Source organism: Streptomyces sp. 2A115 (genome assembly GCF_052245575.1).
GTDB lineage: Bacteria > Actinomycetota > Actinomycetes > Streptomycetales > Streptomycetaceae > Streptomyces.
In genome coordinates this window covers 113,166-170,129 of the sequence record NZ_JBQQCG010000007.1, presented here as the reverse complement: position 1 = coordinate 170,129, position 56,964 = coordinate 113,166, and the positions used below count along the sequence as shown (strand labels likewise).

The following is a 56,964-nucleotide window of genomic DNA, read 5'->3' as shown; positions in this document are numbered from 1 at the left end:
TCCGCCGAGGCCGCGGCCGTGCTGCGCTTCGGCTCGGGGGCGGGCATCACCTGGGGTTCGGACCCTGAGCGGGAGTGGCAGGAGACCGAACTGAAAGCCGCGCGACTGCTCGCTGTAGCGTCGGGGGTGTATCCAGGGGCGTACGACTCAAGTGGAGGGAACCCCACGTGAAGATCTGGCTCGACGGCGGGCTGCAGGACATCGAGTCGGCCCGTGTCTCCGTCTTCGACCACGGGCTGACTGTGGGCGACGGCATCTTCGAGACCGTGAAGGCGCTCGACGGCCGTACGTTCGCGCTCACCCGCCACCTCGACCGGCTGGCGCGCTCGGCACACGGTCTGGGGCTGCCCGAGCCCGACCTCGACGAGGTGCGCCGGGCCTGCGCCGCCGTCCTGGAGGCCGACCCGATGCCGCTCGGCCGTCTGCGGATCACATACACCGGTGGTCACGGCCCGCTCGGCTCCGATCGTGGTGAGCACGGGCCGACCCTGTTCGTCGCCCTTGGGGAGACCGCCCGGCGCCCCGACTCCACCGCCGTGATCACGGTGCCGTGGACGCGCAACGAGCGCGGCGCGCTCACCGGGCTCAAGACGACCTCGTACGCCGAGAACGTCGTCGCTCTCGCCCGCGCGCGTGAACAGGGCGCGTCCGAGGCGCTGTTCGCGAACACGGTCGGGCAGCTCTGCGAGGGCACGGGCTCCAACGTCTTCGTCGTCCTCGACGGTGAGATCCACACCCCACCGGTCGCCTCCGGGTGTCTCGCCGGGATCACGCGTGCCCTCACCGTCGAGTGGACGGGCGCCAAGGAGACCGACCTTCCGGTGGACGTCCTGGAGCGGGCCGAGGAGGTCTTCCTGACCTCGACCCTGCGTGACGTGCAGGCCGTGCACCGGGTCGACGGGCGCGAACTGCCGGGCGCCCCCGGCCCGGTGACCGCCAAGGCCATGCGGATCTTCGACGAGCGGGCCGGGGACGACCTCGATCCGTGACCCGTCCCGGTAGGGGCCACGGCACCGGTCAACTGGATGACGTAGGGCCGTGGGCTGGGTACAACACCTCTGATGACCACCACTCTGCGGCCGACCGAGCCGCTTCAGCACGCCGCCGACGGGACGCGTTCGCGCCGCTACCAAGTGTGTGTGAACAGCCGTCCCGTGGGTGCGATACATCTCGCGACCAGCCGCGTCTTCGATCGCTCGGTCGCCCAGATCCTCGATCTGCGGATCGAGGAACCGGACCGCAGGCGCGGGCGGGGCACCGTGGCAGCGCTAGCCGCCGAGGAGGTGGCGCGCGGCTGGGGCTGCAAGCGGATCGAGGCGGCGGTGCCGGCCGACGCGGCGGCCGCCCTCCGGCTGGCAACGGCGCTCGGCTATGTGCGGCGCAACCGCAACATGGAGAAGCGGCTCGGCGACACTCCGCCCGAACTGCCGGCCGGCAGCCGGGGACGGCCCATGACAGAGGACGAGTTCGGGCCCTGGATGGAGCGAGGCAAGGAGTCCTACGCGCAGGACTGGATCGCCCGCGGCGTGCCCGAGGCCGAGGCCCGCGCCAAGTCCGAGAGAGATCACGCCACTTCACTGCCGGACGGGATCGGCAGCGAGGGCATGGAGTTCAGCGTCCTGGAACACGAGGGGACGCCGGTCGGCAGGCTGTGGCTGGGTTCGCACGACGGCTGGGCGTTCGTCTTCGACGTCGAGGCCGACGAGCGGTACCGGGGCCAGGGGCACGGACGTTCGCTGATGCTCCTGGCGGAGGCGCAGGCGATCGCCGCGGGCCGGACAGGCATCCGCCTCAACGTCTTCGCCGGGAACACCCCGGCCGAGCGGCTCTACGAGTCACTCGGCTACGAGACGGTCACGTATCACCTCTATAAGAACCTGCTGTAGACGCCTCTACCTGCAAGAAACCCGTCAAGAGACCCATCAGGAAACCCGTCAAGAAACCGTCGTCGGGGGCAGGCGCCTGGAGAGGCTTGGGCGAGCCTTCTGCGAGCAGTCAGTCCGGGATCGAGTCTGAGATCAGGCTTGAGAGCAGGTCTGAGATCAGGCCTTCCCCTCGGCCACGAGTCGGTCCGCGATCTCCTCGATGCGCTCGCGCAGCCCCTCCTGGCTCTTGCCGCCGTCGAGGCGCTCGCCCCCGATGACGTACGTCGGAGTGCCGGTCACGCCGATGGCCTTGCCCTCGGCCTGGTCGGCGTCGACGATCAGGATGTGCCGGCCGTCGACGAGGGCCGTGTCGAACTCCTCGGCGTCCAAGCCGAGTTCGTGGGCCACCTCGACCAGGAAGGGTTCTCCCTTACGGTCCAGCTCCTGTACGCGCCCCAGCACCGCCTCGACATACGGCCAGGCCTGCCCTTGTTCCGCGGCCTCCTCGGCGGCTTGAGCGGCCGCGAAAGCATGCTTGTGCTTCTCCAGCGGGAAGTGCCGCAGTCGCAGCTCCAGCCGGTCGCCGTAGCGCTCCCGAAGCGCGCGCAGGTCGTCGAGGGCGCTACGGCAGTCCGGGCACTGCAACTCGCACCAGACGTCCAGGACGGGGACGGCGGGCTGCGAGGAGGAGGAGTCGCTCATGAACCCCAGTCTCCCAGCAGCGGCACTCGCGGCCCAACCGGGACCTCGTGGACCTCGTGACCCGCCGACCCCGAGCGAGCCCTGAGAGTGGCCGGAGGGAGGCCCAGGACCGGTCCCTGAGGAGGAGCCGACCCGGAGATGTCCCTGAGGTCTGCCCCGACCATGGCATATCGGGCACCGGGCGGTGCAGGATGGAAGGGACGAAGCGACCCTGCCCGACCGAGCCCTGCCTGGAGGACCGGATGATTGCCGAGACCGTCTGTTCCGCCGTCTCCGCGGCCGGCCTGGGCATCGCCGTGGTCACCGCGTACCGCAAGCGTTTCCTCGCGGCGGCCCGCCTCGTCGCCTACTCGCTGGTTCCCCTCGGTCTGGTGATGACCGGGGCCGTCGAATGGGTGGCCGAGACGGCCTTCAGCCCGACGGCCTGGGCGGGCTTCGGTGTGCTCGGCGTCGCCTGGCTGCTGTTCATGACCACGCGCGCCGTCGAGCGGCGCACCGGAGGGACACGCAAGGAGCGCAGGGCGGCCAAGGCCGCCGCGCGGCGCGAGGCGGTGGCCCCCGCGGCCTCAGCGCCCTCGCTCGGCCAGGCGGAGACCCGCCCGGCCACCCGCTCCGCGACCAAGCCCAAGTCCCGTGCCGCCGAGTCCGGGGACGATTTCAGCGACATCGAGGCCATCCTCAAGAAGCACGGCATATGAAGCCGCCCGGCCGGCCCGTGAGACTACGAGTCTGGGCGCCGGTGGGCCGGTGAAGATGCGTGGCATATGACGTTCTGAAACGACACAGTGAGCCGGGCGGTGCCGCGACGGGCTCACGTCGAGCCGGTCTATCCCAGATCCTGGACGGCCGTGTCACGGAATTCGGCGAACTACCCCATATTTCGGGCGTGTTGATCGCGTCTGGAGTGTCGGCTGCGTCATCATCGCCCGCGAGATGCTGGACACAACACAGAGCGACACCGCTGTTCCTCCCGAGGAGCGGCGGGGTTGTCTCTTCGCGCTTTCCCAGCCACCGCTGATGATCTTCCTTGCGGTGATCGGCTGTCTGCTGCTCATGGCTTCGCTGCACGATCTGCTGCTGCTCTGAGCCGTACGCGGAGTCCCTGGCGTCACCCGCCGAGGACTCCGTCAGCCCGCCGCCTCCTTGCGTCGCGCCCGGTAGGCGGCCACGTGCAGACGGTTTCCGCAGGTGCGGCTGTCGCAGTAGCGGCGGGAGCGGTTGCGGGAGAGGTCGACGAAGGCGCGTCGGCAGTCCGGTGCCTCGCAGCGGCGTAGCCGCTCCTGTTCCCTGGCCACCACGAAGAACGCCAGGGCCATGCCGCAGTCGGCCGCGAGATGGTCGGCGATGGAGGCGCCGGGTGCGAAGTAGTGCACGTGCCAGTCGTAGCCGTCGTGATCCGTGAGGCGGGGGGTGGTGCCCGCGCCGGCGACCAGCTCGTTGATGAGCACGGCGGCAGCCCGGGGGTCGGAGGTCGCGAAGATCCTTGAGAAGCGCCCGCGGATCTTGCGCACCGCCGAGAGATCGAGCTCGGACAGGGTTCCGACATCACTGATCTCGTGCTTTCGCACGAAATCCTCCAGGGCCGCGAGATTCGCGAGCCCGTCCTTCGTGTCGTCATCCGGTGCGGTGTTCACCAGATCGACCACGGCGTCGAGGGCGCACCGGGTGTCGTGGGTGATCAGCACGTTTCGCTCCCTGGCCTGGGGGTCGGGCGAGCGCCCGCCGATGCTGGCCGATGCTAGCGGCTCCGCGACACGGGAGACTGGCGCCGTCCGCACTGACGTGCCGGGACACGGGCCTGCGGCGCCGTGCCGGGACACGGATCCGCGGGCCTCGCACGGACACGAGCCGCTTACGAGCGGCCGCACCGGTTTACAGTCGCCCGCTGGCCCTGCTGGCCCTGCTGGCCCTGCTGGCCCCGCTGGCCCTGCTGGCCCCGCTGGGGGCGCATATACCGGCGCCGCCCCGTGGGAGTCCGCGGTGACGGCGTCGGTACGTGCCCTATGCGGTTGTCTGAGCCCGAGCCGTCTCCCCGAGTGGACGGCGCCGGGCGGCTTGGTGCGGGACCTCGTCCTAGCTTTCGGCCAGGATGTGCGAGAGCTCCGTGTCGAGATCGAAGTGCCGGTGTTCCGTGCCAGGTGGCACGGCGGCGTCGGTTCGCTTCAGGAACGATTCCAGGGCCCGCGCCGGGGCTTCGAGCAGTGCCTCGCCCTCCGGAGAGCTCAGGGCGATGCACACGACGCCCTGACCATGGCTGCGGGACGGCCAGACTCGGACGTCGCCGGTACCGGTGGGCCGGTGCAGGCCCTCGGCAAGGAGGTCGCGGGCGAACACCCATTCGACGGTCTCTTCGGCTCCGGTGTGGAAGGTGGCGTGCACGGCATAGGGATCGGCCGTGTCATACCGCAGTCCTGCGGGAACAGGCAGTGAGGACTCGCTCGACACAACGAGGCGCAGGTGCAGCTCGCAGCTGACCGTGGTGTTCATAAGCGCCAGGGCCTTTCGCTCAGTGTGCGCTCGGGGATTCGCACGTCGGCGAAATCGACATGCCACCTACGGTGCCGTTGTAAACCCCTCTGAGTGTTTTGCGTGTCTTTAGGTAGCTCATCCGGCCGAGTGCTCGTTCGCGGAGTACGGCCATTCCGGTGACCGGTTTCGGTCGGGTAGGGTTTGGCCGTATGAATACGGGGAGTGACGAAACGGGGGAGGCCGCCGTGGCGGCCGACGCGGCGAAGAGCGAGTCGGTGCTCGGATCCCGTGCGCCGGAATTCATCAAGGCGCGACGCATGCTCCACCTGAGCTGGCAGGTGGGCGTTTTCATTGTGGGGCTGGCGGTCGTCGGCGCGGGCGTGATCATGCTGCCGTTGCCCGGACCGGGCTGGTTGGTGATCTTCGGTGGCATGGCGATCTGGGCGACAGAGTTCGTCTGGGCGCAGCTGGTGCTCCGCTGGACGAAGCGCAAGGTCACCGAGGCGACGCAGCGGGCGCTCGACCCCAAGGTGCGGCGCCGCAACATCATCCTGACGACCATCGGTGTCGTGATCATCGCCGTCCTGGTCGGGATCTACGTCTGGAAGTTCGGCTTCGAGATGCCGTGGAAGATCAAGGAGTGACAGTCCTCCGCATGCTCCCGGGGCTGTCGGAAGAACCCCCTGACATGGGGTAATGTTTTCCGTGCGCCCGGGCGATTAGCTCAGCGGGAGAGCGCTTCGTTCACACCGAAGAGGTCACTGGTTCGATCCCAGTATCGCCCACCTATACGATCGGCGACCCTATACCTGCGGAGAGCGCGGGTTGGGTCGCCTTCGTCGTTTTCGGCACAGGTTCGCGTGCGGGGCAGCGGCCACGGCACCCGAGCCTCCTGCAACGGGACGACTGGGGCGCGTCGGGCGTCGGGTCGCCCAGTCCGGTAGGTCCGGGTCACTCCCATGCTTCTGACCAGGTGCTATGCCCAGGCCCAGCGTCGCCCGATGATGATCGTGAGCCCTTCGGCTTGGGGTGTCCGGGAAAGCCCTTCGGCTTTGGGTGTCCGCGAACGTTTCGAGCGGCCGACGGCTCTCCATGAATGTCTGGCCTTGGCTCTGCACGTCGGCCTTGGCTCTGTACGTCGGTCCTGGCTCCGCACGTCGGCCCTGGCCAGACCCGGCCCCGCCGGTCCCTGGCCATGCCCAGCCCAGCCCAGCCCAGCCCTCGGCTCTGGTCTTGATCCCGGCTGCGGCTCTGGTCCTGGCCGCGGCCAGGACCAGACTCTTGCCCTTGTTTTGACCCCGACCCGGACCTGGCCCCTGTCCCGGCCCGACTTGGGCTGCGCCCCAGCTCAGCCCAGTCCGGCCCGGATCAGCGCTGCGTGCCCCGCCCTGGCTGCCCCACCCCGGCATGGCTCCACGTCGTGCGCCGCCCGGCCCGCACACTGCCGTGCTCTCCCCTCTCCCTGGGCCTCGCGTCGCACCCTGCCCTCGCCGCCCCGGCGCACCCAGCGGTACCACCGCCGTGACGCCTCAGCGCACCCGTAAATGCGCAGGCGCATCAACAACATCTCGCCCATTTCGCGACGCCCCACGAGTCCCAGCTCGCCCCGCCCGGGCCGGCCCCTTAAGCCGCCCCACCCTACGCAGCCGAGTGGCCCTCAAGCGCCGACACCCTTCCAACCTCGGGACCCCTCGCCCAGCCGCCCTCGCGACAGCCAAGCCCCGAGCCTCGACCCTCGACCCTCGACCAACGCTCCCTTTCGCCCCGAGAGGCCCCGCTCACTCCACCGCATCGGCCAAATCCGCTCCCCGGGGTCCGACCTCCCTCGCCTCATCAACTCCCCACTCTCACCGCAAACTCCTGGCCAACCCTTCCCAAGTTCCCCAGCTCACCCCCCGTTCGACCCGTCGACCGACCCCATCCCACCTGCACAGTCTTCCAACACCTCCGCAGAACCAGCCCTGTTCACGCCCTCGCGCGAGCGACCGCGTTCACATCAATTCCTGTCCGAATCATTGACGTGCCCGGAGGGCCTCCGTACCTTGTGCCAGCAAGCGCTTACTTGAAACGATTCATGGCGGCGGTCAGTGATGTTGCGGGGAGGGCCCGACTGTGGGTAACAACGGGAGTGTCGAGAGGCGGACGATCCTCAAGGCGGGTGGAGCCTCGTTAGCCGCGCTGGGGCTGGCCGCGGTGACGGGCTGCGGCGGCGACAGTGGCTCCGGGGACGGAACGGTGACGATCCGTTACGCCTGGTGGGGTGCTGAAGACCGCGCCAAGCGGATCAACGAGACCATCAAGCTCTTCGAAAAGAAGTACCCGAAGATCAAGGTGAAAACGGACTTCCAGCCGTACCTCGACTTCTGGAAGAAGTTCAACACCCAGGCTTCGGGTGGTAATCCGCCGGATGTCTTCCAAAATGCCGTTGGATTCCTGCGCAAATACGACGCGAAGAATGTGCTGCTCGATCTCAGCGAGCAGGTCAAGGCGGGCAACCTCTCCCTGGACGGGTTCCGGGCCGGCCTGGAGAAGTTCGGCGAGATCGACGGCAAGCTCCTCGGTGTGCCGGTCGGCTCCAACTCGATGGCCCTGGTTGTCGACAAGCCCGTCTACACCAAGGCGGGTGTGACGCCGAAGCAGGGCTGGACCTGGGACGACTTCGACGCGGCGATGAAGAAGATCCGCGACAAGGCGGGGCGCTCCGGTGACAGTGGCATGTACGGCGTCATGTACCTCTATGACCTGTACCTGCGCCAGAACGGCAAGGCGTTCTTCACCGAGGAGGGCCTCGGTTTCACGGAAGACGACCTCAAGGCCTGGTGGACCAAGGCGGAGAAGGGTGTCGAGTCGGGCGTCTACACCGACCCGAAGAAGGTCGCCCAGATCAAGCCCAAGTCCGCCGTCGCCGCAGAGCTCGCGGGCGGCGAGTTCACCTGGGACAACTTCACCGTCCGCTACACCGCCGAGGGCAAGAGCGAGTACGGCCTCGCCCCCATCCCGACGACGGACGGCAAGAAGACCGGCCAGTACCTGGGCTCCCTCATGCTCAGCGGCTCCAAGCGCACCCAGCACCCCAAGGAAGTCGCCCAGTTCATCAACTTCATGGTGCACGATCCCGAGGTCGCCAAGATCATGGGCTACGACCGCGGTGTGCCCGCGACGCAGGCGCAGTTCGATGCGTACAAGCCGACCGACCCGGTCAACAAGGAGATAGCCGCCTACGAGGAGTCCCTCGTCGCGGCGGACGTCCTCGAGCCCATCACCCCGCACCCCAACGGCGCCGACATCTGCGAGGCGGCTTTCCTGCGCATCGCTGAGGAACTCGCCCTGGGCAAGCGGTCGGTGGACGACGCTGTCAAGCAGTTCTTCACCGAGTCGAAGACGGCTCTCGTCGGCTGATGGGAACCACCGTGACACACGCCCCTGCGATGGAGGGCCTGTCCCAGGACTCCGAGCCGCGGCACGGTCCGGTGGATTCCCCGCGCCCCGCCGCTTTCAAGCGGCGGCGGCGCCGGGAGAACCTGGCCGGCTATCTCTTCATGTCCCCCTGGATCGCCGGATTCCTGCTGTTGACAGCGGGCCCGATGATCGCCTCGCTCTACTTCGCGTTCACCGACTACAACCTGTTCGACAGCCCCAAGTGGATCGGCTTGGAGAACTTCTCCACGATGTTCTCCGACCCGCGCTGGCGCCACTCGGTGCAGGTGACGATGTGGTACGTCGTGGTCGGTACGCCGCTCAAACTGCTCGCGGCACTCGGCGTGGCGCTGCTCCTCGCCCAGCAGCGGCGCGGACAGGCCTTCTACCGGGCCGCGTTCTACGCGCCGTCGCTGATCGGGGCGAGTGTCTCGATCGCCATCGTCTGGAAGGCGATCTTCTCTGACGACGCGATCGTCGACCGCACGCAGAAGATCTTCGGGGTGAACGTCGGCGGCTGGACCGGCGACCCGGACATGATCATCTACAGCCTGGTGGCGCTCACGGTCTGGCAGTTCGGTGCCCCCATGGTCATCTTCCTGGCCGGCCTCAAGCAGGTCCCCCGCGAGCTGTACGAGGCGGCCGAGGTCGACGGAGCGGGAAAGCTGCGGCGGTTCTGGAACATCACGCTGCCGATGATTTCGCCGGTCCTCTTCTTCAACGTCCTTCTGGAGACGATCCACTCCTTCCAGATCTTCAGCTCGGCGTACATCGTCGGTGGCGGTGCCGGAGGCAACGCCTGTGGACCTGCGGACGGCTCGATGGTCTATACCTGCTACCTCTACGTCCAGGGCTTCGAGAACAGCCGGATGGGTCTGGCCTCCGCCATGGCCTGGATGCTGCTGGTCGCGGTCGCCCTGGTGACTGCGGTGCTGTTCTGGTCCCAGAAGCGCTGGGTGCACTACGAGGAGGGCGCCTGATGAGCGCGCAGGTCACAGACATCCCGCCGGCTCAGGCTCAGTCGACGAAGGCGGGCAATTTCCGGCGCAGGTTGCCCGGCTCGCTCGCCTGGCACATCGGGTCCCTCGCGATCCTCGGGGTCATCCTGTACCCGGTGATCTGGCTCATCGGCGGTTCCTTCAAGAAGAGCGGAGACATCGTCGGCAGCCTGGACCTCTTTCCCGGCTCCCCGATCGCTTCCAATTACACGGGCCTCACCGAGGGCATCGCGGACATCTCGATCTCCACGTTCTTCCTCAACTCGCTCTTCCTCGCGGTCGGTTCGGTGGTAGGGATCCTGGCGTCCTGTTCGCTGACGGCGTACGCCTTCGCGAAGATCAAGTTCGCGGGTCGCAATCTGCTGTTCACGCTGATGATCGGCACGCTCCTGCTGCCCTACCACGTGCTGCTCATCCCGCAGTACGTGCTGTTCCGCAACATGAACCTGATCAACACGTACACCCCGCTCCTGCTGGGCAAGTACCTCGCCATCGAAGCGTTCTTCGTCTTCCTGATGATGCAGTTCATGCGCAACCTGCCCAAGGAGCTCGACGAGGCGGCCCGTCTCGACGGCTGCGGACACCTGCGCATCTACTGGTCGATCGTGCTCCCGTTGTGCCGCCCGGCGCTGATCACCAGCGCGATCTTCACCTTCATCAACTCCTGGAACGACTTCATGGGCCCGTTGATCTACCTCAACGAGCCCGACAAGTACACGGTCTCGCTCGGCCTGAAGATGTTCGTCGACCAAGAAGGGCTGGCGAACTACGGCGGCATGATCGCCATGTCGCTCGTCGCCCTCCTGCCGGTCCTCGCCTTCTTCCTGGCCTTCCAGCGTTACTTGATCGACGGCATGGCCACATCGGGCCTGAAGGGCTGAGGTGCGCAAGGTGAGCCAGGCATCTGTCAAGACACGCGGCACGCAGCGGGGATCCGTCTTCACCGAACGGTTCGGGCTCTTCGCCGAGTGCCTGCTCACCGGAGTGTGGATCGCGATCGCCTCGCTGCCCGTGGTGACGTATCCGGCCGCGTTCGCCGCCGGGTCGCGGCATCTGCGGCGGCGTACGTCCCATCTGGAGGGCGGCTGGCGGGAGTTCGTCGCCGACTTCCGCGCGGCTCTGCGGGGTGGGTGGATCGCGGGCGTCGCCGGCTGGGCCGCGGCTCTCGCGGTGTGGGTGGACGTCCAGGCCGTACGCGCCGGGATTCCCGGCGGTCCGTTCGTCGGGGCCGTCGGTCTGTTCGCTTTGATCGGGCTGGCCGTCGCCGGGCTGCGCGCTGCGGCCGTCTGGGAGCCCGGGGCGTCCTGGCGGGAGCTGCTCGCGGCCGCCGGGCGTCGTACCGTCCTCGACCCCGCCGGGTCGTTCCTGCTCGTCGGCGGGCTGGCTGTGGTGGCCTGCTCCGCCTGGTTCGTCGCGCCGCTGGCGGTGCCCGTCCTGGGGGCCGTCGCGGCGGCGGCCCTCGCCGTGGAGGAGCGCGGCCGGCGCCGCTGACCACCCACCCCACGGCCCGTACAAGGTCGGCGCCCCGGCGTCGCACCTCTCTCTGTCATGCCCCTGACTTCCCCGCACGGAAAGGAAAGGTTGCATCTCATGGCTCCCATCCCCCGTAGGTCCCTTCTCAAGGCGGCCGCAGTCGCCGGAGCCGCCGCCCAGTTCAGCTGGGCCTTGGGTTCGAAGGACGCGCAGGCCGCGCCGAGAGCCGAGGCCGCCGACGCGGAGCCGGTGACCCTGGACTGGCTGGAGGAGGGCGGCCTTGGCGCCGCCCCCGGCTCGACCGTGGGCGTGCCCTGGCCGAAGGGCGCGTACGAGAAGGACCAGGCGTTCGCGCTGAAGGACGCCGACGGCAAGGAGGTGCCCGTCCAGTCCTGGCCGATCGGCTACTGGCCGGACGGCTCGCTGAAGTGGACCGCGCACGCGGTTGGCCCGGGCGCGGGCGCCGGGAAGCTCACGCTCGCCGCTGGTTCGCCCGCCGCCCCCGAGAAGAAGGTCACGGTCGACAAGAGCGGCGGCACCATCACCGTCTCGACCGGTGTCATTACCGCGAAGATCGGCAAGAGCGGCTCCACGCTCGTCAAGTCCGTGACCCGCGGTTCGACCGAGATCGCCAAGAACGGCCGGCTCGTGCTGCTGCGCCAGCCGGAGATCGAGGACGGCGACCAGGGCACGGAGAAGTACGAGCGGTTCGAGAGCGCCATCTCCAAGGTCGAGGTCGAGCAGGAGGGGCCGGTCCGCGGAGTGGTCCGCGTCGACGGCAAGCACCGCCGCGGGGACCGCAGTTGGCTGCCCTTCTCGATCCGGCTCTACTTCTACGCGGGTGCCGACTCGTTCCGCATGGTGCACACCATCACCTTCGACGGGACGCAGGAGCCCGGCAAGGCCAGCGGTGACTTCATCCGCGGGCTCGGGGTCCGGTTCACCGTGCCGATGCGCGACGCCTCGTACGACCGGCACATCCGGATCGGCGGCGACGGCACCGGGCTGCTCCGGGAGGCCGTCAAGGGCATCACCGGGCTGCGGCGAGACCCGGGCGCGGCCGTGCAGGCGGCGCAGTTCGCGGGCAACAAGCTGCCCGATCCGTCCACATGGGACCAGCGGGTCACCACCCGGCTCCAGTACATCCCCGAGTGGGGCGACTACACGCTCTCCCAGCTCTCCGCCGACGGCTTCGGCGTCCGCAAGCGCACCAAGAAGGGCCACGGCTGGATCCCGGCGGGCGGTGGCCGGCGGGCGAGCGGCTTCGGTTACGTCGGCGGGGCGAGCGGCGGACTCTCCTTCGGGCTGAGGGACTTCTGGGAGAAGTTCCCCGCCCAGCTCGACATACGGGACGCGCACACCGACGAGGCCGAGGTCACGATCTGGCTCTGGTCGCCCGAGGCGCAGCCCATGGACCTGCGCTTCTACCACGACGGTATGGGCCAGGACACCTTCCCCGAACAGCTCGAAGGCCTCAACATCACCTACGAGGACTACGAGCCCGAGTTCGGCACCCCGTACGGCATCGCCCGCACCTCCGAACTCCTCTTCTGGGCCAACGAGTCCACGCCCGCCCCGGAGAAGCTCGCCGAACAGGTCGAGGCCGTCCGGACCCTTCCGCAGCTCGCCGCCCCGCCCAAGCACCTCGTCAAGGCCAAGGTCTTCGGCGGGCTCTTCTCCGAGCCCGACCGCTCCACCACCGCCAAGGCGAAGATCGAGGACCACCTCGACTTCCTCTTCACCTATTACAAGGACCAGGTGGAGATGCGCCGTTGGTACGGCTTCTGGGACTACGGCGACATCATGCACTCGTACGACCCGGTCAGGCACCAGTGGCGGTACGACGTCGGCGGCTATGCCTGGGACAACTCCGAACTGTCGCCCGACCTCTGGCTCTGGTTCGCGTATCTGCGCTCCGGCCGTGCGGACATCTTCCGCTTCGCCGAGGCCATGACCCGGCACACCGGCGAGGTCGACGTCTACCACCTCGGCAAGTGGGCGGGGCTCGGCACCCGGCACGGCGTCCAGCACTACGCCGACAGCGCCAAGCAGCAGCGCATCGCCAACACCACCTATCGGCGCTACTACTACTTCCTCACCGCGGACGAACGCGTCGGCGACCTCATGCACGCCAACGTCGACTCCGACGAGACGTTCCTGGTCCTCGACCCGATCCGCAAGATCCGCACCGAGCCGTACACACCCGACCGCAACGCGCTGTCGGTCGGCTTCGGCACGGACTGGAGCGGGCTCGTTTCCGCGTGGCTGACCGAGTGGGAGCGCAAGGGCCCCAAGTGGGAGAAGGCCAAGGCACGCGTGCTGTCGACCATGGAGACAATCGCCGCCCAGCCCAACGGCTTTGTGCAGGGCACCGGGTTGTACGACCTCGACACGGGCAAGTTCGCCGTCGCCGAGAAGCCTGCGGTCTCCGTCTCCCACCTGTCGGCGGTCTTCGGTCTCAACGAGCTGTGCGCCGAGCTCATCGACCTCGTCGACATGCCCAAGTTCAATGAGGCGTACTTCGACTACTGCCGCTACTTCAACGCCACCAAGGCCGAACAGGCGGCCCGGTACGGCACCAACTTCGGCTCGCTGCTGCTCTTCCAGGGCCACTCGAGGCTCGACGCGTACGCGGCCGTGCAGACCGGTGACGAGAAGCTCGCCAAGCGGGCCTGGGACAAGTTCTACAACAGCGACGGCTACAAGGAGTCGGCGCCGTGGACCACGGAGAAGGTGAGCGGTCCGGTCACTCTGGTGCCGGGCAGCGAAGCCAACTGGGTGTACACCAACGACACGGCGCTGTACGGCCTCGCGGCCATTGAGAACCTGGCGCTCCTGGGCGACAAGATGCCCTAGCGACGGTCGCGGTCCGCTGCCACGTGCCCGGTACGGCACATGGCAGCGGACCCCGGACGACGGGTTGCCCGCGCTCGGTCAGAAGCGCATCGCGTACGAGATGCGTCGGCGCAGGGACTTGGTGCGCTGCGCCTCGTGGAACCGGTCGTCGTTCTCCAGGACCTCGATGGCCCGACGGACCCGGATGTGGGCCAGATCGATGGCCTCGTCGAGCGGCATCACCAGGGGCAGGTCGAAGATCTCGACGATCCGCTCCACGCGCTCGCGGACACTGCCGCCGACGACGTGGTACGGAATCCGCAGCTCCTCCAGCGTTTCGATGAGGAGGTCGTCCGACAGCTTCCGGAACTTCTCCGAGACCGGCCGGTGGCCGTCGGCCTTCAGCTCGAACTCGACTGGGAGATGCACGTAGGCGTCGTAGATCCGCTTGGCACGCGCCTTGGTGACCGCTCCGTAAGCGTTCATGTAGTCGCGGTAGAACCGCTTCACCGGGAGTCCGGCGACGTTCTTCACCGTCTTGAGCAGGAAGTTCGCCCCCGGGTTGATGCCGACGCGCATCCGTGCCTCGCCGTAGATCCACTCGTGGATCACCGAGCCGTCGGAGATGAACGGCCCCGAGCCCGCTTCGTGGTGGATGCGCTCCTCGAGCCGCCGCAGTCCGAGCATCATCAGCTCCGACGCGCTGAGTTCCTGTACCTGCTTGCCCGGGACGAGGTCCATCAGGATCTCGCGGGAGGTCATCGCGTGCGTGCGAGGAATGCCCGTGGCTATGGACAGCGCCTCGGTCGTGGTGCTCTTGCCGCTGGAGTACGTGCCGGAGATGGCGAGGTGCAGACCGCGTTCCCCGGCGGGGGAGGCGGACGGCGGGCCGGCCGGATGTGTCGTGGTGTTGCCCATGGTGTGGTCTCGTCTCGTCGTGGGAGTTCCGGTCGTTGTGGGAGTTCCGGTCGGCTTGGGAGTCATCCGCCCAGGCCCAGGCCGCCGCTGACCGGCAGGACCGCGCCGGTCACGAAGCGGCCCGAGTCCCCGGTCAGATAGCGGACCGCCGCGGCGACGTCCGCCACCTCGCCGGCGCGTCCCAGCGGGGTGATGTTCAGCAGGTGCTCACGCCGGCGGTCGGTGATCCCACGGCTCATGTCCGTGTCGATCAGGCCGGGCGCGACGACGTTGACCGTGATGTTGCGGGGGCCGAGCTCCCAGGCGAGGGAGCGGGCCATGCCGAGCATCCCGGCTTTCGCGGCGCCGTAGTTGACCTGTCCCGGCGCCCCGTACGCGTAGGTCATCGAGGACATCAGGACGATCCGGCCCCAGCGGGCGCGCACCATGCCGCGCACGGCGCGCCGCACGGTGCGGAAGGCCCCGTGCAGGTTGACGTCGACCACGTCCGTGAAGTCCCGCTCGTCCATGCGCAGGAACAGCGTGTCGCGGGTGATGCCCGCGTTGACGACGAGTACCTCGACCGGACCGTGCTCCGACTCCACCTTCTCGAAGGCGGTGTCGACGCTGTCCGTGTCCGTCATCTCCGCGCGTACCCCGAACAGTCCGTGGGGTGGGTCGGCGCCGCGGTGTGTGACGGCGACGCGGTCACCGTCGGCGGCCATGGCGCGCGCCACTGCGAGCCCGATGCCGCGGTTGCCGCCGGTGACCAGGACCGAGCGTCCCATCAGTGGCTCCTTCGGTCGGTGGCGGTGCCGGGGGCGCCCCCGGGACGGGCGGAACGGCGTTGCGGGGCCCGACGGCCGGCGAGCGCCAGATTCGAGGCCGCGGTGGCGGCGATCACCGAGCCGATCTCCCGCTGGCTGGGCACCAGTGCGAAGCCGCCGGGCAGTCCGGCGGACGGTTCGTCGGCCATGTCCCTGCCCACGTCCTCCCGCATGTCCCCGCGACCGTCCTGGTGTTTGTCCTCGTGCCGCTTCTCCTGCCGCTTCTCGTGACGGGACCGCGTCATCGGCCCACCCCGCCCATTTCGCTGCCCGCCGGGCACGCCTGTGTGCGGTCGGCGAAGAGGTGCTCGACGACGGCGGTGATGCGGCCGGCGGTCAGAGCGGTCGGCAGAATCCGCCGGGCGAACCGTGGATTCGGCGGCACCTCGTCGTGCCTCTCCTCGATCAGCAGCGGTGGCAGCAGCGCCAGGGGCGTCCGGGACAGTGCCGCGTCGCTGTCCGTGAGGAAGCGGGCGGCGCGGTCCCGGTGCGTGGCCGGCAGCCAGTCGAGAAACGGCAGCCGCAACTCGACGACCTCTTCGTCCACGAGGGTTCCGGGGCAGTCGCCCGTCAGGTCCTCGACCACTCGGCAGGGTGCCGCCTGCCACTCCTCCCGCAGCATCGGCACGCGGCTGCGGGCCTCGTCGAGCAGGACGAGCAGCGGGCGCTCGCTTTCCAGGTGCTCGCGCACCATGGCCAGTTGCCGCTCGTCCGGCCATATTCCCGTGGGTGTCCATTGACCCGCTCCAGGCTCCCGTTCGGGCTCTTTCCAGAGCACTCGGGCAGGTCCTTCGAGTACGACGAGAACTTCTCCGAAGCGTAACGTCGGTGAAAAACGCATGAATATTTCCCTCGTTGTTCTGTTGCGATTGCCGCAGCGGCAATGATTCTCGGGCATGCGGAACTCTCCGGGCCGCGTTTCATTCCATGGACGGCGCGATGCGTGAACGATGTTGAATTGACCGTTCGCTATTCATCATTCACTGCAATGACGCGCCGATGGCGAGCGTTGACGCGCTCATGAAGCTGAACCGACGGAAGAACGCGGACGGTGCGGAATGCCAGAGGGATCCGCTCGACCGGTGAACCGGTGAACCGGTGTACCGGCGCGGCTAGGCTGCGGCGGGCAGCCGGTGCGCGAGCGAGCACCGGCCGCTGATCCCCGAGAAGTCGTCGACGGCCAGCTCAGCGGTGCGCCACGTCTCTCCGCCCATGCCGAGGAGCCGGCTGCCGGCGGTGTGCACGGTGGGCGCGAAGCTGCGGCCGAGCGGACGCACGGGCGTCTCCGTGCCGATGACGAAGCGCCGCATCCAGAGTGTGTCGCTGCTGCTCCGGGACAGCCCGTCCTGCGCGTAGAGCAGGACCTGGGCGAACTGGGCCACCCCCACCAGTGCGTCGACCAGCGATACCGAGGGGCCGTAGGCCGCCTCCGCGCCGTGCGACTCCGCGGGCGTCTCCGTGGCGACCACGCGCTGCTGCCCGCGGATGCGCTGCCGGTCGAGGTCGACATGGACCTGTTCCGCCTGCTGATGGCGCTTCTTGTAGCCCTCGCCGTAGTGCCGGGCCCACGCCGGCCCGAGGGCCTCGGTGGCGTCGGTGTACGTGGCGGCGCCCGCGGTCCTGTCCGTACCGCGCTCGTGCGCGAGGTTGCAGCACACCCGCAGCGCGCCGATACGGCAGTCGAAGGTGCTGGTCAGCGAGGACGCCTCCCAACGGGAGGCGACCGCGAGCAGCCGCCCCTCTACCGGGAAGTCCGCGAGATCTTCGTGCGGACTGCTCCCGGCGCGCACGTCCGCGTGCCGCAGCCAGGTGCGGCGCTGTTCCGCGGCCGTCAGCCCGAAGGCCCGGTTGACGTGCACCTCGGCCAGGGTCGCGGCCAGTACCAGCGCGTCGATGCTGCTGAGATGCGGCCGCAGTTCGTCGGAGCCCGACTTGCGGGACCAGTCCTGCGGATACGTCAGAGTGCCCCGCGCGGTGACCTGCGCGCCCGGCTCGGCCGAGCCATCAGTGGTGATCTTCCTCAGGTCCTGGACGACCCGCTTGTACCCGCTTCCGAAAAAGCGTGTGCTTTCCGGACCGAGGCAGCTGTCCAGAGATCCGTAGAATAAATCCTTGCTGATCATTTCCCCGTTGATCCTTCCCCCGTGCCGCGGACCCTCGTCCGCGTGCCGGAGCCACCCTTGTTCGAGCCACTCCGGATGTAAAAAAAACTAGCATGGCGAAGTCGCCGCATGCGAGGAGCCAAAGATATTTGTGACGCCTTCCACAGCACTTCCGGAAAGTGTAATCCTAAACGGAACTATTAATTTCAGGCCGTGTGGGATGTGTGGGATGTGTGGGCTGGATACGCACGTACGCGGATTCCGAAATTCCCTTGAAATGGAATTTCGGAATCCGCGTACGTGGCGGTGAAAGGGGTCAGTCGCAGGCGACCACGCGCGGCCAGCGGTCGGCGAGCAGATCGCCGAGCAGCGTCCGTAGCCGCTCACGGTCGGCCTCGGGTACAGAGGAGAGGAATTCGCGTTCCACCTCGTCGACGGCGTGCCCGGCGCGCTCCAGGGCCTCGCGGCCGCCGTCCGTGAGGTGCAGGATGTAGCGCCTGCGGTCGGACGGGTTGCGGCGACGTTCCACGTGGCCCGCGCCCTCCATCTCGTCGATCAGAGCGACCATGGTCGTCGGGTCCAGGTTGAGCAGTCGGCTCAGATCCTGTTGGGACAGGCTGAGGCCGCTCTCCAGGGCCGCGAGGACGTAGAAGTAGCGCAGGCGCATGCCCTGCGCGGCGAGCGCCTTCTCGGCGTCCTCCATCAGGAGCGAGCCGGCCTTGTGCAGCAGATAACCGGTCCTGCTGACGAGCGGGAAGTCGAGCCCCGCGGGCTCCGCCGGGGTGGGCATCGCCTGTGTCATCCGGGCCACTCCCCTTGTCGATGAGCTGAGGTGACGGGGCCCCGGTACGCCGCGTTCCTTGACGGTGCCAAGCGTCCCCGGTGCCGATCGTCGGCTTGTTCGAGAGTACCGGCCCAGGCATCCGGCCTCCACTGCCGGATGCCTCCGGACTGGACGTCTTCGAGGCCGGACCGCCCTGCGCCGCCCGGGGGTTGCCCGGGCGGCGCCCTGCCTCAGAGTGACGCGGTCGTCGGCACCGGACTGTCGCCCGCGGGGTGCGCGGCGGGTCCGGTGCTCTTGGTGACCGAATGGTGCCCCTCGTGGCCGTGCTCCTCCGTGCGGGCGCTCTCGTGGAGGTCCCGGGTGCGGATGAAGGCGAATCCGATCACCGCGCCGACCGCGGCGACGACGGCACAGATGAACATGACGTCGGTCAGGCCGTCCACGAAGGCGGTACGCGCCGCCTCGTCCAGCGCGGAGGCCAGCCCGTCGGGCGCCCGGCCGACGGCTTCGGCCCCGCCGCCCGCCGCGACCGCCTCGCCGAACTCGTGTGCGTCGGGGCCCAGTCGCCGCCCAGCCTCGGACTCGGCGAACAGATTCGTCACTCGGCTCTGGAAGATCGCGCCGAAGCCGGCGATGCCGATGGCGACGCCCACCTGCTGGAACGTCTCGCTGATGCCCGAAGCCATGCCCGCCTTGGACGGTTCCACGACGGCGATGGACAGGGAGGCGCGCGGCGGGTTGAAGAGCCCCATGCCCAGACCGATGCCGAACATGCTCGGTAGCAGCGCGGTCCAGGAGGTGTCCGGGCCGGTGAGCGCGACGAGGAGCAGCCCGATCGCGATGAGCGCGAGCGAGGACCCCATCAGCAGCCGCTGCGGCACCCGGGTCGTCAGCGAGCCGGCGACCGCTGCCGCGACGAACAGGGTCAGGGTCAGTGGCAGGAACCGCAGGCCGGTTTCCCAGGGAGAGAACGCCAGCACGTTCTGTACGTAGGAGACCAGCAGGAAGAGCGCGGACATGGTGGCGGCGGCGCACAGCAGCGTGACCGCCGACACCCCGTTGAACGTGACGTTCCTGAACAACGACAGCTGGAGCATGGCCCGTTCGCCGAGCCGCCTCTCAACGACGGTGAACACCACGAGGAGAAGTGCGGAGGCGCCGAACATGGCGACGATCGGCGAGCTGCCCCATCCGTCGGCCTCGCCGCGCAGCAGCCCCAGGACCAGCAGGGTCAGGGCGCTGGAGAAGAGGACCAGGCCCCACCAGTCGACGGCGGGTGCCGACTCCGCGCGGGACTCCCGCATACGCAGCAGGCTGATGAGCAGCGCGAGCAGGCCGACCGGGACGTTGACCAGGAAGATCCAGCGCCAGCTGAGCCCGTCGGTGAGCGCGCCCCCGATCAGCGGCCCGAAGGCGATGGACAGGCCGACGACACCGCCGAAGACGCCGAAGGCCTTGCCGCGGTCCTTGCCCTGGTACTCCTGCCCGATCAGCGCGGGGCCGATGGCAAAGAGGACGGCGCCGCCGAGGCCCTGGATGCCGCGGGCCACGGAGAGGACGGCGGTGTCGGTCGCGAGGCCGCACGCCAGTGAGGCCAGCAGGAAGACGACAAAACCGAAGTTGAACATCCGCTTGCGGCCCAGCCGGTCCGCCAGCGAGCCGGCGGTCAGCAGCACCGCCGCGAGCCCGAGGGCGTACGCGTCGAGCACCCACTGGAGGGAGGTGAAGCTCGCGTCGAAGTCCTCCCTGATGTCCGGCAGCGCGACGTTCACCACGGTCAGGTCGAGCAGCAGCATGAACGTGGCCACACACACAACGGCCAGCGTCCACACCCGCCCGGCACCCCCGGCGCCGGGCTCGGCCGCCTGGTGCGGCGTTCGCGTCGTTCGTTCGGCCATCATTCCCCCGAGTCTCGATGATCAAAGAAGTCAATCGTTTGTGATTTCTATGATCCGAGAAGCTATGAATGCCTGGGGGTGACTGTCAATGAACTCCGTGGTTTTCGGCCGACATTGGCCGGCAAGCGCCGGTCCGGTGGCTCGTCACGTCTGAACGGAGGCCGTTCGGTGCGGTACGGCGCCCCGGAAGGGGCGCGGGGCTGTGACATGTGAGCCTCCGCCGCGATGGGGCCCCGCTCGAGCGAAGTCGAGAGTGGGGGAGCGACCAGCCCCCACCAGCCCGCGCCCGCGGCGTAGCCGCACGTCGATACAGCATCACCGTTCTTCCGGCGGAGCGCTTAGCGCAGCTTCCCCAGCACCTCCCGCACGCGCCGCGCGTCGCGGATCCGCTGCTCGTACGTCGCGCCGAGCGCGAGCAGCAGCAGACCGGCGAGCGCGGGCGGCAGCCAGCGGGGGAGTGCGCCGGCCAACTGGACGAGGTACGGGGCGAGTTCGTGCAGCGCGTCCAGGACGAGCACGGTTCCGCCGAGCGTGAGCGGCGCCTGGAGCCGGTGCCGGGCGCCCACAAGGGTGACCAGGAGCGCCGCTGTGCCGAGCAGTAGCGGGCGCGGCCAGTCCGGATCGCTCCATGCCGCGAGAAGGCTCGGCACCATCGTCACGGACAGACCGGCTCCGTACGCCGCCCAGGACGAGGCCTGCGCGTCGCGCCTCCGGCGGACGAACCCGACGACCAGCGCCGGCACCGTCACCGGCAGCGTGTACGCCTCCGGTGAGCCGACCTCCCAGGACGCCAGGCGGACCCAGGTGGCCAGCACGAACAGGGCCCCCGCCGCGTAGGCCACCTGCCGACGGTCCGGCCGGACGGCCGTCCCCGCGGCGATCGCGCCGCACAGGGCCAGGACGAGAGCGAGCGCGGCCGGTTCCGCGACCGCGAGGCCGATGGCCACCGAACCGGCCATGGCTCCCGTGACCTCGACGGACATCGTCAGCGCGGCGTCCTTGAGCCGGGCCGCGAACAGCGCCGCCGCAGTCGGCACCAGCAGGACGAGCAGCGCGATGTGGTGCGGCTCCCAGTCCAGCGAAGCCCCTGTGGCGCAGGCGAGCGCGGTGGCGTACGCGAGCGACGCCGCGGCCGAAGCAGGGCGGAGCGGCTGCTTCTGCCAGGCGGCGGCCGCCGCGAACAGGGCGGTGAGGCTCGCCAGGACGGCGAGGGTCGCCGCTTCGGCGGGCAGGGAGAGGGCGACGAGGTGGAGAGAGGCGAGGAGCGCCAGACACAGGGCGGTTGGGGGAAGAGGCGAGGGCTGGTCGTCCGTCGGCCGTGCGTACGCCGCTGCCGTCAGCGCTGCCACCGTTGCGACGCCGTCCATCAACAAGGCCGCCGAATAAGGGAGTTCGAGTGTGGCGGGCAGAACGACGACCGTGGCCCAGGCCAGCGTCAGCGCGCCACTCAACAAGGGGCGACGAGAAGAGCCTCGGAACGCCAGCGCCAGGACCACTGCGACCGTGGCCAGTACCAGAGGAGCCGTCTCCGAGATCGGCGGCCAGGGCGTGGTGACCGTCACCGCGTCCCGCGCGTCCGAGGGAGCCCCGGACCAGACACGTGGCATCCAGCCGGCCGGGCCCAGGAACACCGCCGTGACGAGGGGGAGGGTCCACGCCAGAGCGAGGGCCTGCACACAGGCGGAGGAGCACCAGAGGCCACGGCGTACGGACTCCGGCAGCCAGGTGCCCCGTACGGCCAACAGTGCGACGCCGCACGCCAGGTAGCCCGGAACCGTCCACGCGTCGGGCAGCACCGAGCGAAGGACGCCCCCGGCCCCGGCGACGGCGATCAGACCGCCGGCCAGCGCGATCCCGGGGGCCGCCTTCGCGTCGCGCGCCCGCCACGCCGCCCCCAGCGCGATCGCCGCGGCGAAGGCGAGGAGCGCCGCCGCACGGGCGGCGGCGCTCGGTCCTGTGGCCTCCGATGAAAGCCATCCGGCGGTCAGCACGCCCAAGGCGCCCGTCCCGTAGGCGCCGACGGCGGCGACGACCCGGACGGACCGCGCGGACGCCCGGAGCGCCACCACCGCGTCGAACGCGGCCGTCACCAGCAGCGCCGCGGTGATCGTGTGATCGCCCGCGCCGGCCGCCACCGCCCAGAGAAACAGCGGGAGTTGGGCCGTCGCCATGGCCGCGGGGAGTGGTAGACGCAGGGTGTCGAGGGAGAGTCCGTACGCCGCCCACAGCACGGCCAGGAGCGCGGATGCCGCAGCCGCGAACCCGCCGCCGTCCACGTTCGGGAAGGCGACCTCGTGCAGGGCGTAGGCGTCGAGGACCGTCAGTGCGAGGCCGAGGCCCGCCACCGACTCGGCCGTCGAGCGGAGTCCGCGCTTCAGGAGCGGTACGGGCGCGGCGAGCGCGGCCAGGGTGACCCCGCCGAGTACCGCGGCCCGCCCGGCGATCCCCAGGTGCCCCCAGCTGACCAGCGTGAACGCGATCGCCGCGATGGTCAGCAGGACGCCGCCGAGCACGAGCAGCACATTCTGGACACCGGGAGCGGTGGCCTCGGGCTGCCGGGGGTGAGGGGCGGGCGTCCACGCGGCCGCCCGCACTGGCGCGGGTGCCTGGGCCTGGAGAACGCCGAGCAGCCAGGTCCGACGGGCCAGCAACTGGGCCCTGCGTGCGTCCAGTTGCCACAGCTCGTGGTCGAGGATCCGCAACTCCTCGGCCGGCGGCGGAATGTTCGTCATGCTCCGGAGTGTGGTCCAGCTCACGTCGTATGGCATGAGCGCACATACTCAGGGCGTACTCAGATCAGGGCGTACCCACATCCCCCACGGCGGGCCGCGGACCGGCAGACTCGGCACATGGACTGGACGCATTACCGCTTCCGCAGCCTCTGGGCCCTCGCCGCGCCCCTCGGCGACGTCTACGACGCACTGGCCGACGCCGAGCGCTATCCGCGCTGGTGGCCGCAGGTACGCGAGGTGACCCCGCTCGACGAGCGCAGCGGTGTCGTCCGTATCCGCTCGGTGCTTCCGTACGACCTCGTGTTCACGGCGCGGGAGGTGCGCCGCGATCCGGCGGCCGGGATCCTGGAGATCACGATGACGGGTGACGTGAACGGTTGGGCGCGATGGACCCTCGCGGCCGGCGGACCCGGGACGCGCGCCCGCTACGACCAGGAAGTCCACGTGGCCAAGCCCCTGCTGCGGCGGCTCGCCGTGCCGGGACGGCCCGTGTTCCGCGTCAACCACACACTGATGATGCGGGCGGGGCGGCGCGGACTCGTCGCCTACCTTCGTGGGAACCGTGAAGCGGTTTGAAGGAAACGCGCCGGGACCTGTATTGTTCGGTGCGTTCCCGGGCGATTAGCTCAGTGGGAGAGCGCTTCGTTCACACCGAAGAGGTCACTGGTTCGAACCCAGTATCGCCCACCGGGAAAGGCCGGTCCGTCACAGACGGACCGGCTTTTTGTATGGCCTTCGTGTCTCACGGCTCAAGCAGCCGCCGAGAGTTCGGGGCGCAGGGGCCAGGCCGGATCGACCGCTTCCTCCGTGCCACTGCGTGCGAACCACGCCTGCAGTCCGCGCGCCTGCGCCGCATGCCAGACGGCCTGCAGCGTGTGCAGTTCGGCCGCTGAGAGCCGCTCCAGGCGGGCGGCGAAATGGCGCCCGACCGCCCGTACGACATCCAGTGAGGCCCGTGCGTCGGCCGCCGCGTCATGCGCTCCGTTCAGCTCCACGCCGTAGTGCGCGCAGAGATCGGTGAGCGTGCGACGGCCCTTTCGGTAGCGGTCCAGGTGTTTGTCGAGGACGCGCGGATCGAGGACGCGCAGAGGCACGGTCTCGAACCAGTGGTCCAGGGAAGACGCCCGGTGCCGGCGCAACTCCCGGTCCAGGAGCGTCAGATCAAAAGGTGCGTTCATTACCACCAGCGGGCGTCCCGCCGCGCTCTGCTCGGCCAGCTCCCTGGCTATCTCGTCCACCACCGGGGACGGCCAGCGGCCGTTGAGCTGCAGAAACTCCTCCGTCAGCCCGTGCACCGCCGTCGCCGCCTCAGGCACCGGCACTCCCGGATTCACCAGCCAGCTCCGCACGCGCGGGCGGCTGCCGGGAGCGTCCTGGACGACGACGGCGGCCGACACGATCCGGTCGGTTTCCACGTCGACACCCGTCGTCTCCGTGTCGAACGCGGCCAAGGGGCCCTCGTACCAGCACGTCATACGCATACAACTCCTCGTTCACCTTCGGCAGTTGACGCGCCGTCCCCTGCCCTATTTGTGATACCCGGGCTGTTTGCGCCGTACGCCGGAAGGAGACAACAGAGGTACGGGTCTTTGCAGTTCAGCGGCCCGTCACGGGGATTCACCTGATTCGGAAGGCTGTTGGACATGGCGCTAGCGCAGCCCGAGCAGGGCGGGCTGCTGCCCCAGCGGACGGCACCGCATCGTGGCTCGCTGGCCACCACCGCCTGCATGGAGACACTGCAGGTCGGCTATCTGCACGCGGTCGCGGCGGCAGCGGGCTGCTCCCTGTCCCAGCCTTTTCCGGACAACGGCATCGACTGGCACGTCAGCCACAGCGCCCCCGGGCACACGGTCGACGACGAAGTCACCATCAAGGTGCAGCTCAAGTGCACGTACCAGATCCCGCCGAACCCCGCGGGCCCCGCGTTCTCCTTCACGCTCGACAACGCCCACCTGGAGAAGCTGGCCCGCACCCCGGTCTCGGTGCACAAAATACTGGTCGTGATGCTCGTGCCCAGATCCCAGGACGACTGGCTGCGTGCCAGCCACGACCGCCTCGACCTGCGGCACTGCTGCTACTGGATCAACCTCGCCGGACACCGGATCACCGGCCGGCGCAGGACCACCGTGCGGATACCGACCTCGCGCATCTTCGACGACAGGGCGCTCTGCGAGATCATGACGCGGGTCGGTACGGGAGGCAGACCGTGACGCACCGCCCGATCGACGAACCGGTACGACCAGCCAGGCCCCACCCCGTCGAGACGTCGGGACTGTGGGACCAGCCGCCACGGCCCGACCGGGTCGACCCCGCCGTCCTCGGCGCGCTGCTGCACCGGCACGGCTGGCAGCGCCGCGGCGGAGCTCCCGGGCGGTACGGCCGCTGGACCCCACCCGGGCCCGGCGGCGCCGGCACCAGCCTGCTCGTGCCGGAGAACCGGGCCTTCCCGGACAGCGAAGACCTCCTCGGTGAGGCCCTCGTCGCGCTGTCCCGCAGCGGCTCGCCCTCCGCCCGCGACGTCCTGGTCGGCCTCGCCGTGCCCAGCGACGAGATCAGCTGGTGGCGCGACGTGCCGACCGGGCCGGTCGGTGTCGCGCAGTGGACCGTCGAGGAGCAACTCCGCTCGGCCGCCCGCCAGATGCTCCTCGCGGGCGCCCTCGCGGCACGCGCGCGTGCCGGCTATTACGGCGCACGCCACCGCAGGCCCGCCGCCGCGTCCCTGGAGAACGTGCTCGTCGGCGCCGCACCCGGCGGCCGGCGACTCACCGCGTTCGTGCCCGTCGCCACCGGCCGGCCGCTCGCCGTCCGCCTCCACCAGGCGTTGTTCGCGGCCCGCGAGGCCATCGACTACAAACGCGCCACCGGCGGCATGGACGCCTTCGACGGAGCAGTGGAGGCGGGCGTGAGTCACGAACTCACGGAGGCCTTGGTGACCCTCGTACGGGGCACGGAAGGCGCGAGGATCGCCGTCGAGTGGGCGCCTGCCGCCGGGGTGCCCGAGGGATGCGCGACGCCCGCCGAACCCGTCGAGTTCTCGCCCGGAGATCTGCCCGTGCTCCGCGAGGCCGGGGCCCGCTATCTGCGCGAGGAGCCGTCCGTCTCCGTGCGCATCACCGGAACCGTGGTGCGGATGCGCAGGTCCGAGCCGCGCGGCGACGGGAGCGTACGGCTGCGGGTCATCGCCGGGGCCGAGGTGCCGCACGTACGGATGACGCTCGACGAGGAGGCGTACCGGATAGCGGGGCACGCGCATCTGGTGGGGCTGCCGGTACGGGTGCACGGACGGCTGGAGAGCCGTGGGGGATTCCGGCGGCTGACCGGGGCGTCCGGGGTGGCGCCCGTGCAGGTGGACGAGGCGGAGCGGGACCGGCTGATGAAGTCGCTCCAGGAGAACCTCGACTTCTTCGAAGAGGCGTGCAGCGGGGACTGAGACGGGGTGATGTCCAACCGTTTCGCGGTCGGACCCCCGGGCTCGGTACGATCGCCTCTATCTATTGCGCGTGTAAGAGAAGATGCGCGCGCCCCTTGCAGGCAGGAGAGTCCGGTGTCAGACGTCCGTGTGATCATCCAACGCGATTCCGAGCGGGAAGAGCGCGTGGTGACGACGGGCACTACGGCGGCCGAGCTCTTCGCCGGTGAGCGCACCATCGTCGCGGCCCGGGTGGCGGGCGAGCTGAAGGACCTCGCGTACGAGGTGAAGGACGACGAGACCGTCGAGGCCGTCGAGATCTCCTCCGAGGACGGCCTCAACATCCTGCGGCACTCCACCGCGCACGTCATGGCGCAGGCCGTGCAGGAGTTGTTCCCCGAGGCCAAGCTGGGCATCGGCCCGCCGGTCAAGGACGGGTTCTACTACGACTTCGACGTCGAGAAGCCGTTCACGCCCGAGGATCTCAAGGCCATCGAGAAGAAGATGCAGGAGATCCAGAAGCGTGGGCAGCGCTTCTCCCGTCGTGTGGTCACCGACGAGGCGGCCCGCGCAGAGCTGGCTTCGGAGCCGTACAAGCTGGAACTCATCGGCATCAAGGGCTCCGCGTCCAGCGACGACGGCGCGGACGTCGAGGTGGGCTCCGGCGAGCTCACCATCTACGACAACCTCGACGCCAAGACCGGCGACCTGTGCTGGAAGGACCTCTGCCGGGGTCCCCACCTGCCGACCACCCGGAACATTCCGGCGTTCAAGCTGATGCGCAACGCCGCCGCCTACTGGCGCGGCAGCGAGAAGAACCCGATGCTCCAGCGCATCTACGGCACCGCGTGGCCGTCCAAGGAGGAGCTGAAGGCCCACCTGGAGTTCCTCGCCGAGGCCGAGAAGCGGGATCACCGGAAGCTCGGCAACGAGCTCGACCTGTTCTCCATCCCGGAGCAGATCGGCTCCGGCCTCGCCGTCTTCCACCCCAAGGGCGGCATCGTCCGCCGGGTCATGGAGGACTACTCGCGGCGCCGCCACGAGGAAGAGGGCTACGAGTTCGTCTACACCCCGCACGCCACCAAGGGGAAGCTCTTCGAGACCTCGGGCCACCTGGACTGGTACGCCGACGGCATGTACCCGCCCATGCAGCTCGACGAGGGCGTGGACTACTACCTCAAGCCCATGAACTGCCCGATGCACAACCTGATCTTCGACGCGCGCGGCCGCTCGTACCGTGAACTGCCGCTGCGGCTCTTCGAGTTCGGCACCGTGTACCGGTACGAGAAGTCGGGCGTCGTGCACGGTCTGACCCGGGCCCGGGGCTTCACGCAGGACGACGCGCACATCTACTGCACGCGCGAGCAGATGGCCGAGGAGCTCGACCGGACGCTCACCTTCGTCCTCGGTCTGCTGCGCGACTACGGTCTGACCGACTTCTACCTGGAGCTGTCGACCAAGGACCCGGAGAAGTTCGTCGGCTCGGACGAGGCCTGGGAGGAGGCCACCGAGACGCTGCGGCAGGTGGCCGAGAAGCAGGGTCTGCCGCTGGTCCCGGACCCGGGCGGCGCCGCCTTCTACGGGCCGAAGATCTCCGTCCAGGCCAAGGACGCGATCGGCCGGACCTGGCAGATGTCGACCGTGCAGCTGGACTTCAACCTGCCGGAGCGGTTCGACCTGGAGTACACGGGCCCCGACGGCGCCAAGCAGCGTCCGGTCATGATCCACCGGGCCCTCTTCGGCTCGATCGAGCGGTTCTTCGCGGTGCTCCTCGAGCACTACGCGGGCGCGTTCCCGGCGTGGCTGGCGCCCGTGCAGGCGGTGGGCATCCCGATCGGTGACGCACACGTGGACTACCTGCAGAAGTTCGCCGCCGACGCGAAGAAGCAGGGACTGCGCGTCGAGGTCGACTCGTCCTCCGACCGCATGCAGAAGAAGATCCGCAACGCCCAGAAGCAGAAGGTCCCCTTCATGGTCATCGCGGGCGACGAGGACATGGCCAACGGTGCCGTCTCCTTCCGCTACCGCGACGGCTCCCAGGAGAACGGCATCCCCCTCGACGAGGCCATCGAGAAGATCGCGAAGGTGGTCGAGGAGCGGGTACAGGTCTGATCCGTACCTGAGCGTCTGACCTGTACGTGGCTGTAGGCCCCCGGAGAGCCCCTCTCCCCGGGGGCCTTGCGCTGTCCTCACCTACCCGGGGACACCCCGCGAACAGGCGAAGCCATATGCTGCACCACATGACGAGTGAGCCGGAGCAGCAGATCGGAGTCGGAACACGGGACGCTTTCCAGCGCCTGTGGACGCCCCACCGGATGGCTTACATCCAGGGTGAGAACAAGCCGACCGGTCCGGGGGCCGACGACGGCTGCCCGTTCTGCTCGATCCCGGCGAAATCCGACGAGGACGGGCTGATCATCAAGCGTGGTGAGCAGGTCTACGCGGTGCTCAACCTGTACCCGTACAACGGTGGGCACCTGATGGTCGTGCCCTACCGGCACGTCGCGGACTACACCGACCTGACCGCGCCGGAGACCGCGGAACTCGGCGAGCTGACGAAGCAGGCGATGGTGGCCCTGCGCGCCGCCTCCGGCGCGCAGGGCTTCAACATCGGCATGAACCAGGGCGGGGTCGCGGGTGCGGGGATCGCTGCGCACCTTCACCAGCACGTTGTTCCTCGCTGGGGCGGGGACACGAACTTCATGCCGGTGGTCGGTCACACGCGGGTGTTGCCCCAACTCCTTGCGGACACCCGGAAGATGCTCGCGGAGGCTTGGCCGACGACCTGAGCCCCGTAAGGGACTCGGGGCTGTGGCATCACGCGGTTCTGCCGCGATGGGGGTCCCCTCGCTCATGGGGGTCCCCCGCTCGAGCGAAGCCGAGAGTGGGGGAGCGACCAGCCCCCCCCCCACGACCCGAACGTCGTCCGCCGAGCCGCCGGAGGCCTACGCGTCGTACAGGTCCGCCTTCCTCGGTGTCGGGTCCTGGACCGATGTGCTGAGGAAGGACGAGCGGTTGCCGAACTTCTCCGTGTCCACGTTGTGGGCATCGAGGAAGTCGATGACCGCCGAGTGCACCACGCGGAGTACGGGAGTCGCGGTGCGCAGCACGTCGTCGGTCATGAAGCGGTGCCGCCAGGGCTGGTCGGCCCAGGCGTGGCGCAGTCCGAAAGGCTCGGGGAGCGTCAGTGAGCCGCCGAGCCAGTTGAGGAGCGGCGGATACCAGGTAAGAGGGGCGCGAGCCGCGAGGCGGACCACTTCGTCGCTGTCGACCAGCGGAAGCTTCACCTTGCGGGTCTCCCAGAACTTGACCGGCTTGGCGACTTCCTTCTCCTTGGCTTCCGGTTTGCTCGTGAAGAGAGGGTTCACCGGGCCCAGGGCATGGCCGGTCAGCTCGATGCGCAGGGTCTCGTGCAGCACGGTCACGGTGATGAGCATCGTGATGACCAACTGGCCGTCCCAGAGCGTCCACTGGACGCCCAGGTAGTGCCGGTCGCCGCTGCCGAACTGCTGTGTGTTGCAGACGTCCTTTATCTGCTTCACGTTGATCTGGTGCGCCGTGCTGCCGCCGGGACGGGAGACCGCCTTGGCGTTCTGCCCGATGGGCGTGACGATCCAGTGCCGTATGTCCGGTGCCGGGAAACCGCCCGTGGACAGTGGGCTCTTGCTGAGCTTCCCCAGCTCCCGCTCGATGGCGCTCGCGACGTCGAAACTCTGGAACTTGGGGACCTCTGGAGGCGGCACCAGGTGCTTTGCCATCTCCGCGGACAGTGTTCCCAGGTTCTGCACCTGTTTCGACGGGTTCGGAATCAGATCCTCGGCGAGATGCCAGTTGCCCCAGCGCGTACCCATGCCGAGGATGCCCTTGGGGCCGGCGTAGAAGACCGAGTTCGACCGCTGTTCGGCTCTCAGCTCGCTGAATGCCTGGCGCAGCCGCTCGGCCGCGGTGTCGCCGGGACTGCTGGGAACCGCTTCCGGGACCCTGACGCCGACGGTGCCGCCCGAGAGGAGACCGTTCCAGCGCCCCCGCAGGTCCTTCGCCGTGCGTTCGCAGATCTGCTTCGCCCACAGCCAGCCGACGACCGGGGCGACGATCGCGGCGCGCGCGTACCAGGCCCAGAAGCCGGTGAAGGGCATGCGGATCAGGAAGATCACGGCCAGCGCGCCCACGGCGACGAGCAGGGTGGTGGCGAGGGCGGAGGCCCGCTTGTCCTCGCGCTTGGCGATGGTGGTCCGTATCTGGAAGACCAGCAGCCAGACGAGGAGCCCGGGCAGGAAGGCCAGGCCGCACAGCACCATCACGGCCGTGAGCCGGTTGTCGCGCTCCCTGCGGAGGCGGTTCGCCGCCATGCAGTGTTCGACGACCATCTGCGGTTCCATGCCGAAGGACTGGATGACCGGCTTCCGGCCGACCCCCAGCATGCGGCCCACCACGGCCTGGGAGTAGGCCTCGCCGAGGTTGGGCCGGAAGATCGTCGCCCACTTGCGGCTCGGCTTGACGGTCGACTCGTGCCACTCGTTGTTGGCCTCGAGGATCTTCTCTGCCTCGTCGTCCCGGTAGGCCGCCGAGGCCAGGGCGAACGTCGCCATCTCGTCCGAGCCCGAACGAGGGACCTCCGGCCCGATATCGCCAAAAGACATTGCCGCCCCCATCGCCGCAGTACCCGCTTCTGCGGCCTTCCCGACTTCCTTGCCCCGCACACCTGTTGAGCAGGTCAGGTGCTGATCGAGTGACAACTTGATCAGGTCATCAGGGTATCCGCAGGCACCGACATTCGTCGGCGGACGGCCCAGAAGGCGTCCGCCGACGGGAGTCGGGCGCGACGTCGGTGCAACTACGAGGCGTCCTGCGTCTGTTCGCGGATCTTCTCGGCCAACTGCGGCGGCATCGGCTCGTGCCGGGCGTATTTCCGGCTGAAGCGCGCGGTGCCGTGCGAGATGGAGCGCAGATCGACCGCGTACCGACCGATCTCGATCTCGGGGACCTCGGCCCGGACAAGGGTCCGGCCGCCGCCCGCCTGCTCGGTGCCGACGACGCGGCCGCGCCGTCCCGACAGGTCGCTCATCACGGCGCCCACGTACTCGTCGCCGACCATGACCGTCACCTCGGCGACGGGCTCCAGGAGATGGATCCGGGCGTCGGCCGCCGCCTCCCGCAGGGCCAGTGCGCCGGCGGTCTGGAACGCGGCGTCCGAGGAGTCCACCGAGTGCGACTTGCCATCGAGCAGCGTGACCCGTACGTCGACGAGCCCGTAGCCCGCGGCCACCCCCTTGGTGGCCTGGGCGCGTATGCCCTTCTCGACGGACGGGATGAACTGCCGGGGCACGGCGCCGCCGACGACCTTGTCGACGAACTCGATGCCCGAGCCGTTCGGCAGCGGTTCGACCTCGATCTCGCAGATCGCGTACTGCCCGTGCCCGCCGGACTGCTTCACATGGCGGCCGCGCCCGGCGGACTTGGCGGCGAACGTCTCCCGTAGGGAGACCTTGTGCGGTACGACGTCGACCTGGACGCCGTAGCGATTGCGCAGCCGCTCCAGGGCGACGTCCGCGTGGGCCTCGCCGAGGCACCACAGGACCACCTGGTGGGTGTCCTGGTTCTGTTCGAGGCGCATCGTCGGGTCCTCGGCGACCAGTCGGCTCAGGCCCTGTGAGAGCTTGTCCTCGTCCGCCTTGCTGTGCGCCTGGATGGCGAGCGGCAGCAGCGGGTCGGGCATCTCCCACGGTTCCATGAGCAGCGGGTCGTCCTTGGCCGAGAGCGTGTCTCCGGTCTCGGCGCGGTTGAGTTTGGCCACGCAGGCGAGGTCGCCCGCGATGGCGTGCGTGAGGGTGCGCTGCTGCTTGCCGAACGGCGCGGACAGGGCGCCGATGCGTTCGTCGACGTCGTGGTCCTCGTGGCCGCGGTCGGAGAGACCGTGCCCGGAGACGTGCACGGTCTCGTCGGGCCGCAGCGTTCCGGAGAACACGCGGACCATCGACACCCGGCCCACGTACGGGTCGGACGCGGTCTTCACGACCTCGGCGACCAGCGGCCCGTTCGGGTCGCAGGCCTTGACCCGGCGGGCCTTGCCGTCCGGCGTGGTGACCGTCGGAGCCTCGCGCTCCAGGGGGGTCGGGAAGCCGCCGGTGACGAGTTCGAGGAGCTCCACCGTGCCGAGGCCCTGGCGGGCTCCCTCGGCCGCCGGAGCGGCTGCCAGCACCGGGAAGAAGACCCCGCGTGCCACGGCCCGCTCCAGGTCCTGCACGAGGGTCTTGTAGTCGATCTCCTCGCCGCCGAGGTAGCGGTCCATGAGGGTCTCGTCCTCGCTCTCGGCGATGATGCCCTCGATCAGCCGGTTGCGGGCCTCCTCGATGAGCGGCAGCTGGTCGGGGACCGGCTCGGACTCCTTTCGCTCCCCGGAGGAGTAGTCGAACAACCGCTGCGAGAGCAGCCCGATCAGGCCGGTCACCGGCGCGTGCCCGTCCGGCCCCTGCGGGCCGTGCAGCGGCAGATACAGCGGGAGTACGGCGTCGGGGTCCTCGGCGCCGAACGCCTCCGCGCAGATCCGTGTCATCTCGTCGAAGTCGGCCCTGGCCGCCTCCAGGTGCGTGATCACGATCGCCCGCGGCATGCCGACCGCCGCGCACTCCTCCCACACCATGCGGGTCGAGCCGTCCACCCCGTCCGAGGCCGAGACGACGAAAAGGGCCGCGTCCGCCGCTCGCAGACCGGCCCTCAGCTCCCCGACGAAGTCGGCGTATCCGGGAGTGTCCAGAATGTTGATCTTGTACCCGCCCCATTCGACGGGAACGAGGGAGAGCTGCACCGAGCGTTGCTGCCGGTGCTCGATCTCGTCGTAGTCGGAGACGGTGCCGCCGTCCTCCACGCGGCCCGCCCGGTTCACTGCTCCCGCTGTGAGCGCGAGAGCTTCCACCAGAGTGGTCTTGCCCGATCCGCTGTGGCCGACCAGCACCACATTCCGTACGGACGCGGGGTGGTCGGCCGCTGTAGCCCTGCCGGCGGCTCCGGGGTGTGCGTTCGCCTTGTCGCCCATGGCCTTGCCTCCCGTGCACGGTGAGGTCACTGTGGGCGCGGACACGCGGCGCCGCGTGCGGTGGCGGCTCCGACGACGCCCGCGGTGTCCTTCGAGCTTTGCACTCGTGTCACGGTGCGTCCATACGGCGGACGTGATCCCGCCGTCTCCCGGTGTCATCGGCTCCCGGATGTCATCAGGCCGTGACCCGGGGCGCGGGTGCCCGACCGTCGCACACGCGCACGCGTGGCTACGATGGGCCAGCCGGTGGCCAGCAGGGGCCGCGCGGCCACACCGACCGTCGGGAAGGCCATGCTGAACAAGTACGCGCGTGCATTCTTCACGCGTGTCCTCACACCGTTCGCCGCGTTTCTCATCCGCCGGGGGGTAAGCCCCGACACGGTCACCCTCCTGGGTACGGCCGGAGTGGTGGTGGGCGCGCTGGTCTTCTTCCCCATGGGGGAGTTCTTCTGGGGCACGATCGTCATCACGCTGTTCGTGTTCTCGGACCTCGTCGACGGCAACATGGCGCGCCAGTTGGGCCGCTCCAGCCGCTGGGGCGCCTTCCTCGACTCGACCCTCGACCGGGTCGCCGACAGCGCGGTCTTCGGCGGCTTCGCGCTCTGGTACGCGGGCAGCGGTGACGACAACGTCCTGTGCGCCGTCTCGATCTTCTGCCTGGCCAGCGGCCAGGTGGTGTCCTACACCAAGGCCCGCGGCGAGTCGATCGGCCTGCCCGTCGCCGTCAACGGACTCATCGAGCGCGCCGAGCGCCTGGTGATCTCGCTGGTCGCGGCCGGTCTCGCGGGCATGCACAAGTTCGGCGTGCCCGGCATCGACGTTCTGCTGCCCGTCGCGTTGTGGATCGTCGCCGTCGGCAGCCTCGTCACGTTGATCCAGCGCGTGGTCACGGTGCGCAGGGAATCCGCCGAGGCCGATGCCGCGGCCGCTGAGGAAAGCGCCGCGCAGAGCAGCCCTCAGAGCAGCCCCCAGAACAGCCCTCAGGGCAGCCCGCAGAACCGTCCGCAGAGCAGCTCGCAGAACAGCGAGGCCACGTCGTGAGCGGTCTCAAGGGCCATCTCACGTACGGGGTGTACGCCGCGGGCTGGGGAGCCGTCAAGAAGCTCCCCGAGCCCGTTGCCGTACGCCTGGGGCGGACCATCGCCGACATCGCCTGGAAGCGGCGTGGCAAGGGCGTACGACGCCTCGAATCGAACTACGCGCGCGTGCTGCCCGACGCGACCCCCGAGCGGCTCGCCGAGCTCTCCAGGGCGGGCATGCGCTCGTATCTGCGCTACTGGATGGAGTCCTTCCGGCTGCCCGCCTGGAGCAAGGAGCGCATCAAGGGCGGCTTCGACCCGAAGGACCTCCACTATCTGACCGAAGGGCTCGCCTCCGGCAAGGGCGTCATACTCGCGCTGCCGCACCTGGGCAACTGGGACCTCGCCGGCGCCTGGGTCACCACCAATCTGGAGACGCCCTTCACCACGGTCGCCGAGCGGCTCGAGCCCGCGAAGCTGTACGACCGGTTCGTCGCCTATCGCGAGAGCCTCGGCATGGAGGTCCTGCCGCACAGCGGCGGCACCGCGTTCGGCACGCTGGCCCGGCGGCTGCGCGACGGCGGCCTGGTCTGCCTGGTCGCGGAGCGCGATCTGTCCGCTTCGGGTGTCGAGGTGAAGTTCTTCGGTGAGGCCACGCGGATGCCGGCCGGTCCCGCGCTGCTCGCCCAGCAGACCGGCGCGCTGCTGCTCCCGGTGACGCTCTGGTACGACGAGTCGCCCGTGATGCGGGGTCGTGTCCATCCGCCCGTAGATGTCCCCGAGTCAGGTACCCGGGCCGAGAAGACGTCTGTCATGACGCAGGCGCTGGCCGACGCCTTCGCCACCGGGATCGCCGACCATCCGGAGGACTGGCACATGCTGCAGCGCTTGTGGCTCGCCGACCTGGAGCCCCGCTCCGGTCCGGCCGAAGGGGAGTCCCGTTCCGGGCCGCCCGATGGGGAGCGGCCGTGAGGATCGGCATCGTCTGCCCGTACTCCTGGGACGTGCCCGGAGGCGTCCAGTTCCACATCCGCGATCTGGCGGACCACCTCATCGGCCTCGGGCACTACGTGTCCGTCCTCGCCCCCGCCGATGACGAGACCCCTCTTCCGCCGTACGTCGTCTCGGCGGGCCGCGCGGTCCCGGTGCCCTACAACGGGTCGGTCGCGCGCCTCAACTTCGGGTTCCTGTCGGCCGCGCGGGTGCGGCGCTGGCTGCACGACGGCACGTTCGACGTGATCCACATCCACGAGCCCGCCTCGCCGTCCCTCGGTCTGCTGGCCTGTTGGGCCGCGCAGGGTCCGATCGTCGCGACCTTCCACACGTCGAACCCGCGGTCCCGGGCGATGATCGCCGCGTACCCGATCCTGCAGCCCGCGCTGGAGAAGATCAGCGCGCGGATCGCGGTGAGCGAGTACGCGCGGCGCACGCTCGTCGAGCACCTGGGCGGTGACGCCGTGGTCATCCCGAACGGCGTCGACGTCGACTTCTTCGCGAAGGTCGAGCCGAAGCCGGAGTGGCAGGGCGACACGATCGGCTTCATCGGCCGCATCGACGAGCCCCGCAAGGGCCTGCCCGTCCTCATGAAGGCTCTCCCGAAGATCCTCGCCGAGCGGCCGGGTACGCGGCTCCTGGTCGCCGGGCGCGGTGACGAGGAGGAGGCCGTCGAGACGCTTCCCGAGGAGCTGCGGTCGCGTGTCGAGTTCCTCGGCATGGTGAGCGACGAGGACAAGGCGCGGTTCCTGCGCAGCGTCGACCTGTACGTGGCGCCCAACACCGGCGGCGAGAGCTTCGGAATCATCCTGGTCGAGGCCATGTCGGCGGGCGCGCCCGTCCTCGCCTCCGACCTGGACGCCTTCGCTCAGGTCCTCGACCAGGGCGCGGCGGGCGAACTGTTCGCCAACGAGGACGCGGACGCGCTGGCCGCCTCGGCGCTGCGGCTCCTCGCCGACCCGAAGCGCCGGGCGGAACTGCGCGAGCGGGGGAGCGCCCACGTACGGCGCTTCGACTGGTCGACGGTCGGGGCGGACATCCTGTCCGTGTACGAGACGGTCACAGACGGGGCCGCGGCGGTCGCCGCCGACGAGCCCGACGAGCACGGTGGGCTGCTGGCGCGGTTCGGGCTGGCGCGCGACTGACGGATACGAGAGGGGCCCGTGGTGCGGGAACTGCGCAACGTACGGGAACTGCCGCAGGAGGGAGCCACGACGCCCCTGACGGCGGAGGAGGAGCTGCGCGTACGCGCGGTGTTCGTCGCCGACATCGGTGCGCGGCTGGTCCGCCAGGGGTGGGCGACCTTCCCGGCGTACACCCCGGAGGAGCGCATCCGGCTCTTCGCGGTGGCGCGGATGATCGAGGAGCGGCTGGGATGCCGCGTCGAGGCCGTGCCGGAGGACATCTGTTCCATGCGGTTCACGGTCACCGGGACCGATGATCCGGCGACGGATACGGCGGTGTCCGGGGCCGCTGACTCCGCGACGGCGCTGCCCGGAGCCGGTGGTTCCGCAGCGGCGGTGTCCGGCTCCGGGGCCGGGGATTCCGGGCGGCTCGCCGACTGATCCACGCCTGACCGAGGCCGCGACGGACGGCTCGGCCCGCCCCGGTAGCCTTGCCGCCCGTGACCTCCACACTGATCTGGATCGTGGTCGCCCTCGTGGCGATCGGCCTCTACCTGAGCTGGACCGCGGGCCGCCTCGACCGGCTGCACTCGCGCATCGACGCGGCGCGCGCCGCCCTCGACGCGCAACTGCTGCGACGCGCCTCGGTGGCACAGGAACTGGCCACCTCCGGAGTGCTCGACCCGGCCGCCTCGATCGTGCTCTACGAGGCGGCGCACGCGGCCCGGCAGGCCGAGGAGGAGCAGCGGGAGGTAGCCGAGAGCGACCTGAGCCAGGCGTTGCGGGCCGTCTTCGGAGAGGCCCCGCAGGTCGAGGCCGTACGGGAGGCTCCCGGCGGCGAGGCCGCCGCACGCGAACTCGCCCAGGCCGTGCGCCGGGTCCCGATGGCCCGGCGCTTCCACAACGACGCCGTGCGAGCGGCCCGCGCGCTGCGCCGCCACCGCAAGGTGCGTTGGTTCCGGCTGGCCGGACACGCGCCGTTCCCGCTGGCCTTCGAGATGGACGACGAGCCCCCGGCGGCGCTCGCGGACCGCCCGGGGACCTAGCGAAGCCAGGGCTTCTGATGGATCTCCGCGGCGTCGCGACGCCCGGCACGCTCCCCCACAGCCCTGGGGGGGTGGGGTGCCCCCACTCGCCGCACCGACAAAAGCCCAGGTAGCTCCTCCCACACTCTCGGCTTCGCTCGAGCGGGCGACCCCCGTCATGGACTTCTGCCCGGCACGCCGAGAGCACGTACCGAACGCCGCTCCTTCTCCCACGGAGATCCATCAGAAGCCCTCTTGGCCACGCGCGCGTGGACCCCGAATAAGGTCCCCGAAGACCCGGAGAAAAGTTCTCTGACCACGGAAAACGCGCACGTGGGCCCCGAAAATGAGCCACCGCCTCCTCATTGGCCCTTGCTGTGGCCTGGTTCCCGGGCGTTTCCTCGGTACCTGCAGAAGCCTTCTTTTTCACCGAGTGAGGTCAATCCGTGTCCAGCACGCTCTCCAACCCCGCCCAGCCCACCGACACCACTGCCACCGGCACCGCGCGCGTGAAGCGCGGCATGGCCGAGCAGCTCAAGGGCGGCGTGATCATGGACGTCGTCACGCCGGAGCAGGCGAAGATCGCCGAGGACGCGGGCGCCGTCGCCGTCATGGCCCTGGAGCGGGTCCCCGCCGACATCCGCAAGGACGGCGGAGTGGCGCGCATGTCCGACCCGGACATGATCGAGGGCATCATCGAGGCCGTCTCCATCCCGGTGATGGCCAAGTCGCGCATCGGCCACTTCGTCGAGGCCCAGGTCCTGCAGTCCCTCGGCGTCGACTACATCGACGAGTCCGAGGTCCTCACCCCGGCCGACGAGGTCAACCACTCCGACAAGTGGGCCTTCACCACCCCCTTCGTCTGCGGTGCCACCAACCTCGGCGAGGCCCTGCGCCGCATAGCCGAGGGCGCCGCGATGATCCGCTCCAAGGGCGAGGCCGGCACCGGGAACGTCGTCGAGGCCGTCCGGCACCTGCGCCAGATCAAGAACGAGATCGCCCGGCTGCGCGGCTACGACAACAACGAGCTGTACGCCGCCGCCAAGGAGCTGCGCGCCCCGTACGAGATCGTCAAGGAGGTCGCCGAGCTCGGCAAGCTGCCGGTGGTCCTCTTCTCCGCCGGTGGCGTCGCCACTCCCGCCGACGCGGCCCTGATGCGCCAGCTCGGCGCCGAGGGCGTCTTCGTCGGCTCCGGCATCTTCAAGTCGGGCGACCCGGCCAAGCGCGCGGCCGCCATCGTGAAGGCCACCACCTTCTACGACGACCCCAAGATCATCGCCGAAGCGTCGCGCAACCTGGGCGAGGCCATGGTCGGCATCAACTGCGACACCCTCCCCGAGGCGGAGCGCTACGCGAACCGCGGCTGGTAGGCATCCGTCAACCGCGGGCATCCGTCAACCGCGGCTGGGGGCCACCCGTCCGCGGCTGAGCGCCGCCCGTCGTCAGCATCCCTACGTAACAAGGCAGGCACTGCGTAGATGAGCAACATCCCCGTCATAGGCGTCCTGGCCCTCCAGGGCGACGTACGGGAGCACCTCATCGCCCTGGCCTCGGCGGACGCCGCGGCCAGGCCGGTGCGGCGCCCCGAGGAACTCGCCGAGGTCGACGGACTCGTCATCCCCGGCGGCGAGTCCACCACCATCTCCAAACTGGCCGTCCTCTTCGGCCTGATGGAACCCCTCCGCGCGCGCGTGCGGGCCGGAATGCCCGTCTACGGCACCTGCGCCGGCATGATCATGCTCGCCGACAAGATCCTCGACCCGCGCTCGGGCCAGGAGACGATCGGCGGCATCGACATGATCGTGCGCCGCAACGCCTTCGGACGGCAGAACGAATCCTTCGAAGCGGCGGTCGACGTGAAGGGCGTCGAGGGCGATGCTGTAGAGGGCCTCTTCATCCGCGCCCCCTGGGTCGAGTCGGTGGGTGCCGAGGCCGAGGTGCTGGCGGAGCACGGCGGTCACATCGTCGCCGTCCGCCAGGGCAACGCGCTCGCCACGTCGTTCCACCCGGAACTGACCGGCGACCACCGCGTGCACTCCCTGTTCGTCGACATGGTGCGCGCGAACCGGGCAGCGGAGTCCTTGTAGGATCTCTGGCGTTCGTATCTGGATGGGTTACGCGAAGGAGACAGGCAGATGTCCGGCCACTCTAAATGGGCTACGACGAAGCACAAGAAGGCCGTGATCGACGCCAAGCGCGGCAAGCTCTTCGCGAAGATGATCAAGAACATCGAGGTTGCCGCCCGTACGGGCGGCGCTGACGTGTCCGGCAATCCGACGCTGTTCGACGCCATCCAGAAGGCCAAGAAGAGCTCGGTCCCGAACAAGAACATCGACTCCGCGGTCAAGCGCGGTGCCGGTCTCGAGGCCGGCGGCGCCGACTACGAGACGATCATGTACGAGGGTTACGGCCCGAACGGTGTCGCGGTGCTCATCGAGTGCCTCACCGACAACCGCAACCGCGCCGCCTCCGACGTCCGGGTCGCCATGACGCGCAACGGCGGCTCGATGGCCGACCCGGGTTCCGTCTCGTACCTCTTCAACCGCAAGGGTGTCGTCATCGTCCCCAAGGGCGAGCTGTCCGAGGACGACGTCCTGGGTGCCGTGCTCGACGCGGGCGCCGAGGAGGTCAACGACCTCGGTGAGTCCTTCGAGGTGCTCAGCGAGGCCACCGACCTGGTCGAGGTCCGCACCGCCCTCCAAGAAGCCGGCATCGACTACGACTCGGCCGACGCCAACTTCGTCCCCACGATGCAGATCGAGCTGGACGAAGAGGGCGCCCGGAAGATCTTCAAGCTGATCGACGCCCTCGAGGACAGCGACGACGTGCAGAACGTCTTCGCCAACTTCGACGTGAGCGACGACGTGATGGCGAAGGTCGACGCGTAGCGTTCCGCGAGCTCAACGGGCCGACGGGACACACCCGTCGGCCCGTCGCTTTGTCGGTGGCACCCGATAGCCTGCACAAACTGGGGGTACCTCCCAGCGGTAGCCGGGGGAGATCGAAGGAGGGGCTGGGTGCGCGTACTGGGTGTTGACCCGGGGTTGACCCGGTGCGGTGTCGGCGTGGTCGAAGGTGTCGCCGGCCGGCCCCTGGCCATGCGCGGTGTAGGTGTCGTACGAACCGCGGCGGACGCCGAGTTGGGCGAGCGCCTCGTCGCCATCGAGCAGGGCATCGAGCGGTGGCTGGACGAGTACGAGCCCGAATTCGTCGCCGTGGAGCGGGTGTTCAGCCAGCACAACGTCCGTACGGTGATGGGCACGGCCCAGGCCAGCGCGATCGCCATGCTGTGCGCCGCCCGACGCGGCATCCCGGTGGCCCTGCACACCCCCAGCGAGGTCAAGGCCGCCGTCACCGGCAGCGGCCGCGCCGACAAGGCTCAGGTCGGCGCCATGGTCACGCGACTGCTGCGGCTCGACGCACCTCCCAAGCCCGCCGACGCGGCGGACGCCCTCGCCCTCGCCATCTGCCACATCTGGCGTGCCCCGGCCATGAACCGCCTCCAGCAGGCGCAGGCCGCGCAACGTCAGGCTCAGCTCTCAGCACGGAAGGTCACCCGATGATCGCCTTTGTCAGCGGCCAGGTCGCCGCCCTCGCCCCCGACTCCGCGGTGGTCGAGGTGGGCGGCATCGGTATCGCCGTCCAGTGCGCGCCCAACACGCTCTCCCAGCTACGCATGGGCCGGCCGGCCAAGCTCGCCACCTCCCTCGTCGTCCGCGAGGACTCACTGACGCTGTACGGCTTCGCGGACGACGACGAGCGGCAGACCTTCGAGCTGCTCCAGACCGCGAGCGGCGTCGGCCCGCGCCTCGCCCAGGCCATGCTCGCCGTGCACAGCCCCGACGCCCTGCGCCGCGCGGTGTCCACCGGCGACGAGAAAGCGCTCATGGCTGTCCCCGGCATCGGCAAGAAGGGCGCCCAGAAGCTACTCCTGGAGCTCAAGGACCGGCTCGGCGAACCCCTCGGCACCGGCGGCCCGGCCATCGGCACGGCCGTCACCGCCGGCTGGCGCGAGCAGCTGCACGCCGCACTGATCGGGCTCGGGTACGCGACCCGGGAGGCAGAAGAGGCGGTCTCCGCGGTGGCGCCGCAGGCGGAGGCAGCCGAAGGGGCGCCTCAGGTGGGCCAGTTGCTGAAGGCCGCCCTGCAGACCCTCAACAGGGCACGCTGAGCTCCGGGGGAGGTGCGTTCATGAACCCGCGGGCCCGTTGTGGCTGGTCGCTCCCCCACTCTCGGCTTCGCTCGAGCGGGGGGACCTCCATCGCGGCGGAGCCGCAAATGTCATAGCCCCGCGCCCCCATGGGGCGGCGGCTCTCGTCAGGGCACCGCCCGCCCCACTCCTATGAGACCCGGATCCACTACACCGCGAGGCACAGCAAATGAACTGGGACGACACGACCGACGACGCAACCGCCGCCGAGCGGCTCGTCGGTGCGTCCGCCGACGGTGAGGAGCAGGCCGTCGAGGCCGCCCTGCGCCCCAAGGACCTCGACGAGTTCATCGGCCAGGAGAAGGTCCGCGAGCAGCTGGACCTCGTCCTGCGCGCCGCACGCGCGCGTGGCGCCACCGCCGACCACGTGCTGCTGTCCGGTGCCCCCGGCCTCGGCAAGACCACCCTCTCGATGATCATCGCCGCCGAGATGGAAGCCCCGATCCGCATCACCAGCGGCCCCGCCATCCAGCACGCCGGCGACCTCGCCGCGATCCTCTCTTCGCTCCAGGAGGGCGAGGTCCTCTTCCTCGACGAGATCCACCGCATGTCGCGGCCCGCCGAGGAGATGCTCTACATGGCGATGGAGGACTACCGCGTCGACGTGATCGTCGGCAAGGGCCCCGGCGCCACCGCCATCCCCCTTGAGCTGCCGCCCTTCACCCTGGTCGGTGCCACCACGCGCGCGGGCCTGCTGCCGCCCCCGCTGCGCGACCGCTTCGGCTTCACCGCCCACATGGAGTTCTACGAGCCCGCCGAACTGGAGCGCGTCATCCACCGCTCCGCGCACCTGCTCGACGTGGAGATCGGCGCCGAGGGCGCCGCCGAGATCGCCGGGCGCTCCCGGGGCACGCCGCGCATCGCCAACCGTCTGTTGCGTCGTGTCCGCGACTACGCCCAGGTCAAGGCCGACGGGATCGTCACCCGCGACATCGCCGCGGCCGCCCTCGCCGTGTACGAGGTGGACAGCCGCGGCCTCGACCGCCTCGACCGCGGCGTCCTCGAAGCCCTGACCAAGCTCTTCGGCGGTGGCCCGGTCGGCCTGTCCACACTCGCCGTCGCGGTGGGGGAGGAGCGTGAGACGGTCGAGGAGGTCGCCGAGCCCTTCCTCGTACGCGAGGGCCTGCTGGCCCGCACCCCCCGCGGCCGCGTCGCCACACCGGCCGCGTGGGCCCATCTCGGCCTCACACCGCCTCGTCCGTCAACCGGTGGAAACGGACAACAGGACCTGTTCGGGGCGTGACGGCGAGCGCGGTCGCCAGGTCAGGAACCCCGGTGTCATGCTGAGCGTTGTTCCATGAGTGCGGACTCGCTTAGACTCCGCCGATGCCGCCTTTGTCGACGGCACACATACCCCCATCCATCAGGCCGCTCAGCACCGCGGTCGAATGAAGGAAGTTCCGACCCGTGAGTCTCGTGACCCTCCTCCCGTTCATCGTGCTCATCGGGGCCATGTTCCTGATGACCCGGTCGGCCAAGAAGAAGCAGCAAGCGGCCGCGCAGATGCGCAACGACATGCAGCCCGGCTCCGGCATCCGCACGATCGGTGGCATGTACGCGACGGTGAAGGAGGTCAACGAGGACACGGTCCTCGTTGACGCAGGCCCGGGCGTCGACCTGCTCTTCGCCAAGAACGCGATCGGCGCGGTCCTCAGCGACGACGAGTACAACCGCCTCGTCCACGGCATCGAGCACGACCTGAAGGACGACGAAGCGGTCGTCCCGGACGACGCCTCCTCCCTCACCGAGACCGACGAGCCCGCCGACGCTTCCGACGACAAGCCCATCGACCTCGGCAAGAAGGACGCGGACGACGAGTCCGCCGACGAGCCCACCGAGGAGTCCGCCGACGCGGAGCCGAAGAAGGCCGATGAGGCAGAGCTGAAGAAGTCCGACGGCGAGTCCGACGCGAAGTAGTCATGACCGGGGACCGTGGAGTGCGCCGCTCGCGCACCGCGGTCCCCGGAATGTGTGGCTTTGCGTGGAATCTCGACACCATTCCATGGCCGTCCGCGCGGTTACTCCGACACCGGGCGGACGAAGAGGGAGAACGAGAAGGTGGCAGCACCTAAGAAGGGCCGAAATCAGGGCGCCCAGGGCAAGCCGGGCCGCACCTTGGCCCTGATCCTGATCGCCATCGTGGCGCTGACCGGAGGCATGTTCGCCTCTGGTCACACGACGCCGCGACTCGGCATCGACCTCGCCGGCGGTACGAGCATCACGCTCCAGGCGAAGAACGAACCGGGCCAGAAGAACGCGATCAACAAGGCCAACATGGACACCGCCGTTGACATCATGAACAACCGTGTCAACGGCCTTGGTGTCTCAGAGGCGGAGGTTCAGACCCAGGGCGAGAGCAACATCATCGTCAACATCCCCAAGGGCACGAACTCCAAGCAGGCCCGGGACCAGGTCGGCACCACCGCCAAGCTCTACTTCCGTCCGCTCCTGCAGCGCGAGGCCTCCGGCCCCGGCGCGACGGGCAGCCCCAGTGCTTCGCCGAGCGCCTCCAGCTCCGGCACGGACACCGGCAAGGAATCGGCGTCACCCTCCGGCTCCCCGTCGGCCAGTGCCACCACGCAGGGCCGTGCGGCCACCGACGCGTTGAAGGCCGACCCCACGCCGTCCGGCAGCGGCTCGCCGTCCACCGAGGCTTCGGACAGCGCTTCGCCGTCCGCCAGCGGCGGCGCCGACGACGCGACCACCAAGCTCCAGGCGGAGTACGCCGCGCTCGACTGCAGCAAGCCGGAACAGCGCGCCAAGGCCGGTGAGGGCTCCCAGCCCGGAGATCCCACCGTGGCCTGCGGTCAGGACGACGGCGTCTGGAACAAGTTCCTGCTCGGCCCGGTCGGGGTCGACGGCACCGAGGTCGAGAAGGCCCAGGCGGTCATCGACACCACGACCGGCGCGGGCTGGGAGGTCCGCATGGACTTCACGTCTGCCGGTTCCAAGAAGTTCGCCGACGTCACGACCCAGCTCGCGCAGCAGCAGTCCCCGCAGAACGAGTTCGCGATCGTGCTCGACGGCGAGGTCGTCTCTCACCCGTACGTCAGGACGGCCATCAGCGGCGGCACCGCCTCGATCTCCGGCAGCTTCACCCAGCAGGAGGCCAAGGACCTGTCCAACATGCTGTCGTACGGCGCGCTGCCGCTCACCTTCACCGAGGCGAGCGTCACCACCGTCACCGCCGCGCTCGGCGGCGAGCAGCTGGAGGCGGGCCTGATCGCCGGCGCCATCGGCCTGGCCCTGGTCATCATCTACCTGGTGGTCTACTACCGGGGCCTGTCGCTCGTCGCCATCGCCTCGCTGCTGGTCTCCGCCGTGATGACCTACGTGATCATGTCGCTGCTCGGACCGACCATCGGCTTCGCGCTGAACCTGCCGGCGGTCTGCGGCGCCATCGTGGCCATCGGCATCACGGCGGACTCGTTCATCGTGTTCTTCGAACGCATCCGTGACGAGATCCGCGAGGGCCGCACGATGCGGCCGGCGGTCGAGCGAGGCTGGCCGCGCGCCCGGCGCACCATCCTGGTCTCCGACTTCGTGTCGTTCCTCGCCGCGGCCGTGCTCTTCATCGTCACCGTCGGCAAGGTCCAGGGCTTCGCGTTCACGCTGGGCCTGACCACCCTGCTCGACGTGGTCGTCGTCTTCTTCTTCACCAAGCCGCTGATGACGATCCTCGCCCGCAAGAAGTTCTTCGCGGAGGGCCACAGCTGGTCCGGCCTCGACCCGAAGCGACTGGGCGCCAAGCCGCCGCTGCGCCGCACCCGTCGCGTGACCGCTCCCGTCGACACGAAGGAGGCGTGAGATGTCGAAACTCGGCACCCTCGGCGCCCGGCTCCACCGCGGCGAGATCGGTTACGACTTCGTCGGCAAGCGCAAGATCTGGTACGGCATCTCGATCCTGATCACCATCACGGCCATCGTCGGCCTGGCGGTTCGTGGCCTGAACATGGGCATCGAGTTCGAGGGCGGAGCCGTCTTCACCACCGAGAAGACGAGCATCTCGGTGTCCCAGGCCGAGGATTACGCGGAAGAGGCCTCCGGCCACGACGCGATCGTCCAGGAGCTCGGCAACGGCGGTCTGCGCATCCAGATCGCCGGCATCGACACCGACAGGTCCGACCAGATCAAGGAAGAGCTCGCCCGGGACCTGAAGGTCGACTCTGAGCAGATCAACGCCGACCTGGTCGGACCCAGCTGGGGCGACCAGGTCGCGAACAAGGCCTGGCAGGGCCTCGCGATCTTCATGGTCCTCGTCGTGATCTATCTGGCGATCGCCTTCGAGTGGCGCATGGCCGCGGCCGCGCTCGTGGCGCTCATCCACGACATCACCATCACGGTCGGCGTGTACGCCCTGGTCGGCTTCGAAGTCACCCCGGGCACCGTGATCGGTCTGCTCACGATCCTCGGTTACTCGCTCTACGACACGGTCGTCGTCTTCGACAGCCTCAAGGAACAGGCGAAGGACCTCACCAAACAGACCCGCTGGACCTACAGCGAAGTCGCCGACCGCTCGATCAACGGCACCCTGGTGCGCTCCATCAACACCACGGTGGTCGCGCTGCTCCCGGTCGCCGGCCTGCTGTTCATCGGTGGCGGTGTGCTCGGCGCGGGCATGCTCAACGACATCTCGCTGTCGCTGTTCGTCGGCCTCGCGGCCGGTGCGTACTCCTCGATCTTCATCGCCACGCCGCTCGTCGCCGATCTCAAGGAGCGCGAGCCGCAGATGAAGGCGCTGAGGAAGCGCGTACTCGCCAAGCGGGCCGCGGCCGCGGCGAAGGGCGAGTCCCTGGAGGCTCCGGTCGCCGACGGGCCGTACGACGACGAGGAACCCGAGGACGCCGCCGCGACGCCCGCGGTCGTGGGACCGCGCGGCCAGCGCACCCAGCCGTCGTCCCGGGGCAGGGGCCGCGGCCGACCGTCGGGGAAGCGCCGATGACCGAACTCGCAGACGTCACGGCGCTGCTGCTCAGCCGCATCCGTGACGTGCCCGACTACCCGGAGCCGGGCGTGATGTTCAAGGACATCACCCCGCTCCTGGCCGACCCGGCGGCGTTCACGGTGCTCACCGACGTGCTGGCCGAGATCAGCGTCCGCAACGGCGCCACGAAGATCGTCGGCCTGGAGGCCCGCGGCTTCATCCTGGGCGCCCCCGTCGCGGTCCGGGCCGGGCTCGGCTTCATCCCCGTACGCAAGGCGGGCAAGCTCCCCGGAGCGACCCTCAGCCAGGCGTACGACCTGGAGTACGGCTCCGCCGAAATCGAGGTGCACGCCGAGGACCTGGCCGCGGGCGACCGCGTCATGGTCGTCGACGACGTCCTGGCCACCGGCGGCACCGCCGAGGCCTCGCTCCAGTTGATCCGCCGGGCCGGCGCCGACATCGCCGGTGTCGCCGTCCTCATGGAGCTCGGCTTTCTGGGCGGCCGCGGCCGCCTCGAACCGGCCCTGGGCGGCGCCCCGTTGGAGTCGCTGCTCAAGGTCTGAGCAACCCCAGTGGCACCTGCACGACGCCCCTGAGGCGCCTGTACGACACCGCGGAGGCGGGTCCCGGAGGAATCCGGGGCCCGCCTCTCGCGTTTCTCGGACAGACGGCCGTCTCAGCGGCCGAAGGCGAGTCCCGAGTTCAAGCTCGCTACCATGGGGTCTCCGGAGCCTGACCGGGGACCCGGATCGCGCACGAGGAGTCCTCTTGCCAGACGAGGCCCAGCCACTCACCGCCGCCAAGCCCGACAAGTCGGCGGCGCCCGCAGGCACGCCCGCGCCGCCCGCGAAGAACGGGTCGGCCGAGCCCGCGGCCGGCGCCAAGGCGGCTGAGCAGCCACGCCCCAAGCCGGCCACTCCCGAGCGCCCGGCCCCCGCACCCACGCCCGCGGCCCGCCCCACGGCAGGCCAGCCCGCGCGCTCAGGGGGCTCCTCCAACCGCGTACGCGCCCGTCTCGCCCGCCTCGGCGTCCAGCGCTCCAACCCGTACAACCCGGTTCTGGAGCCCCTGCTGCGGATAGTGCGCAGCAACGACCCGAAGATCGAGACGTCCACGCTCCGCCAGGTCGAGAAGGCCTACCAGGTCGCCGAGCGCTGGCACCGCGGCCAGAAGCGCAAGAGCGGCGACCCGTACATCACGCACCCGCTCGCCGTGACGACCATCCTCGCCGAGCTCGGCATGGACCCGGCCACCCTCATGGCGGGCCTGCTGCACGACACCGTCGAGGACACCGAGTACGGCCTGGAGCAACTCCGCCGTGACTTCGGCGACCAGGTCGCGCTGCTCGTCGACGGCGTCACCAAGCTCGACAAGGTCAAGTTCGGCGAGGCCGCGCAGGCCGAGACCGTACGCAAGATGGTCGTCGCGATGGCCAAGGACCCGCGCGTCCTGGTCATCAAGCTCGCCGACCGCCTGCACAACATGCGCACCATGCGCTATCTCAAGCGCGAGAAGCAGGAGAAGAAGGCGCGCGAGACCCTCGAGATCTACGCGCCGCTCGCCCACCGCCTGGGCATGAACACCATCAAGTGGGAGCTGGAGGACCTCGCCTTCGCGATCCTCTACCCCAAGATGTACGACGAGATCGTCCGCCTGGTCGCCGAGCGCGCCCCCAAGCGCGACGAGTACCTCGCCATAGTGACCGACGAGGTCCAGTCCGACCTGCGCGCCGCCCGCATCAAGGCGACCGTCACCGGCCGGCCGAAGCACTACTACAGCGTCTACCAGAAGATGATCGTCCGCGGCCGTGACTTCGCGGAGATCTACGACCTGGTGGGCATTCGTGTCCTTGTCGACACGGTCAGGGACTGCTACGCCGCTCTCGGCACCGTGCACGCGCGATGGAACCCGGTCCCCGGCCGGTTCAAGGACTACATCGCGATGCCCAAGTTCAACATGTACCAGTCGCTGCACACGACGGTCATCGGACCCAACGGCAAGCCCGTCGAACTCCAGATCCGTACGTTCGACATGCACCGCCGCGCCGAGTACGGCATCGCCGCGCACTGGAAGTACAAGCAGGAGCCCTCCGCCGGCACCTCAAAGGTGCGCACGGACGCGCCCAAGGCCCTGAGCAGGGACAAGGACGGCGTCAACGACATGGCGTGGCTGCGCCAGTTGCTCGACTGGCAGAAGGAGACCGAGGACCCCAGCGAGTTCCTGGAGTCCCTGCGCTTCGACCTGTCCCGCAACGAGGTCTTCGTCTTCACGCCGAAGGGCGACGTCATAGCGCTCCCGGCGGGAGCGACCCCCGTGGACTTCGCCTACGCGGTCCACACGGAGGTCGGCCACCGCACCATAGGCGCGAGGGTCAACGGACGCCTCGTACCGCTCGAATCGACCCTGGACAACGGCGACTTGGTGGAGGTCTTCACCTCCAAGGCGGCCGGGGCGGGCCCGTCCCGCGACTGGCTGGGTTTCGTGAAGTCCCCGCGCGCCCGCAACAAGATCCGCGCCTGGTTCTCCAAGGAGCGCCGCGACGAGGCGATCGAGCACGGCAAGGACGCCATCGCGCGGGCCATGCGCAAGCAGAACCTGCCGATCCAGCGCATCCTCACCGGCGATTCCCTGGTCACGCTCGCGCACGAGATGCGCTACCCCGACATCTCGTCCCTGTACGCGGCGATCGGCGAGGGCCATGTGGCCGCGCAGAACGTGGTGCAGAAACTCGTCCAGGCGCTCGGCGGCGAGGAGGCCGCCAGCGAGGAGATCGACGAGAGCGTCCCGCCCGCGCGCGGCCGCGGCCGCAAACGCCGCGCGAACGCCGACCCGGGTGTCGTCGTCAAGGGTGTCGACGACGTGTGGGTCAAGCTGGCCCGCTGTTGTACGCCCGTCCCCGGCGATCCCATCATGGGCTTCGTCACGCGCGGCAGTGGCGTATCGGTTCACCGCAACGACTGCGTCAACGTCGACTCGCTGTCCCGTGAGCCCGAGCGCATCCTCGAGGTCGAGTGGGCGCCCACCCAGTCCTCGGTCTTCCTGGTCGCCATCCAGGTCGAGGCCCTCGACCGCTCACGGCTCCTGTCGGACGTCACGCGCGTCCTCTCCGACCAGCACGTCAACATCCTCTCCGCGGCCGTCCAGACCTCCCGCGACCGCGTGGCCACCTCCCGCTTCACCTTCGAGATGGGCGACCCGAAGCACCTGGGTCACGTCCTGAAGGCGGTCAGGGGAGTGGAGGGCGTGTACGACGTGTACCGGGTGACCTCGGCACGCAGGCCCTCCGAGGCCTGACGCCGACGGCGGTAATCGGCCAACTACGTAGAGGGGCTCCCGTACGCACCGTACGGGAGCCCCTCTACGTAGTGACGCGAAAACCGCTCAGCCGCCGAACTCCTGCAGACCCTTCAGCGCCTGGTCGAGCAGAGCCTGACGGCCATCGAGCTCCTTCTGGAGCTTGTCGGCCTTCGCGGTGTTGCCCGAGGAGCGCGCCGTCTCGATCTGGCCCTGAAGCTTGTCCACGGCGGCCTGGAGCTGACCGGTCAGACCCTCGGCACGCGCGCGTGCCTCCGGGTTCGTCCGGCGCCACTCGGTCTCCTCCTGCTCCTGGAGAGCCCGCTCCACCGCATGCATCCGGCCCTCGACCTTCGGGCGGGCGTCGCGCGGCACGTGGCCGATGGCCTCCCAGCGCTCGTTGATGGAGCGGAAGGCGGCCCGGGCCGCCTTCAGATCCTGCACCGGGACGAGCTTCTCGGCCTCCTCGGCCAGCTCCTCCTTGAGCTTCAGGTTCTCGGACTGCTCCGCGTCCCGCTCGGCGAAGACCGAGCTCCGCGCCGCGAAGAACACGTCCTGGGCGCCGCGGAAGCGGTTCCACAGGTCGTCCTCGTGCTCGCGCTGAGCGCGGCCCGCGGCCTTCCAGTCCGCCATCAGCTCGCGGTAGCGCGCCGCCGTCGGACCCCAGTCCGTCGAACCGGACAGCGACTCGGCCTCCGCGACCAGCTTCTCCTTGGTCTTGCGGGCCTCCTCGCGCTGCGCGTCCAGCGAGGCGAAGTGCGCCTTGCGGCGCTTGGAGAACGCCGAGCGCGCGTGCGAGAAGCGGTGCCACAGCTCGTCGTCGGACTTGCGGTCCAGCCGCGGCAGGCCCTTCCAGGTGTCCACCAGCGAGCGCAGCCGCTCACCCGCCGCCCGCCACTGGTCGGACTGCGCCAGCTCCTCCGCCTCGACGACCAGCGCCTCCTTGGCGTGCCGCGCCTCGTCGGACTGCTTCGCCCGCTGCGCCTTGCGCTCCTCCCGACGCGCCTCGACGGTCTCGACGAGCTTGTCCAGCCGCTTGCGGAGCGCGTCCAGATCCCCGACCGCGTGGTGGGCGTCCACCTGCTCGCGGATATGGTCGATCGCGATCTGGGCGTCCTTCGCGGACAGGTCGGTGGTCTTCACTCGTCGTTCGAGGAGGCCGATCTCCACGACCAGGCCCTCGTACTTGCGCTCAAAGTAAGCCAGTGCCTCGTCGGGAGAACCGGCCTGCCAGGAACCGACGACCTGCTCGCCGTCGGCCGTACGCACGTACACGGTCCCCGTCTCGTCGACGCGGCCCCACGGGTCGCTGCTCACAGCGCCTCCTCCACATGATGCCTGCGTGGGGCTGCTTTGCCCCCGGGCATCGTCCACAGTTTCGTCACGGCCAACATAGGCGACCGGCGGGGCGGCTGTCCGCATCCCGCGCGACCGAAATTAGGCAGCTGAGGGTCAGGATTTGGTGACGGTTGCCTTGTTGATCACGACGGTCGCGTTGGGAGGGGTGTTGCCCGTTGTGGGGTCGGCGGGCACGGCGCCGGCGTCAGCGATCTTCTTCAGCACCTTCATGCCGGATTCGGAAATCGTACCGAACGGTGTGTAGTCGGGCGGCAACTGACTGTCCTGGTACACGAGGAAGAACTGGCTGCCGCCGGTGTTCCGGCCTTCCTTCGTCTGCGCGTTGTACTGGTTGGCCATGGCCACCGTGCCCGCCGGATACACGTTCCCCTTCAGGCGCTTGTCCTTGAGGTTCTCGTCCGGGATCGTGTAGCCGGGTCCGCCCATCCCGGTGCCCTTCGGATCGCCGCACTGGAGCACGTAGATGCCCTCCGTGGTCAGGCGGTGGCACTTGGAGTGGTCCAGATAGCCCTTGCCCACCAGGAAGTTGAACGAGTTCACGGTGCGCGGGGCCTTCGAGGCCGGCATGTCGATGTCGATCGCGCCGCAGGTCGTCTGCAGCTTCATCGTGTAGTCCGCCGACTTGTCGATGGTGACTGCCGGCTCCTTCTTGTAGCTGAGCGGCTTCACCTTGCCCTCGGCGGGCTTCTCGCAGGGATCCGGCGCCTTGCTGGGGGAGGCGCTCGGGGTCACCTCGGCGCTCGCGTTGTCCTTCGTGTCGTCGCCCTTGAGGGCGTCGGTCGTGGTCGCCACCAGGACCAGCACCAGGATCACCCCGAGCGCCGACGCGATCGAGGCGTTGCGGACATGTGCCTTGCGCCGCGCGGCCGTACGCCGCTGCTGCTGCCGCAAGAACTTCTCCCGGGCGAGCTGACGCCGCCGCTGTTCCTGGGTGACCACCGGGATATCTCCTCATGCGTCTCGTACGTCAGGTGGGACGCGTGCGTCTTGTGAGCCGACCGCCTGCGTGTGCCCCGTACCGTATATGGGTTCGCTGTGGTTCCGGCAGCGCCGGTAGGCTCTGACCACTGCCAGCCACTCCCCATACGATCTACCGAAGAGGACGAACGTGCTCATTGCCGGGTTCCCCGCCGGGGCCTGGGGCACCAACTGTTACCTGGTCGCCCCCGCCGCAGGCGAGGAGTGCGTGATCATCGACCCGGGCCACCAGGCCGCCCAGGGAGTCGAGGAAGCGCTCGAGAAGCATCGGCTCAAGCCCGTCGCGGTCGTCCTCACGCACGGCCACATCGATCATGTGGCCTCGGTCGTCCCGGTGTGCGGCGCGCACGACGTACCGGCGTGGATCCACCCCGAGGACCGGTTCATGATGAGCGACCCCGAGAGGGCGCTCGGCCGCTCGATAGGGATGCCGCTGATGGGCGAGCTGACGGTCGGCGAACCGGACGACGTTCGTGAGCTGACCGACGGCGGGAAGCTGGAGTTGGCCGGCGTGGAGTTCTCCGTCGCGCACGCGCCGGGCCATACGAAGGGGTCGGTGACCTTCCGGATGCCCGAGAACACGGAGGTCCCGTCCGTGTTCTTCTCCGGGGATCTGCTCTTCGCCGGCTCCATCGGACGCACCGACCTGCCCGGCGGTGACATGGACGAGATGCTCGGCTCGCTGGCCCGTGTGTGCCTGCCGCTCGACGACTCGACCGTGGTGCTGTCCGGCCACGGCCCCCAGACGACCATCGGCCAGGAGCGCGCCGCCAACCCGTATCTGCGGCAGGTGGCGGCCGGCCAGGGAGCCCCTCGGGCTCCTCGACGAGGAATGTGACGAGAGAACCATTCGTGAGCACCTTCAAGGCCCCCAAGGGCACGTACGACCTGATTCCGCCGGACAGTGCGACGTTCCTCGCGGTGCGCGAGGCGATCGCCGCACCGCTGCGGAACTCCGGCTACGGCTACATCGAGACGCCCGGATTCGAGAGCGTCGAACTGTTCGCGCGCGGAGTCGGTGAGTCCACCGACATCGTGACCAAGGAGATGTACGCCTTCGAGACCAAGGGCGGCGACAAGCTGGCCCTGCGGCCCGAGGGCACGGCCTCCGTGCTGCGCGCCGCGCTGGAGGCCAACCTGCACAAGGTGGGCAACCTCCCCGTCAAGCTCTGGTACTCGGGCTCCTACTACCGCTACGAGCGCCCCCAGAAGGGCCGTTACCGCCACTTCTCGCAGGTCGGTGCCGAGGCGATCGGTGCCGAGGACCCGGCGCTGGACGCCGAGTTGATCATCCTGGCCGACCAGGCGTACCGCTCGCTCGGCCTGCGGGACTTCCGCATCCTCCTCAACTCGCTGGGCGACAAGGAGTGCCGTCCCGTCTACCGGGCCGCGCTGCAGGACTTCCTGCGCGGGCTCGACCTGGACGAGGACACCCTCCGGCGGGCGGACATCAACCCGCTGCGCGTCCTCGACGACAAGCGGGACGACGTCCAGAAGCAACTGGTGGGAGCGCCGCTCCTGCGGGACTACCTCTGCGACGCGTGCAAGGCGTACCACGAGGAGGTACGCGAGCTGATCACGGCCGCCGGTGTCTCCTTCGAGGACGACGCCAAGCTGGTGCGCGGGCTCGACTACTACACCCGCACCACCTTCGAGTTCGTGCACGACGGGCTCGGTTCGCAGTCCGCGGTCGGGGGTGGCGGTCGCTATGACGGTCTCTCCGAGATGATCGGCGGGCCCGCGCTGCCGTCCGTCGGCTGGGCCCTCGGTGTCGACCGTACGGTCCTGGCGCTGGAGGCCGAGGGCGTCTCCCTCGAACTCCCCGCGTCCACCAGCGTGTTCGCCGTGCCGCTCGGCGAGGAGGCTCGGCGGTTGCTCTTCGCCGTGGTCACGGAGCTGCGCAAGATCGGGGTCGCGGCGGACTTCTCGTACGGCGGGAAGGGGCTCAAGGGTGCGATGAAGAACGCCAACCGCAGTGGGGCGCGCTACACCGTCGTCGCCGGCGAGCGCGATCTCGCCGACGGGGTCGTCCAGCTCAAGGACATGGAGTCGGGGGAGCAGGTCGCGGTCGGGGTGAACGAGATCGTGGCCGAGCTTGAGGCACGGCTGAGCTGAGGCGGGGGTTTCTTCGCCCCCGTCGGCCCTACCCGTCCCATCTCTGGGGCTGCGCCCGCAGATCCCCGCTTTCGGGCTGGACGGCCTCGTCCTCAAACGCCGGAGGGGCTGAGAATCAGCCCCTCCGGCGTTTGAGGAGCGGGGGTTCGGGGACTGGCCCCCCGAAAACGGGGTCTGGGGCGGAGCCCCAGGGATGATGGGGTCCCCCGCTCGAGCGAAGCCGAGAGTGGGGGAGGGTAGGGCCGGCGGGGGCGACAACCCTCAGTCCAGCAAACCGAACCGCATCGCACTCGTCACCGCCGCGGTCCGATCGTCGACCCCCAACTTCCCGAAGGCACGCAGGAGATGGGTTTTCACCGTCGACTCGCCGATGAAGAGCCGCCGGCCGATCTCCGCGTTGGTGCACCCCTCCGCCACCAGCCGCAACACCGCGGTCTCCCGCTCGGACAGCCGGGGCCGCTCCGGCTTCGTACGGAGCTGATCGACCAGCCGCGCGGCCACCGACGGTGCCAGCACCGTCTCGCCCCGCGCGGCGGCCCGTACGGCATTCGCCAACTCCCCCCGCGGCAGATCCTTGAGCAGATAGCCCGCGGCCCCGGCCTCGACGGCCCGCAGAATGTCGCGGTCCGTCTCGTACGTGGTGAGCACGATGACCCGGCACGACAGCCCCGCCTCGGTCATCCGGACGATCGAGTCCACGCCCCCGCCGCCGGGCATGCGCAGATCCATGAGCACGATGTCGGGCCGCAGTTCGGCGGCGAGGGCCTCGGCCTGAGGACCACTGGAGGCGTCGGCGACGACGTCGAGGTCGGGCTCGGCGCTGAGCATCGCGCGCAGGCCCTCGCGTACGACGGGATGGTCGTCGGCGAGGACGATCCGGATCACGGGGTGCTCCTTTCGGACGGTACGGGCAGCCGGACGGTGACGGTCGTGCCGTCGCCGGGTGCGGAGCACACCTGAGCCGTGCCACCCACCTCGGCGGCCCGGGCCCGGAGACCCGCGAGCCCGTAGCCACCGGAGGACGGCGCGGCCGGATCGAAACCGCGGCCATCGTCGTGTACGGACACGGTGAGCGCCTCGTCGGCGTAGGCGAGCGCGATGCTGACGGCGGCCGAACTCCCTGCGTGCTTACGGGCGTTGGCGAGCGCCTCCTGACAGGAGCGCAGAGCCACGACCTCCGGCCCGGCGGGCAGTGCGCGTACGGGACCGGTCACATCGACCGTCGCGTCGTGCCGGGCGGCGAGGCGGCGCAGCGCGTCGGGCAGCGAGGCCCCGTCGAGGTCGGCGGGCGTGCCCCCGGCGACCAGGGCCCGGGCCTCGGCGAGGTTCTGGCGTGCGGTCGCGTCCATCAGTGCCAAGTGCCGGCGTGCCTGCGGCAGGTCGTTCTGGTCGAGTTCGGCCTCGACCGCCTGGGCCAGCATCAACACGCTCGTGAAGCCCTGCGCGAGCGTGTCGTGGATCTCCCGGGAGAACCGCTCGCGCTCGGCCAGAGCGCCGTGCGAAGCGGACAGCCGGGAGAGTTCGTGGCGGCTGGCGTCCAACTCCGCGATCAGCTCGGCCCGTTCCTGGCTCTGCTCGATCACCCGGATGATCCAACTGCCGAGGGCCACCGAGAAGACGAGAGTGACCACGGCGAAGACCGAGTTGAAGAAGACGGCATGGTCGCTGGGCCACCACAGCAGAGCCCAGCCCACCACCGGCGCGATGTTGATGACGGTCACGGCGATCAGGGCCCAGCGCAGGCGCAGCGCGATGAAGCACTGCGGGACGAGCGCGAAGGTCATCGTTCGCGTCTCGCCGACAAGGACAGCCGACGGCAGGAACAGCACCATCGATGCGATCAGGTAGCCGAGGGCCCGCCGTTCGTCGGGTGGATCACCCTTGAGGATGGGGCGCCCCACCGCCAGGTACCACGGAACCAGAGGTACGAGCAGTGCGGCGGCCACGGCGCGGGTGTGCCACCCCGGATAGTCCGTGCCGAGCACGAAGACCAGGGTGGCCGCCCACACGACCGCGAAGTACGAGTCCCAGAGCCGGAAGGAGCGGTCCCAGGTGTACGTGCCGCAGGCCCTGGGTTCATCACTCACGTCGGCCATGGGCTTGCCACGATCCGTCATCCGTCGCGGCGGTTCTTCCAGCGGAAGGTCAGCAGACACAGCAGCAATCCTCCGACGCACCAGGCCCCGAGCACCAGGGCGATCCGCCCGAACTCCCAACTCCCCGCCTGCTCCAGCACCTGCGCCGATTCAGGCAGGAACACCCCGCGCAGACCCTGGCACATCCACTTCAGCGGGAACAGCGCCCCGACGTTGAGCATCCAGTCCGGGATGGTGTCGATGGCGATGTAGACCCCGGAGATGAACTGCAGCAGCAGGAAGGGGAGTACGACCACGGAGCTGGCACTCTTGCCGGACTTGGGGACCGAGCTGATCGCGATGCCGAGCAGGGCGCATGCCGTCAGGCCGAGGACGAAGATCCAGGC

53 protein-coding genes and 2 tRNA genes (2 of these 55 running past the window's edge) are annotated in these 56,964 nt (G+C 69.4%); 36 read left to right on the top strand and 19 right to left on the bottom strand.

Going from position 1 to position 56,964, the window contains the following annotated elements:
- The 3 genes from ACTWQR_RS09285 to ACTWQR_RS09275 form a co-directional block, all read left to right on the top strand.
- Positions 1–171 carry the 3' end of a chorismate-binding protein gene (locus ACTWQR_RS09285; protein ID WP_443226453.1) on the top strand. Its footprint begins 894 nt before the window's first position, so only the last 171 of its 1,065 coding nucleotides appear in the window; the start codon falls outside the window, past its left edge; it ends in the stop codon at positions 169–171.
- On the top strand, positions 168–989 hold the full coding sequence (locus tag ACTWQR_RS09280) for an aminotransferase class IV (protein ID WP_443226452.1): 822 nt from the start codon (positions 168–170) through the stop codon (positions 987–989). The genes ACTWQR_RS09285 and ACTWQR_RS09280 overlap by 4 nt, the downstream gene beginning before the upstream one ends.
- Positions 990–1,061: 72 nt before the next feature.
- The gene (locus ACTWQR_RS09275) at positions 1,062–1,886 is read left to right on the top strand and encodes a GNAT family N-acetyltransferase (protein WP_443226451.1); all 825 of its coding nucleotides are present in this window, start codon (positions 1,062–1,064) and stop codon (positions 1,884–1,886) included.
- Positions 1,887–2,042: 156 nt separating this feature from the next.
- Here the strand turns inward: ACTWQR_RS09275 and ACTWQR_RS09270 are convergent, their stop codons facing one another.
- Positions 2,043–2,567 carry a DsbA family protein gene (locus ACTWQR_RS09270; protein ID WP_443226450.1) on the bottom strand — a complete coding sequence of 175 codons (525 nt, stop codon included), beginning with the start codon at positions 2,565–2,567 and terminating at the stop codon, positions 2,043–2,045.
- A 242-nt stretch (positions 2,568–2,809) separates the two neighbouring features.
- Here ACTWQR_RS09270 and ACTWQR_RS09265 point away from each other — a divergent pair, with 242 nt between their 5' ends.
- Positions 2,810–3,265: a hypothetical protein gene (locus tag ACTWQR_RS09265; protein ID WP_443226449.1), complete on the top strand. Its 456-nt coding sequence runs from the start codon at positions 2,810–2,812 to the stop codon at positions 3,263–3,265.
- Positions 3,266–3,500: 235 nt separating this feature from the next.
- Positions 3,501–3,653: a hypothetical protein gene (locus ACTWQR_RS09260; RefSeq protein WP_169800124.1), complete on the top strand. Its 153-nt coding sequence runs from the start codon at positions 3,501–3,503 to the stop codon at positions 3,651–3,653.
- 41 nt (positions 3,654–3,694) lie between these two features.
- On the opposite strand, the gene ACTWQR_RS09255 is transcribed toward ACTWQR_RS09260, so the two are convergent.
- Together ACTWQR_RS09255 and ACTWQR_RS09250 are read right to left on the bottom strand one after the other, a co-directional pair.
- On the bottom strand, positions 3,695–4,252 hold the full coding sequence (locus tag ACTWQR_RS09255) for a CGNR zinc finger domain-containing protein (protein WP_443226448.1): 558 nt from the start codon (positions 4,250–4,252) through the stop codon (positions 3,695–3,697).
- A gap of 388 nt (positions 4,253–4,640) precedes the next feature.
- On the bottom strand, positions 4,641–5,054 hold the full coding sequence (locus tag ACTWQR_RS09250) for an SsgA family sporulation/cell division regulator (RefSeq protein WP_003959770.1): 414 nt from the start codon (positions 5,052–5,054) through the stop codon (positions 4,641–4,643).
- Between the two features lie 191 nt (positions 5,055–5,245).
- Between ACTWQR_RS09250 and ACTWQR_RS09245 the strand changes: the two genes are divergently transcribed.
- The 7 genes from ACTWQR_RS09245 to ACTWQR_RS09215 all read left to right on the top strand — a co-directional run bounded on the left by ACTWQR_RS09245 (position 5,246) and on the right by ACTWQR_RS09215 (position 13,780).
- Positions 5,246–5,680 carry a TIGR02611 family protein gene (locus tag ACTWQR_RS09245; RefSeq protein WP_443226511.1) on the top strand — a complete coding sequence of 145 codons (435 nt, stop codon included), beginning with the start codon at positions 5,246–5,248 and terminating at the stop codon, positions 5,678–5,680.
- A 69-nt stretch (positions 5,681–5,749) separates the two neighbouring features.
- Positions 5,750–5,821: transfer RNA gene (locus ACTWQR_RS09240), tRNA-Val, on the top strand.
- A 1,327-nt stretch (positions 5,822–7,148) separates the two neighbouring features.
- Complete coding sequence (locus ACTWQR_RS09235; protein WP_443226447.1) at positions 7,149–8,435, top strand: ABC transporter substrate-binding protein; 1,287 nt, start codon at positions 7,149–7,151, stop codon at positions 8,433–8,435.
- A complete protein-coding gene (locus tag ACTWQR_RS09230) occupies positions 8,435–9,433 on the top strand; it encodes a carbohydrate ABC transporter permease (RefSeq protein ID WP_443226446.1) in 999 nt (332 codons plus the stop codon). The genes ACTWQR_RS09235 and ACTWQR_RS09230 overlap by 1 nt, the downstream gene beginning before the upstream one ends.
- Positions 9,433–10,332, top strand: a complete 900-nt coding sequence (locus ACTWQR_RS09225) for a carbohydrate ABC transporter permease (protein ID WP_443226445.1) — start codon at positions 9,433–9,435, stop codon at positions 10,330–10,332. Before ACTWQR_RS09230 ends, ACTWQR_RS09225 begins: the two co-directional genes overlap by 1 nt.
- 10 nt (positions 10,333–10,342) lie before the next feature.
- Positions 10,343–10,942 carry a hypothetical protein gene (locus tag ACTWQR_RS09220; protein ID WP_443226444.1) on the top strand — a complete coding sequence of 200 codons (600 nt, stop codon included), beginning with the start codon at positions 10,343–10,345 and terminating at the stop codon, positions 10,940–10,942.
- 99 nt (positions 10,943–11,041) lie between these two features.
- Positions 11,042–13,780, top strand: coding sequence for an exo-rhamnogalacturonan lyase family protein (locus ACTWQR_RS09215; protein WP_443226443.1), 2,739 nt, complete (start codon positions 11,042–11,044; stop codon positions 13,778–13,780).
- 78 nt (positions 13,781–13,858) lie between these two features.
- Here ACTWQR_RS09215 and ACTWQR_RS09210 read toward each other — a convergent pair whose 3' ends face one another.
- The 8 genes from ACTWQR_RS09210 to ACTWQR_RS09175 form a co-directional block, all read right to left on the bottom strand.
- On the bottom strand, positions 13,859–14,677 hold the full coding sequence (locus ACTWQR_RS09210; RefSeq protein WP_443226442.1) for an ATP/GTP-binding protein: 819 nt from the start codon (positions 14,675–14,677) through the stop codon (positions 13,859–13,861).
- A 62-nt stretch (positions 14,678–14,739) separates the two neighbouring features.
- Positions 14,740–15,444 carry a 3-oxoacyl-ACP reductase FabG gene (gene fabG / locus ACTWQR_RS09205; RefSeq protein ID WP_443226441.1) on the bottom strand — a complete coding sequence of 235 codons (705 nt, stop codon included), beginning with the start codon at positions 15,442–15,444 and terminating at the stop codon, positions 14,740–14,742.
- Positions 15,444–15,728, bottom strand: a complete 285-nt coding sequence (locus tag ACTWQR_RS09200) for a hypothetical protein (RefSeq protein WP_443226440.1) — start codon at positions 15,726–15,728, stop codon at positions 15,444–15,446. Before ACTWQR_RS09200 ends, fabG begins: the two co-directional genes overlap by 1 nt.
- Positions 15,725–16,261, bottom strand: coding sequence for a hypothetical protein (locus ACTWQR_RS09195; RefSeq protein ID WP_443226439.1), 537 nt, complete (start codon positions 16,259–16,261; stop codon positions 15,725–15,727). Before ACTWQR_RS09195 ends, ACTWQR_RS09200 begins: the two co-directional genes overlap by 4 nt.
- 334 nt (positions 16,262–16,595) lie before the next feature.
- Positions 16,596–17,606 carry an AvrD family protein gene (locus ACTWQR_RS09190; protein ID WP_443226438.1) on the bottom strand — a complete coding sequence of 337 codons (1,011 nt, stop codon included), beginning with the start codon at positions 17,604–17,606 and terminating at the stop codon, positions 16,596–16,598.
- A gap of 295 nt (positions 17,607–17,901) precedes the next feature.
- Entirely contained in the window at positions 17,902–18,387 is a 486-nt protein-coding gene (locus tag ACTWQR_RS09185; RefSeq protein WP_443226437.1) for a MarR family winged helix-turn-helix transcriptional regulator, read from the bottom strand.
- Between the two features lie 212 nt (positions 18,388–18,599).
- Entirely contained in the window at positions 18,600–20,270 is a 1,671-nt protein-coding gene (locus tag ACTWQR_RS09180) for an MFS transporter (RefSeq protein WP_443226436.1), read from the bottom strand.
- A gap of 335 nt (positions 20,271–20,605) precedes the next feature.
- Entirely contained in the window at positions 20,606–23,035 is a 2,430-nt protein-coding gene (locus ACTWQR_RS09175; protein ID WP_443226435.1) for an SCO7613 C-terminal domain-containing membrane protein, read from the bottom strand.
- A gap of 81 nt (positions 23,036–23,116) precedes the next feature.
- Between ACTWQR_RS09175 and ACTWQR_RS09170 the strand changes: the two genes are divergently transcribed.
- Complete coding sequence (locus tag ACTWQR_RS09170; protein WP_443226434.1) at positions 23,117–23,575, top strand: SRPBCC family protein; 459 nt, start codon at positions 23,117–23,119, stop codon at positions 23,573–23,575.
- Positions 23,576–23,614: 39 nt separating this feature from the next.
- Positions 23,615–23,686 (top strand) — tRNA-Val (locus ACTWQR_RS09165).
- 62 nt (positions 23,687–23,748) lie between these two features.
- Here the strand turns inward: ACTWQR_RS09165 and ACTWQR_RS09160 are convergent.
- Complete coding sequence (locus tag ACTWQR_RS09160) at positions 23,749–24,474, bottom strand: 3'-5' exonuclease (RefSeq protein ID WP_443226510.1); 726 nt, start codon at positions 24,472–24,474, stop codon at positions 23,749–23,751.
- Positions 24,475–24,642: 168 nt separating this feature from the next.
- Between ACTWQR_RS09160 and ACTWQR_RS09155 the strand changes: the two genes are divergently transcribed.
- The 4 genes from ACTWQR_RS09155 to ACTWQR_RS09140 all read left to right on the top strand — a co-directional run bounded on the left by ACTWQR_RS09155 (position 24,643) and on the right by ACTWQR_RS09140 (position 29,197).
- The gene (locus tag ACTWQR_RS09155) at positions 24,643–25,209 is read left to right on the top strand and encodes a DUF4365 domain-containing protein (RefSeq protein ID WP_443226433.1); all 567 of its coding nucleotides are present in this window, start codon (positions 24,643–24,645) and stop codon (positions 25,207–25,209) included.
- Positions 25,206–26,429 (top strand): hypothetical protein, encoded by a 1,224-nt coding sequence (locus ACTWQR_RS09150; RefSeq protein WP_443226432.1) that lies wholly within the window; start codon positions 25,206–25,208, stop codon positions 26,427–26,429. Before ACTWQR_RS09155 ends, ACTWQR_RS09150 begins: the two co-directional genes overlap by 4 nt.
- A 114-nt stretch (positions 26,430–26,543) precedes the next feature.
- Positions 26,544–28,520, top strand: a complete 1,977-nt coding sequence (gene thrS / locus ACTWQR_RS09145) for a threonine--tRNA ligase (RefSeq protein WP_443226431.1) — start codon at positions 26,544–26,546, stop codon at positions 28,518–28,520.
- Between the two features lie 116 nt (positions 28,521–28,636).
- A complete protein-coding gene (locus tag ACTWQR_RS09140) occupies positions 28,637–29,197 on the top strand; it encodes an HIT family protein (RefSeq protein WP_443226430.1) in 561 nt (186 codons plus the stop codon).
- A gap of 156 nt (positions 29,198–29,353) precedes the next feature.
- Here the strand turns inward: ACTWQR_RS09140 and ACTWQR_RS09135 are convergent, their stop codons facing one another.
- Together ACTWQR_RS09135 and ACTWQR_RS09130 are read right to left on the bottom strand one after the other, a co-directional pair.
- Entirely contained in the window at positions 29,354–31,048 is a 1,695-nt protein-coding gene (locus ACTWQR_RS09135) for a hypothetical protein (protein ID WP_443226429.1), read from the bottom strand.
- A gap of 194 nt (positions 31,049–31,242) precedes the next feature.
- Positions 31,243–33,441 (bottom strand): elongation factor G-like protein EF-G2, encoded by a 2,199-nt coding sequence (locus tag ACTWQR_RS09130; protein ID WP_443226428.1) that lies wholly within the window; start codon positions 33,439–33,441, stop codon positions 31,243–31,245.
- Positions 33,442–33,675: 234 nt separating this feature from the next.
- Between ACTWQR_RS09130 and pgsA the strand changes: the two genes are divergently transcribed.
- The 16 genes from pgsA to ACTWQR_RS09050 all read left to right on the top strand — a co-directional run bounded on the left by pgsA (position 33,676) and on the right by ACTWQR_RS09050 (position 50,030).
- Positions 33,676–34,482 carry a phosphatidylinositol phosphate synthase gene (pgsA, locus tag ACTWQR_RS09125; RefSeq protein WP_443226509.1) on the top strand — a complete coding sequence of 269 codons (807 nt, stop codon included), beginning with the start codon at positions 33,676–33,678 and terminating at the stop codon, positions 34,480–34,482.
- Positions 34,479–35,432: a phosphatidylinositol mannoside acyltransferase gene (locus ACTWQR_RS09120; RefSeq protein WP_443226427.1), complete on the top strand. Its 954-nt coding sequence runs from the start codon at positions 34,479–34,481 to the stop codon at positions 35,430–35,432. The genes pgsA and ACTWQR_RS09120 overlap by 4 nt, the downstream gene beginning before the upstream one ends.
- Positions 35,429–36,598 (top strand): glycosyltransferase family 4 protein, encoded by a 1,170-nt coding sequence (locus ACTWQR_RS09115; protein ID WP_443226426.1) that lies wholly within the window; start codon positions 35,429–35,431, stop codon positions 36,596–36,598. Before ACTWQR_RS09120 ends, ACTWQR_RS09115 begins: the two co-directional genes overlap by 4 nt.
- 21 nt (positions 36,599–36,619) lie before the next feature.
- Positions 36,620–37,018: a hypothetical protein gene (locus ACTWQR_RS09110; RefSeq protein ID WP_443226425.1), complete on the top strand. Its 399-nt coding sequence runs from the start codon at positions 36,620–36,622 to the stop codon at positions 37,016–37,018.
- A gap of 59 nt (positions 37,019–37,077) precedes the next feature.
- The gene (locus ACTWQR_RS09105; protein WP_443226424.1) at positions 37,078–37,623 is read left to right on the top strand and encodes a hypothetical protein; all 546 of its coding nucleotides are present in this window, start codon (positions 37,078–37,080) and stop codon (positions 37,621–37,623) included.
- Positions 37,624–38,123: 500 nt separating this feature from the next.
- Positions 38,124–38,972: a pyridoxal 5'-phosphate synthase lyase subunit PdxS gene (gene pdxS, locus ACTWQR_RS09100; protein WP_246575212.1), complete on the top strand. Its 849-nt coding sequence runs from the start codon at positions 38,124–38,126 to the stop codon at positions 38,970–38,972.
- Between the two features lie 108 nt (positions 38,973–39,080).
- Complete coding sequence (gene pdxT, locus ACTWQR_RS09095; protein WP_443226423.1) at positions 39,081–39,689, top strand: pyridoxal 5'-phosphate synthase glutaminase subunit PdxT; 609 nt, start codon at positions 39,081–39,083, stop codon at positions 39,687–39,689.
- A 48-nt stretch (positions 39,690–39,737) separates the two neighbouring features.
- Positions 39,738–40,490: a YebC/PmpR family DNA-binding transcriptional regulator gene (locus ACTWQR_RS09090; protein ID WP_443226422.1), complete on the top strand. Its 753-nt coding sequence runs from the start codon at positions 39,738–39,740 to the stop codon at positions 40,488–40,490.
- A gap of 129 nt (positions 40,491–40,619) precedes the next feature.
- Entirely contained in the window at positions 40,620–41,165 is a 546-nt protein-coding gene (gene ruvC / locus ACTWQR_RS09085; protein ID WP_443226421.1) for a crossover junction endodeoxyribonuclease RuvC, read from the top strand.
- Complete coding sequence (ruvA, locus tag ACTWQR_RS09080; protein WP_443226420.1) at positions 41,162–41,773, top strand: Holliday junction branch migration protein RuvA; 612 nt, start codon at positions 41,162–41,164, stop codon at positions 41,771–41,773. The genes ruvC and ruvA overlap by 4 nt, the downstream gene beginning before the upstream one ends.
- Positions 41,774–41,981: 208 nt before the next feature.
- Positions 41,982–43,055 carry a Holliday junction branch migration DNA helicase RuvB gene (gene ruvB, locus ACTWQR_RS09075; protein WP_443226419.1) on the top strand — a complete coding sequence of 358 codons (1,074 nt, stop codon included), beginning with the start codon at positions 41,982–41,984 and terminating at the stop codon, positions 43,053–43,055.
- Between the two features lie 164 nt (positions 43,056–43,219).
- A complete protein-coding gene (gene yajC / locus ACTWQR_RS09070; protein WP_443226418.1) occupies positions 43,220–43,729 on the top strand; it encodes a preprotein translocase subunit YajC in 510 nt (169 codons plus the stop codon).
- Between the two features lie 141 nt (positions 43,730–43,870).
- A complete protein-coding gene (gene secD / locus ACTWQR_RS09065; RefSeq protein WP_443226417.1) occupies positions 43,871–45,619 on the top strand; it encodes a protein translocase subunit SecD in 1,749 nt (582 codons plus the stop codon).
- 1 nt (position 45,620) lies between these two features.
- On the top strand, positions 45,621–46,754 hold the full coding sequence (gene secF, locus ACTWQR_RS09060) for a protein translocase subunit SecF (RefSeq protein ID WP_443226416.1): 1,134 nt from the start codon (positions 45,621–45,623) through the stop codon (positions 46,752–46,754).
- Positions 46,751–47,299, top strand: a complete 549-nt coding sequence (locus ACTWQR_RS09055) for an adenine phosphoribosyltransferase (protein ID WP_443226415.1) — start codon at positions 46,751–46,753, stop codon at positions 47,297–47,299. Before secF ends, ACTWQR_RS09055 begins: the two co-directional genes overlap by 4 nt.
- A 205-nt stretch (positions 47,300–47,504) precedes the next feature.
- Positions 47,505–50,030: a RelA/SpoT family protein gene (locus ACTWQR_RS09050; RefSeq protein ID WP_443226414.1), complete on the top strand. Its 2,526-nt coding sequence runs from the start codon at positions 47,505–47,507 to the stop codon at positions 50,028–50,030.
- 87 nt (positions 50,031–50,117) lie between these two features.
- Here the strand turns inward: ACTWQR_RS09050 and ACTWQR_RS09045 are convergent, their stop codons facing one another.
- On the bottom strand, positions 50,118–51,347 hold the full coding sequence (locus ACTWQR_RS09045; RefSeq protein WP_443226413.1) for a DUF349 domain-containing protein: 1,230 nt from the start codon (positions 51,345–51,347) through the stop codon (positions 50,118–50,120).
- A 135-nt stretch (positions 51,348–51,482) separates the two neighbouring features.
- Positions 51,483–52,328, bottom strand: a complete 846-nt coding sequence (locus ACTWQR_RS09040) for a peptidylprolyl isomerase (protein ID WP_443226412.1) — start codon at positions 52,326–52,328, stop codon at positions 51,483–51,485.
- 169 nt (positions 52,329–52,497) lie between these two features.
- Here ACTWQR_RS09040 and ACTWQR_RS09035 point away from each other — a divergent pair, with 169 nt between their 5' ends.
- Positions 52,498–53,205: an MBL fold metallo-hydrolase gene (locus ACTWQR_RS09035; RefSeq protein ID WP_443226411.1), complete on the top strand. Its 708-nt coding sequence runs from the start codon at positions 52,498–52,500 to the stop codon at positions 53,203–53,205.
- 14 nt (positions 53,206–53,219) lie between these two features.
- Positions 53,220–54,482: a histidine--tRNA ligase gene (gene hisS / locus ACTWQR_RS09030; RefSeq protein WP_443226410.1), complete on the top strand. Its 1,263-nt coding sequence runs from the start codon at positions 53,220–53,222 to the stop codon at positions 54,480–54,482.
- A 261-nt stretch (positions 54,483–54,743) separates the two neighbouring features.
- Here hisS and ACTWQR_RS09025 read toward each other — a convergent pair whose 3' ends face one another.
- The 3 genes in view from ACTWQR_RS09025 to ACTWQR_RS09015 are tightly spaced (at most 17 nt apart) and all read right to left on the bottom strand, a layout consistent with a single transcriptional unit that may run on beyond the window.
- Entirely contained in the window at positions 54,744–55,367 is a 624-nt protein-coding gene (locus ACTWQR_RS09025) for a response regulator (RefSeq protein ID WP_443226409.1), read from the bottom strand.
- Positions 55,364–56,578 (bottom strand): sensor histidine kinase, encoded by a 1,215-nt coding sequence (locus tag ACTWQR_RS09020; protein ID WP_443226408.1) that lies wholly within the window; start codon positions 56,576–56,578, stop codon positions 55,364–55,366. Before ACTWQR_RS09020 ends, ACTWQR_RS09025 begins: the two co-directional genes overlap by 4 nt.
- A 17-nt stretch (positions 56,579–56,595) precedes the next feature.
- Positions 56,596–56,964 carry the final stretch of an ABC transporter permease gene (locus ACTWQR_RS09015; RefSeq protein WP_443226407.1) on the bottom strand. The gene runs 486 nt beyond the window's last position, so only the last 369 of its 855 coding nucleotides appear in the window; its start codon lies beyond the right edge, outside the window — the gene reads right to left on this strand; it ends in the stop codon at positions 56,596–56,598.

Coding starts and splice junctions, on each gene's coding strand:
- ACTWQR_RS09230 (WP_443226446.1), top strand. CDS start 8,435: ATGGGAACCACCGTGACACACGCCCCTGCGATGGAGGGCCTGTCCCAG.
- ACTWQR_RS09265 (WP_443226449.1), top strand. CDS start 2,810: ATGATTGCCGAGACCGTCTGTTCCGCCGTCTCCGCGGCCGGCCTGGGC.
- ruvB (WP_443226419.1), top strand. CDS start 41,982: ATGAACTGGGACGACACGACCGACGACGCAACCGCCGCCGAGCGGCTC.
- pdxT (WP_443226423.1), top strand. CDS start 39,081: ATGAGCAACATCCCCGTCATAGGCGTCCTGGCCCTCCAGGGCGACGTA.
- ACTWQR_RS09155 (WP_443226433.1), top strand. CDS start 24,643: ATGGCGCTAGCGCAGCCCGAGCAGGGCGGGCTGCTGCCCCAGCGGACG.
- ACTWQR_RS09160 (WP_443226510.1), bottom strand. CDS start 24,474: ATGACGTGCTGGTACGAGGGCCCCTTGGCCGCGTTCGACACGGAGACG.
- fabG (WP_443226441.1), bottom strand. CDS start 15,444: ATGGGACGCTCGGTCCTGGTCACCGGCGGCAACCGCGGCATCGGGCTC.
- ACTWQR_RS09090 (WP_443226422.1), top strand. CDS start 39,738: ATGTCCGGCCACTCTAAATGGGCTACGACGAAGCACAAGAAGGCCGTG.
- ruvA (WP_443226420.1), top strand. CDS start 41,162: ATGATCGCCTTTGTCAGCGGCCAGGTCGCCGCCCTCGCCCCCGACTCC.
- ACTWQR_RS09275 (WP_443226451.1), top strand. CDS start 1,062: ATGACCACCACTCTGCGGCCGACCGAGCCGCTTCAGCACGCCGCCGAC.
- ACTWQR_RS09135 (WP_443226429.1), bottom strand. CDS start 31,048: ATGTCTTTTGGCGATATCGGGCCGGAGGTCCCTCGTTCGGGCTCGGAC.
- ACTWQR_RS09020 (WP_443226408.1), bottom strand. CDS start 56,578: ATGGCCGACGTGAGTGATGAACCCAGGGCCTGCGGCACGTACACCTGG.
- ACTWQR_RS09055 (WP_443226415.1), top strand. CDS start 46,751: ATGACCGAACTCGCAGACGTCACGGCGCTGCTGCTCAGCCGCATCCGT.
- ACTWQR_RS09260 (WP_169800124.1), top strand. CDS start 3,501: ATGCTGGACACAACACAGAGCGACACCGCTGTTCCTCCCGAGGAGCGG.
- pdxS (WP_246575212.1), top strand. CDS start 38,124: ATGGCCGAGCAGCTCAAGGGCGGCGTGATCATGGACGTCGTCACGCCG.
- ACTWQR_RS09215 (WP_443226443.1), top strand. CDS start 11,042: ATGGCTCCCATCCCCCGTAGGTCCCTTCTCAAGGCGGCCGCAGTCGCC.
- ACTWQR_RS09200 (WP_443226440.1), bottom strand. CDS start 15,728: ATGACGCGGTCCCGTCACGAGAAGCGGCAGGAGAAGCGGCACGAGGAC.
- ACTWQR_RS09185 (WP_443226437.1), bottom strand. CDS start 18,387: ATGACACAGGCGATGCCCACCCCGGCGGAGCCCGCGGGGCTCGACTTC.
- ACTWQR_RS09180 (WP_443226436.1), bottom strand. CDS start 20,270: ATGATGGCCGAACGAACGACGCGAACGCCGCACCAGGCGGCCGAGCCC.
- ACTWQR_RS09225 (WP_443226445.1), top strand. CDS start 9,433: ATGAGCGCGCAGGTCACAGACATCCCGCCGGCTCAGGCTCAGTCGACG.
- ACTWQR_RS09170 (WP_443226434.1), top strand. CDS start 23,117: ATGGACTGGACGCATTACCGCTTCCGCAGCCTCTGGGCCCTCGCCGCG.
- ACTWQR_RS09190 (WP_443226438.1), bottom strand. CDS start 17,606: ATGATCAGCAAGGATTTATTCTACGGATCTCTGGACAGCTGCCTCGGT.
- ACTWQR_RS09250 (WP_003959770.1), bottom strand. CDS start 5,054: ATGAACACCACGGTCAGCTGCGAGCTGCACCTGCGCCTCGTTGTGTCG.
- secF (WP_443226416.1), top strand. CDS start 45,621: ATGTCGAAACTCGGCACCCTCGGCGCCCGGCTCCACCGCGGCGAGATC.
- ACTWQR_RS09210 (WP_443226442.1), bottom strand. CDS start 14,677: ATGGGCAACACCACGACACATCCGGCCGGCCCGCCGTCCGCCTCCCCC.
- ACTWQR_RS09140 (WP_443226430.1), top strand. CDS start 28,637: ATGCTGCACCACATGACGAGTGAGCCGGAGCAGCAGATCGGAGTCGGA.
- ACTWQR_RS09270 (WP_443226450.1), bottom strand. CDS start 2,567: ATGAGCGACTCCTCCTCCTCGCAGCCCGCCGTCCCCGTCCTGGACGTC.
- pgsA (WP_443226509.1), top strand. CDS start 33,676: ATGGGCCAGCCGGTGGCCAGCAGGGGCCGCGCGGCCACACCGACCGTC.
- ACTWQR_RS09130 (WP_443226428.1), bottom strand. CDS start 33,441: ATGGGCGACAAGGCGAACGCACACCCCGGAGCCGCCGGCAGGGCTACA.
- ACTWQR_RS09175 (WP_443226435.1), bottom strand. CDS start 23,035: ATGCCATACGACGTGAGCTGGACCACACTCCGGAGCATGACGAACATT.
- ACTWQR_RS09245 (WP_443226511.1), top strand. CDS start 5,246: ATGAATACGGGGAGTGACGAAACGGGGGAGGCCGCCGTGGCGGCCGAC.